Here is a 56,253-nt window from a genome sequence, read left to right as displayed (position 1 = left end):
CGTACTCGGCTATAGAAAAACTAACTTGCAAAAATCGCTCATTTTTCATTTATCAGGCGAAAGTGGTCTCTGTTCACTCAGAAACAATCACTCCCGCTAAGTCATACCTGTTTCATCGATACATTTAAGTGATTATTACTAATGAAACAATAACATAACGGGCTTACGGCCGGTGCTCATAAACGCAACAATCAATTAACTTTGATAAAAATATGTTATGTAAAATAGCAACAAATTGGCTAATCTAATCAATTGGTATTATAAAAAGTGGATAAGGCGGTTCTGTTAAATAAAACACTGGTTTTTTATCTATACCTTTTCATTGTAATAATTGTGTTGCATAAATATTTCACAATAAATTAACAATAAAATTACCAATGATCTATGGTTTATACATAATTAACATATTTGGTTGGTTTTGATATAAATCAATTTTTAATTCTTGAAAAAAATCTGCAAAACACGATAAATTGTCGTAGATCAAATTGGTGAGATCGTGACAATTTCGCTATAAATTGATCACTGTCGAAAAATGCAAATTTGCTCAATAAAAACCTGTTTATTGTAAGGATTTTGCGGCGTAATATAATTACGGGATCAATTTGGTTTATTCATTAACATATTTGTAACTTTTTTATCATTGTCTTTTCCTCTTTTGATGAAATGGCAACGATAGAGGCGAGCAAATAATTTTGTATTGGGGCATGCGTGTGACCCTTTCTAACGGGGTTCACTCTCGGAGTCTTCATGCGATGAGCAAGGAGTCATGATGTTAGATATAGTCGAACTGTCGCGCTTACAGTTTGCCTTGACCGCGATGTACCACTTCCTTTTTGTGCCACTGACGCTCGGTATGGCGTTCCTGCTGGCCATTATGGAAACGGTCTACGTCCTTTCCGGCAAACAGATTTATAAAGATATGACCAAGTTCTGGGGCAAGTTGTTTGGTATCAACTTCGCTCTGGGTGTGGCTACCGGTCTGACCATGGAGTTCCAGTTCGGGACTAACTGGTCTTACTATTCCCACTATGTAGGGGATATCTTCGGTGCGCCGCTGGCAATCGAAGGTCTAATGGCCTTCTTCCTCGAATCCACCTTTGTAGGTCTGTTCTTCTTCGGTTGGGATCGTCTGGGTAAAGTTCAGCATATGTGTGTCACCTGGCTGGTGGCGCTCGGTTCAAACCTGTCCGCACTGTGGATTCTGGTTGCGAACGGCTGGATGCAAAACCCAATCGCGTCCGATTTCAACTTTGAAACTATGCGTATGGAGATGGTGAGCTTCTCCGAGCTGGTGCTTAACCCGGTTGCTCAGGTGAAATTCGTTCACACTGTAGCGTCTGGTTATGTGACTGGCGCGATGTTCATCCTCGGTATCAGCGCATGGTATATGCTGAAAGGTCGTGACTTCGCCTTCGCTAAACGCTCCTTTGCTATCGCTGCCAGCTTCGGTATGGCTGCCGTTCTGTCTGTTATTGTTCTGGGTGATGAATCTGGTTACGAAATGGGCGACGTGCAGAAAACCAAACTGGCTGCTATTGAAGCCGAGTGGGAAACGCAACCTGCGCCTGCTGCCTTTACTCTGTTCGGCATTCCTGATCAGGAAGAGGAGACGAACAAATTTGCGATCCAGATCCCTTACGCGCTGGGCATCATTGCAACGCGTTCCGTGGATACTCCAGTTATCGGCCTGAAAGAACTGATGGTGCAGCATGAAGAACGCATTCGTAACGGGATGAAGGCGTACTCTCTGCTCGAGCAACTGCGTTCTGGTTCTACCGACCAGGCGGTTCGTGACCAGTTCAATAGCATGAAGAAAGACCTCGGTTACGGTCTGCTGCTGAAACGCTATACGCCAAACGTGGCTGATGCGACTGAAGAGCAGATTCAACAGGCAACCAAAGACTCCATTCCGCGTGTAGCGCCGCTGTACTTCGCGTTCCGTATCATGGTGGCGTGTGGCTTCCTGCTGCTGGCAATCATCGCGCTCTCTTTCTGGAGTGTCATCCGCAACCGCATTGGCGAGAAAAAATGGCTGCTGCGCGCCGCGCTGTACGGTATTCCGCTGCCGTGGATTGCTGTAGAAGCGGGCTGGTTTGTGGCTGAATATGGCCGCCAACCGTGGGCTATCGGTGAAGTGCTGCCGACAGCTGTGGCGAACTCGTCACTGACCGCAGGTGATCTCATCTTCTCAATGGTGCTGATTTGCGGCCTGTATACCCTGTTCCTGGTGGCAGAATTGTTCTTAATGTTTAAATTTGCACGCCTCGGCCCAAGCAGCCTGAAAACCGGTCGCTATCACTTTGAGCAGTCTTCCACGACTACTCAGCCGGCACGCTAAGACAGGAGTCGTCAAATGATCGATTATGAAGTATTGCGTTTTATCTGGTGGCTGCTGGTTGGCGTTCTGCTGATTGGTTTTGCAGTCACTGACGGTTTCGACATGGGGGTGGGCATGCTCACCCGTTTCCTCGGTCGTAACGACACCGAGCGTCGAATTATGATTAACTCCATTGCACCACACTGGGACGGTAACCAGGTTTGGCTGATCACCGCAGGCGGCGCACTCTTTGCTGCCTGGCCGATGGTCTATGCCGCTGCGTTCTCCGGCTTCTATGTGGCGATGATCCTCGTGCTGGCGTCTTTGTTCTTCCGTCCGGTCGGTTTTGACTACCGCTCCAAGATTGAAGAAACCCGCTGGCGTAACATGTGGGACTGGGGCATCTTCATTGGTAGCTTCGTTCCGCCGCTGGTGATTGGTGTAGCGTTCGGTAACCTGTTGCAGGGCGTACCGTTCAACGTTGATGAATATCTGCGTCTGTACTACACCGGTAACTTCTTCCAGCTGCTTAACCCGTTCGGCCTGCTGGCAGGCGTGGTGAGCGTAGGGATGATCATTACTCAGGGCGCAACCTATCTGCAAATGCGTACCGTGGGCGAACTGCACCTGCGTACCCGTGCAACGGCTCAGGTGGCGGCACTGGTGACACTGGTCTGTTTCGCACTGGCTGGCGTATGGGTGATGTACGGTATCGATGGTTATGTTGTGAAATCAACAATGGATCATTACGCGGCATCTAACCCACTGAATAAAGAAGTGGTTCGTGAAGCTGGCGCATGGCTGGTTAACTTCAACAACACGCCGATTCTGTGGGCTATTCCGGCACTGGGTGTGGTTCTGCCGCTGCTGACCATCCTGACTGCACGTATGGATAAAGCCGCGTGGGCGTTTGTGTTCTCCTCCCTGACGCTGGCCTGCATCATCCTGACAGCCGGTATCGCAATGTTCCCGTTTGTGATGCCGTCCAGCACCATGATGAACGCAAGTCTGACAATGTGGGATGCAACTTCCAGCCAGCTGACACTTAACGTCATGACCTGGGTTGCGGTGGTTCTGGTACCGATCATTCTGCTCTACACTGCCTGGTGTTACTGGAAAATGTTCGGTCGTATCACCAAAGAAGATATTGAACGTAACACCCACTCTCTGTACTAAGTAAGGAGCTAAAAATGTGGTATTTCGCATGGATTCTGGGAACGCTTCTTGCCTGTTCGTTTGGGGTAATCACTGCGCTGGCGCTTGAGCACGTCGAATCAGGCAAAGCCGGTCAAGAAGACATCTGATGAGTAAGATTATCGCAACCTTGTATGCGGTAATGGACAAGCGCCCCCTGCGGGCGCTTTCCTTCGTGATGGCGCTTCTGTTAGCAGGATGTATGTTTTGGGACCCATCTCGTTTTGCCGCGAAGACCAGTGAACTGGAAATCTGGCATGGTTTATTGCTGATGTGGGCCGTCTGTGCTGGTGTGATTCACGGCGTGGGCTTTCGTCCGCAGAAGGTTCTCTGGCAAGGGATTTTTTGCCCATTGCTTGCCGATATTGTTCTCATTGTCGGGCTGATTTTCTTCTTCTTTTAAATCAGAATTCTCTTTAAAAAATTATGGGCCGCTCCAGGCCCATAAATTTTTACGCTCCCTTAACTTGCCCTCATTCCCAAACCTCAATCGCGCGCGTATAGTAGCAGCGTTTAAAAGCTCTAACTTTTGTTGCATTACCGGGATGTAAAGTGAATACAACGCTGTTTCGATGGCCGGTTCGCGTCTACTATGAAGATACCGATGCCGGTGGTGTGGTGTACCACGCCAGTTACGTCGCTTTTTATGAAAGAGCACGCACAGAGATGCTGCGTCATCATCACTTCAGTCAACAGGCGCTGATGGCTGAACGCGTTGCCTTTGTGGTACGTAAAATGACGGTGGAATATTACGCACCTGCGCGGCTCGACGATATGCTCGAAATACAGACTGAAATAACATCAATGCGTGGCACCTTTTTGGTTTTCACGCAACGTATTGTCAACGCCGAGAATACTTTGCTGAATGAAGCAGAGGTTCTGGTTGTTTGCGTTGACCCACTCAAAATGAAGCCTCGTGCGCTTCCCAAGTCTATTGTCGCGGAGTTTAAGCAGTGACTGACATGAATATCCTTGATTTGTTCCTGAAGGCTAGCCTTCTGGTTAAACTTATCATGTTGATTTTGATTGGTTTTTCAATCGCATCCTGGGCCATTATTATCCAGCGGACCCGTATTCTTAACGCAGCGGCGCGCGAAGCCGAAGCGTTTGAAGATAAATTCTGGTCTGGAATCGAACTCTCTCGCCTCTATCAAGAGAGCCAGGGGAAACGGGATAATCTGACTGGTTCGGAACAAATCTTTTACAGCGGGTTCAAAGAGTTTGTGCGCCTGCATCGTGCCAATAGCCATGCGCCGGAAGCCGTAGTGGAAGGGGCGTCGCGTGCTATGCGTATCTCCATGAACCGTGAACTTGAAAATCTGGAAACGCACATTCCGTTCCTCGGTACGGTTGGCTCCATCAGCCCGTATATTGGTCTGTTTGGTACGGTCTGGGGGATCATGCACGCCTTTATCGCCCTCGGGGCGGTAAAACAAGCAACACTGCAAATGGTTGCGCCCGGTATCGCAGAAGCGTTGATTGCGACGGCAATTGGTCTGTTCGCCGCAATTCCGGCGGTAATGGCTTATAACCGTCTCAACCAGCGCGTAAACAAACTGGAACTGAATTACGACAACTTTATGGAAGAGTTTACCGCGATTCTGCACCGCCAGGCGTTTACCGTTAGCGAGAGCAACAAGGGGTAAGCCATGGCCAGAGCGCATGGACGAGGTCGTCGCGATCTCAAGTCCGAAATCAACATTGTACCGTTGCTGGACGTACTGCTGGTGCTGTTGCTGATCTTTATGGCGACAGCGCCCATCATCACCCAGAGCGTGGAGGTCGATCTGCCAGACGCTACTGAATCACAGGCGGTGAGCAGTAACGATAATCCGCCAGTGATTGTTGAAGTGTCTGGTATTGGTCAGTACACCGTGGTGGTTGAGAAAGATCGCCTGGAGCGTTTACCACCAGAGCAGGTGGTGGCGGAAGTGTCCAGCCGTTTCAAGGCCAACCCGAAAACGGTCTTTCTGATCGGTGGCGCAAAAGATGTGCCTTACGATGAAATAATTAAAGCACTGAACTTGTTACATAGTGCGGGTGTGAAATCGGTTGGTTTAATGACGCAGCCTATCTAAACATCTGCGTTTCCCTTGCTTGAAAGAGAGCGGGTAACAGGCGAACAGTTTTTGGAAACCGAGAGTGTCAAAGGCAACCGAACAAAACGACAAGCTCAAGCGGGCGATAATTATTTCAGCAGTGCTGCATGTCATCTTATTTGCGGCGCTGATCTGGAGTTCGTTCGATGAGAATATAGAAGCTTCAGCCGGAGGCGGCGGTGGTTCATCCATCGACGCTGTCATGGTTGATTCAGGTGCGGTAGTTGAGCAGTACAAACGCATGCAAAGCCAGGAATCAAGCGCGAAGCGTTCTGATGAGCAGCGCAAGATGAAGGAACAGCAGGCTGCTGAAGAACTGCGTGAGAAACAAGCGGCTGAACAGGAACGCCTGAAGCAACTTGAGAAAGAGCGGTTAGCTGCTCAGGAACAGAAAAAGCAGGCTGAAGAAGCCGCAAAACAGGCCGAGTTAAAGCAGAAGCAAGCGGAAGAAGCGGCAGCGAAAGCGGCGGCAGATGCTAAAGCGAAGGCCGAAGCGGATGCTAAAGCTGCGGAAGAAGCTGCGAAGAAAGCGGCTGCAGACGCGAAGAAAAAAGCAGAAGCAGAAGCCGCCAAAGCCGCAGCCGAAGCGCAGAAAAAAGCCGAGGCAGCCGCGGCGGCACTGAAGAAGAAAGCGGAAGCGGCAGAAGCAGCTGCAGCTGAAGCAAGAAAGAAAGCGGCAACTGAAGCTGCTGAAAAAGCCAAGGCAGAAGCTGAGAAGAAAGCGGCTGCTGAAAAGGCTGCAGCTGATAAGAAAGCGGCAGCAGAGAAAGCTGCAGCCGACAAAAAAGCAGCAAAAAAAGCGGCTGCTGAAAAGGCTGCAGCTGATAAGAAAGCGGCAGCAGAGAAAGCTGCAGCCGACAAAAAAGCAGCAGAAAAAGCGGCTGCTGAAAAGGCAGCTGCTGATAAGAAAGCAGCGGCAGAAAAAGCCGCCGCAGACAAAAAAGCGGCAGCGGCAAAAGCAGCAGCTGAAAAAGCCGCTGCAGCAAAAGCTGCCGCAGAGGCAGATGATATTTTCGGTGAGCTAAGCTCTGGTAAGAATGCACCGAAAACGGGGGGAGGGGCGAAAGGGAACAATGCTTCGCCAGCCGGGAGTGGTAATACTAAAAACAATGGCGCATCAGGGGCCGATATCAATAACTATGCCGGGCAGATTAAATCTGCTATCGAAAGTAAGTTCTATGACGCATCGTCCTATGCAGGCAAAACCTGTACGCTGCGCATAAAACTGGCACCCGATGGTATGTTACTGGATATCAAACCTGAAGGTGGCGATCCCGCACTTTGTCAGGCTGCGTTGGCAGCAGCTAAACTTGCGAAGATCCCGAAACCACCAAGCCAGGCAGTATATGAAGTGTTCAAAAACGCGCCATTGGACTTCAAACCGTAATCGCGATGTTGACTTTTCCGACGGTCAACATCAGGCACCGGTTGCCACGGGGTTCTGGTAGTTTTGTGTATTTTAGTTTGTTAACATTCTGCTAAATTATCGTGGGCCATCGGTCCAGATAAGGGAGATATGATGAAGCAGGCATTACGAGTAGCATTTGGTTTTCTCATACTGTGGGCATCAGTTCTGCATGCTGAAGTCCGCATTGTGATCGACAGCGGTGTAGATTCCGGTCGTCCTATTGGTGTTGTTCCTTTCCAGTGGGCGGGTCCTGGTGCGGCACCTGAAGATATTGGCGGCATCGTTGCTGCTGACTTGCGTAACAGCGGTAAATTTAATCCGTTAGATCGCGCTCGTCTGCCACAGCAGCCGGGTAGTGCGCAGGAAGTACAACCAGCTGCATGGTCCGCACTGGGCATTGACGCTGTAGTTGTCGGTCAGGTCACTCCGAATCCGGATGGTTCTTACAATGTTGCTTATCAACTTGTTGACACTGGCGGCGCACCGGGTACTGTACTTGCTCAGAACTCGTACAAAGTGAACAAGCAGTGGCTGCGTTATGCTGGTCATACCGCCAGTGATGAAGTGTTTGAAAAACTGACCGGCATTAAAGGTGCGTTCCGTACCCGTATTGCCTACGTTGTTCAGACCAACGGCGGTCAGTTCCCGTATGAACTGCGCGTATCTGACTATGACGGTTACAACCAGTTTGTCGTTCACCGTTCACCGCAGCCGCTGATGTCTCCGGCGTGGTCACCAGACGGTTCTAAACTGGCTTATGTGACCTTCGAAAGCGGTCGTTCCGCGCTGGTCATCCAAACGCTGGCAAATGGCGCTGTACGTCAGGTGGCTTCATTCCCGCGTCACAACGGTGCACCTGCATTCTCGCCAGACGGCAGCAAACTGGCATTCGCCTTGTCGAAAACCGGTAGTCTGAACCTGTACGTAATGGATTTGGCTTCTGGTCAGATCCGCCAGGTGACGGATGGTCGCAGTAACAATACCGAACCGACCTGGTTCCCGGACAGCCAGAACTTGGCATTTACTTCTGACCAGGCCGGTCGTCCACAGGTTTATAAAGTGAATATCAACGGCGGTGCGGCACAACGTATTACCTGGGAAGGTTCGCAGAACCAGGATGCGGATGTCAGCAGCGACGGTAAATTTATGGTAATGGTCAGCTCCAATGGTGGGCAGCAGCACATTGCCAAACAAGATCTGGCAACGGGAGGCGTACAAGTTCTGTCGTCCACGTTCCTGGATGAAACGCCAAGTCTGGCACCTAACGGCACTATGGTAATCTACAGCTCTTCTCAGGGGATGGGATCCGTGCTGAATTTGGTTTCTACAGATGGGCGTTTCAAAGCGCGTCTTCCGGCAACTGATGGACAGGTCAAATTCCCTGCCTGGTCGCCGTATCTGTGATAATAATTAATTGAATAGTAAAGGAATCATTGAAATGCAACTGAACAAAGTGCTGAAAGGGCTGATGATTGCTCTGCCTGTTATGGCAATTGCGGCATGTTCTTCCAACAAGAACGCCAGCAATGACGGCAGCGAAGGCATGCTGGGTGCCGGCACTGGTATGGATGCGAACGGCGGCAACGGCAACATGTCTTCCGAAGAGCAGGCTCGTCTGCAAATGCAACAGCTGCAGCAGAACAACATCGTTTACTTCGATCTGGACAAGTACGATATCCGTTCTGACTTCGCTCAAATGCTGGATGCACATGCAAACTTCCTGCGTAGCAACCCGTCTTACAAAGTCACCGTAGAAGGTCACGCGGACGAACGTGGTACTCCGGAATACAACATCTCCCTGGGTGAACGTCGTGCGAACGCCGTTAAGATGTACCTGCAGGGTAAAGGCGTTTCTGCAGACCAGATCTCCATCGTTTCTTACGGTAAAGAAAAACCTGCAGTACTGGGTCATGACGAAGCGGCATACTCCAAAAACCGTCGTGCGGTACTGGTTTACTAAGAGAATTGCATGAGCAGTAACTTCAGACATCAACTATTGAGTCTGTCGTTACTGGTTGGTATAGCGGCCCCCTGGGCCGCTTTTGCTCAGGCACCAATCAGTAGTGTCGGCTCAGGCTCGGTCGAAGACCGCGTCACTCAACTTGAGCGTATTTCAAATGCTCACAGCCAGCTTTTAACCCAACTCCAGCAACAACTCTCTGATAATCAATCCGATATTGATTCCCTGCGCGGTCAGATTCAGGAAAATCAGTATCAACTGAATCAGGTCGTGGAGCGGCAAAAGCAGATCCTGTTGCAGATCGACAGCCTCAGCAGCGGTGGTGCAGCGGCGCAATCAACCAGCGGTGATCAAAGCGGTGCGGCGACATCAACGACGCCGACAGCTGATGCTGGTACTGCGAATGCTGGCGCGCCGGTGAAAAGCGGCGATGCAAACACGGATTACAATGCAGCAATTGCGCTGGTGCAGGATAAATCCCGCCAGGATGACGCAATGGTGGCATTTCAGAATTTCATCAAAAATTACCCTGATTCAACTTACCTGCCAAACGCCAATTATTGGCTGGGTCAGTTAAACTACAACAAGGGTAAAAAAGATGATGCGGCGTATTATTTTGCTTCGGTAGTGAAAAACTATCCGAAGTCACCGAAGGCTGCAGATGCGATGTTTAAAGTCGGCGTCATCATGCAGGACAAAGGTGACACCGCAAAAGCGAAAGCCGTATACCAGCAGGTTATCAGTAAATACCCTGGTACTGATGGCGCTAAACAGGCGCAAAAACGTCTGAACGCGATGTAATGCATAACACACGACCAGAAGTCGCATTATTTCTGGTCGTGTCGTGCGAATCATAAGCAGTTGAGTGATCTACATCGAAATTTTTGTTGCGCTCAAGTCTGAAATCAGTAATATATGCCGCCGTTGCCACGGGATATCAAACAAACCGAAAGCAACGAAAAAGTGGGTCGTTAGCTCAGTTGGTAGAGCAGTTGACTTTTAATCAATTGGTCGCAGGTTCGAATCCTGCACGACCCACCAATCGCTAAGGTGGACGCGGTAGTAAAACGTGAAGGATAACGTTGCGTCAGCAACGGCCCGAAGGGCGAGACGAAGTCGAGTCATCCTGCACGACCCACCACTAACCTAGTTAGTTGTAGTATCCAGCGTAGTATCGGGTGATTAGCTCAGCTGGGAGAGCACCTCCCTTACAAGGAGGGGGTCGGCGGTTCGATCCCGTCATCACCCACCACCGGGTCGTTAGCTCAGTTGGTAGAGCAGTTGACTTTTAATCAATTGGTCGCAGGTTCGAATCCTGCACGACCCACCACTAATTACGGTGGGTTCGGTGGAAGTAGTTTGTAGTATCCAGCGCAGTATCGGGTGATTAGCTCAGTTGGGAGAGCACCTCCCTTACAAGGAGGGGGTCGGCGGTTCGATCCCGTCATCACCCACCACTCGGGTCGTTAGCTCAGTTGGTAGAGCAGTTGACTTTTAATCAATTGGTCGCAGGTTCGAATCCTGCACGACCCACCAATTTTAACATCAAACTCAGATGTTAAGCGTGAAGGATAACGTTGCGTCAGCAACGGCCCGTAGGGCGAGCGAAGCGAGTCATCCTGCACGACCCACCAATTTTAAAGATTGGTTCCGAGTAGAAATCTTTCAGGTAACACCCGTATGGGTCGTTAGCTCAGTTGGTAGAGCAGTTGACTTTTAATCAATTGGTCGCAGGTTCGAATCCTGCACGACCCACCATCCTGAATGATTAAAGCAGCATAATCCCGCAAGGGGTCGTTAGCTCAGTTGGTAGAGCAGTTGACTTTTAATCAATTGGTCGCAGGTTCGAATCCTGCACGACCCACCAATGTAAAAAAGCGCCCTAAAGGCGCTTTTTTGCTATTCAGGCATCTCTCAATTTCAATTCTTAACCCAGATGACATACTCCGCGTTTGCTGCGTAAACAACTTTACGTCGGAGAAATAAGACGCAAAGTGTGGCATTCGGCATCTCATACGTAATTCGAGTGACTTTTCCCCACCATTCGACTATCTTGTTTAGCATATAAAACAAATTACACCGATAACAGCGAATATTACGCTCATGTCGGTTTTAACGTTAAGCCTGTAAAACGAGATGGTAAGATGAGCGTGATGTTTGATCCAGACACGGCGATTTATCCTTTCCCCCCGAAGCCGACGCCGTTAAGCATTGATGAAAAAGCGTATTACCGCGAGAAGATAAAACGTCTGCTAAAAGAACGTAATGCGGTGATGGTTGCCCATTACTATACCGATCCCGAAATTCAACAACTGGCAGAAGAAACCGGTGGCTGTATTTCTGATTCTCTGGAAATGGCGCGCTTCGGTGCAAAGCATCCCGCTTCTACGTTGTTAGTCGCTGGGGTGAGATTTATGGGAGAAACCGCCAAAATTCTCAGTCCGGAAAAAACAATTCTGATGCCGACACTTCAGGCTGAATGTTCACTGGATCTCGGCTGCCCTGTTGAAGAATTTAACGCATTTTGCGATGCCCATCCCGATCGTACTGTCGTCGTCTACGCCAACACTTCTGCTGCGGTAAAAGCGCGCGCAGATTGGGTGGTAACTTCAAGCATTGCCGTCGAACTTATTGATCATCTGGATAGTTTGGGTGAAAAAATCATCTGGGCACCTGACAAACATCTGGGGCGTTACGTGCAAAAACAGACGGACGCAGACATTTTATGCTGGCAGGGTGCCTGCATTGTGCATGATGAGTTTAAGACTCAGGCGTTAACCCGCTTGCAAGAAGAATACCCGGATGCTGCCATACTGGTGCATCCAGAATCACCGCAAGCTATTGTAGAGATGGCGGATGCGGTCGGTTCCACCAGTCAACTGATCGCTGCTGCGAAAACATTGCCACATCAGCGACTTATCGTGGCAACCGATCGGGGTATTTTCTACAAAATGCAGCAGGCGGTGCCAGATAAAGAGTTACTGGAAGCACCAACCGCGGGTGAGGGCGCAACCTGCCGCAGCTGCGCGCATTGTCCGTGGATGGCCATGAATGGCCTTCAGGCCATCGCAGAGGCATTAGAACAGGAAGGAAGCAATCACGAGGTTCATGTTGAGGAAAGGCTGCGAGAGAGGGCGCTGGTGCCGCTCAATCGTATGCTGGATTTTGCGGCTACACTACGTGGATAACGAATAATAAGGCGTAACGTTACGCTTTGGGGGAAAGATGGATTTTTTTAGTGTGCAGAATATCCTGGTACATATACCAATAGGGGCAGGCGGTTATGATCTCTCATGGATCGAAGCGGTAGGCACGATCGCCGGGTTGCTGTGTATTGGCCTTGCCAGTCTGGAGAAGATCAGCAACTACTTCTTTGGCCTGATCAACGTCACCTTGTTTGGCATTATTTTCTTTCAGATTCAGCTGTATGCCAGCCTGCTATTACAGGTGTTTTTCTTTGCCGCGAATATTTACGGTTGGTATGCGTGGTCGCGACAAACCAGTCAGAACGAGGCGGAGTTGAAAATTCGCTGGTTGCCATTGCCGAAGGCGCTAAGCTGGTTGGCGGTTTGCGTTGTTTCGATTGGTCTGATGACGGTATTTATCAATCCGGTGTTTGCATTTTTGACCCGCGTGGCAGTCATGATCATGCAAGCATTAGGATTACAGGTTGTGATGCCTGAACTGCAACCGGACGCTTTCCCGTTCTGGGATTCATGCATGATGGTGTTATCTATCGTGGCAATGATTCTGATGACGCGTAAGTATGTGGAAAACTGGCTGTTGTGGGTGATTATTAACGTGATTAGCGTCGTTATTTTTGCACTTCAGGGCGTTTACGCCATGTCTCTGGAGTACATCATCCTGACCTTTATTGCCCTCAACGGCAGCCGGATGTGGATCAACAGCGCACGCGAAAGAGGTTCACGCGCGCTGTCCCATTAATGGTGATGATGTGAATGGCCAGACACCCCTTCATTCAGGTGGCAGTCTGGCCCATGACAAGGTTGATATTCCATCTGAATGGTGGCGTGCTCAATCTGATAGTGATCCATCAGGTAGTGTTGGATCTGATCTAACAAGGCATCGTGATCGTGTGGCGGGATCACCTGCACATGCAGCGTCATCACCGGCTTCTCGCCTACCATCCATACATGTACATGGTGCACATTGCGGACTTCCGGGATTTCCCGGCACATACGACGCTTCAGTTCGGCGATATCCAGCGATACCGGTGCACCTTCAAGTAATTCATTCACGCTATCTTTCAACAGTCGCCACGCGCTACGCAGAACCAGAAGCGACACCAGTATTGAGAGAATGGGGTCAGCAGGTGTCCAGCCGGTCCAGATAATAATCAACGCGGCAATAATAGCCCCAACCGAACCCAGCAGGTCCCCGAGCACATGCAGTGCCGCTGCTCGCACGTTGAGGTTTTTCTCTTCGCTGCCGTGATGAAGTAACCAGAAAGAAAGTATATTTGCCAGCAGCCCAGCCACGGCAATTGCCATCATCATGCCGCCCTCGACCGGACGCGGAGTGCGGAAGCGTTCTATCGCCTCCCAGACAATCAAAATAGTAATCACCACCAGGGCGATGGCATTCACAAACGCCGCGAGCGTGGTCAATCTTAGCCAACCGAAAGTGTGGCGAATGGTGGGAGGACGACGGGAAAATTGCACTGCGAGTAGGGCGAAAAGCAGGGCGGCAGTATCGGTCAACATATGACCCGCATCGGCCAGCAATGCCAGAGAACCGGAAAGAAAACCACCAATGACTTCTACGAGCATAAACCCGGCAGTCACGCCGAAAGCATACAACAAGCGACGAGCATTATTATCTTCTGGCAGGTGTGAGGAAGTGTGTGAGTGTGAGTGCGCCATGACGAGTCATCCCTTAATTATTCTCACTTAACTTTATGACATCATACTGCTTTTAGAAGGGAAAAATTAAAAGGGAGAGACTCCGCTCTCCCATTATTGGCTATTTCGCAGGGTTACTGCGTGGTACCGTCGGTTTTGGTATCGACATCATTGTTGATGCCATCACCGGTTTGGACTTTTTTATTGATATCCGGGCAGCGACCATCTTTGCACATGGTGTTCTTGTGCTCTTCATCTTTGGTCATGCCGTCGTTGTTCATTGAAGAACCATCCGGATGCAGCATTGTGCCTCCAGAACCGGTATTTACCCCGTTATTGTCGACGTTATTTGGCGCGACATTTTCACGGGCGTCAGGGGCTACCTGGCCCGCATCAGCTGCGGCGTTTGCCTGGCCGTTATTGCTTTGCGCTCCGCTATCGGCTGCCAGTGCGGCACCGCTGGCAAGGCTTAGAGTGGCAGTCAAAAATAGTGTGGCCAGTTTTGTCATTTTCATAGGATGCTCCTGTTATGGTCGTTATGTCGGATAACCTCTTCCAACAGTGCATTTGCAGGTGAATATAAGGCAATGGTTTAAGATTTCAGCCAGGCAAAGATACCCAGCAGAGAATCTTGAAATAATTAACAAACAAAGGAGTTACAGTTAGAAATTGTAGGAGAGATCTCGTTTTTCGCGACAATCTGGCGTTTTTCTTGCTAATTCCAGGATTAATCCGTTCATAGTGTAAAACCCCGTTTACACATTCTGACGGAAGATATAGATTGGAAGTATTGCATTCACTAAGATAAGTATGGCAACACTGGAACAGACATGAATTATCAGAACGACGATTTACGCATCAAAGAAATCAAAGAGTTACTTCCTCCTGTCGCATTGCTGGAAAAATTCCCCGCTACTGAAAATGCCGCGAATACGGTCGCCCATGCCCGAAAAGCGATCCATAAGATCCTGAAAGGTAATGATGATCGCCTGTTGGTTGTGATTGGTCCGTGCTCAATTCATGATCCTGTCGCGGCTAAAGAGTATGCCACTCGCTTGCTGACGCTGCGTGAAGAGCTGCAAGATGAGCTGGAAATCGTGATGCGCGTCTATTTTGAAAAGCCGCGTACTACGGTAGGCTGGAAAGGGCTGATTAACGATCCGCATATGGATAACAGCTTCCAGATCAACGACGGTCTGCGTATTGCCCGAAAATTGCTGCTCGATATTAACGACAGCGGTCTGCCAGCGGCGGGTGAATTCCTGGATATGATCACCCCACAATATCTCGCTGACCTGATGAGCTGGGGCGCAATTGGCGCACGTACTACGGAATCGCAGGTGCACCGCGAACTGGCGTCTGGTCTTTCTTGCCCGGTAGGCTTCAAAAATGGCACTGATGGTACGATTAAAGTGGCTATCGATGCCATTAATGCCGCCGGTGCGCCGCACTGCTTCCTGTCCGTAACGAAATGGGGGCATTCGGCGATTGTGAATACCAGCGGTAACGGCGATTGCCATATCATTCTGCGCGGCGGTAAAGAGCCTAACTACAGCGCGAAGCACGTTGCTGAAGTGAAAGAAGGGCTGAACAAAGCAGGCCTACCAGCACAGGTGATGATCGATTTCAGCCATGCTAATTCGTCCAAACAATTCAAAAAGCAGATGGATGTTTGTGCTGACGTTTGCCAGCAGATTGCCGGTGGCGAAAAGGCCATTATTGGCGTGATGGTGGAAAGCCATCTGGTGGAAGGCAATCAGAGCCTCGAGAGCGGGGAGCCGCTGGCCTACGGAAAGAGCATCACTGATGCCTGCATCGGCTGGGAAGATACCGATGCTCTATTACGTCAACTGGCGAATGCAGTAAAAGCGCGTCGCGGGTAAGGTTTAATTGTCGGATGCGCCGTCAGAGTGGCGTATCCGATGAATCACCGTAGCCCTGACAAGACGCGTAGCGTCGCATCAGGCAATGTGCTCCATTGTTAGCAACGACAAACAAAAAAGCCGGCTCACTTGCAGTCGGCTTTCTCATTTTTAAGCGAATGACGTTTACTTCGCTTTACCCTGGTTCGCAACGGCCGCTGCTTTCGCCGCGATCTCGTCAGCATTACCCAGATAATAGCGTTTCAACGGTTTGAAATTCTCGTCGAACTCATACACCAGTGGCACACCAGTCGGGATATTCAGCTCAAGAATCTCTTCTTCGCTCATGTTATCGAGATATTTCACCAGCGCACGTAACGAGTTACCGTGTGCGGCGATGATTACGCGCTCACCGCTCTTCATACGCGGCAGAATGGTTTCATTCCAGTAAGGGATCACGCGGTCAATGGTCAGCGCCAGGCTTTCCGTCAGTGGCAGTTCTTTCTCGCTCAGCTTCGCGTAACGTGGATCGTGACCCGGATAACGCTCATCATCTTTAGTCAGTTCCGGCGGAGTCACTGCAAAACCACGACGCCACTGTTTTACCTGCTCGTCGCCATACTTTTCAGCAGTTTCTGCTTTGTTCAGACCCTGCAACGCACCGTAGTGACGTTCGTTCAGTTTCCAGGATTTCTCAACGGGCAGCCATGCCTGATCCAGTTCGTCCAGCACATTCCACAGGGTATGAATAGCGCGTTTCAGCACAGAGGTGTAAGCAAAGTCAAAGCTGTAACCTTCCTCTTTCAGCAGCTTACCTGCTGCTTTTGCTTCGCTTACGCCTTTCTCAGACAGATCCACGTCGTACCAACCGGTGAAACGGTTTTCTTTGTTCCACTGACTTTCGCCATGACGAACCAGAACCAGCTTAGTTACAGCCATATACTTACTCCTCAAATCATCTTTTAATGATAATAATTCTCATTATATTGCCGTGACGAAGCAACAGCAATGCTTACGCATAACCATAGCGAAAATAGTGTCGCAGTGTAAGGTTGTTGTGAATATTGAGTTGCAAATATGTCGGTGTTTGCTGGTGATTTGAACAATATGAGGATAAAGCCCTCATGACGAGGGCTTAACATTACTGAGCAATAAACTGATATTCCGTCAGGCTGGAATACTCTTCGCCAGGACGCAGGAAGCAGTCTGGTTGCGGCCATTCAGGGTGGTTCGGGCTGTCCGGCAGAAATTCGCTTTCCAGAGCCAGCCCTTGCCAGTCGGCGTAAGGTTCGGTTCCCCGCGACGGTGTGCCGCCGAGGAAGTTGCCGGAGTAGAATTGCAGAGCCGGAGCGGTGGTGTAGACCTTCAGCTGCAATTTTTCATCTGCTGACCAGACATGCGCCGCCACTTTCTTGCCATCGCCTTTGGCCTGTAACAAGAACGCGTGATCGTAACCTTTCACTTTGCGCTGATCGTCGTCGGCAAGAAACTCACTGGCGATGATTTTGGCGCTGCGGAAATCAAAAGACGTTCCGGCGACAGATTTCAGGCCGTCGTGCGGAATGCCGCCTTCATCAACCGGCAGATATTCGTCCGCCAGAATCTGCAACTTGTGATTGCGCACGTCAGACTGCTCGCCGTCAAGATTGAAATAGACGTGATTAGTCATATTCACCGGGCAAGGTTTATCAACTGTGGCGCGATAAGTAATGGAGATACGGTTATCGTCGGTCAGACGATATTGCACCGTCGCACCGAGATTACCCGGGAAGCCCTGATCGCCATCATCTGAACTCAGGGCAAACAGTACCTGACGATCATTCTGGTTCACAATCTGCCAGCGACGTTTGTCGAACCCTTCCGGGCCGCCGTGCAGCTGGTTAACGCCCTGACTTGGCGAAAGCGTCACGGTTTCACCGTCAAAGGTATAACGGCTATTGGCGATGCGGTTGGCATAACGACCAATAGAGGCCCCCAGAAACGCGGCCTGATCCTGATAGCATTCCGGGCTGGCACAGCCGAGCAGCGCCTCGCGGACGCTGCCATCGGAAAGCGGAATACGGGCTGAAAGTAAAGTCGCACCCCAGTCCATCAGCGTGACTACCATCCCTGCGTTGTTACGCAAAGTTAACAGTCGGTACGGCTGACCATCGGGTGCCAGTGCGGGAGTTTCGTTCAGCACTGTCCTGCTCCTTGTGATGGTTTACAAACGTAAAAAGTCTCTTTAATACCTGTTTTTGCTTCATATTGTTCAGCGACAGCTTGCTGTACTGCAGGCACCAGCTCTTCCGGGATCAGCGCGACGATACAGCCGCCAAATCCGCCGCCGGTCATGCGTACGCCACCTTTGTCGCCAATCACAGCTTTGACGATTTCTACCAGAGTGTCAATTTGCGACACGGTGATTTCGAAATCATCGCGCATAGAGGCATGAGACTCCGCCATCAACTCGCCCATACGTTTCAGGTCGCCTTGCTCCAGCGCGTTGGCAGCTTCAACGGTGCGGGCGTTTTCAGTCAGGATATGACGCACGCGTTTCGCCACGATTGGGTCCAGTTCATGCGCAACAGCGTTGAACTCTTCAATGGTGACATCGCGCAGGGCTGGCTGCTGGAAGAAACGCGCACCGGTTTCGCACTGTTCACGACGGGTGTTGTATTCGCTGCCAACCAGGGTACGTTTGAAGTTACTGTTGATGATGACGACAGCCACACCTTTGGGCATGGAAACTGCTTTGGTCCCCAGTGAGCGGCAGTCAATCAGCAAGGCATGATCTTTCTTGCCGAGTGCGGAAATTAGCTGATCCATGATCCCGCAGTTACAGCCAACAAACTGGTTTTCTGCTTCCTGACCGTTAAGCGCGATTTGTGCGCCGTCCAGCGGCAGATGATAAAGCTGCTGCAATACGGTTCCGACCGCGACTTCCAGTGAAGCGGAAGAACTTAACCCAGCACCCTGCGGCACATTGCCGCTGATCACCATGTCCACACCGCCGAAGCTGTTGTTACGCAGTTGCAGATGTTTCACCACGCCACGAACGTAGTTCGCCCATTGATAGTTTTCATGCGCGACAATGGGCGCATCGAGGGAAAACTCGTCGAGCTGATTTTCATAATCGGCTGCCATTACGCGAACTTTACGGTCATCGCGTGGCGCACAGCTGATCACGGTTTGATAATCAATCGCGCAGGGCAGAACGAAACCGTCGTTGTAGTCGGTGTGTTCACCAATCAAATTCACGCGGCCAGGCGCCTGAATGGTGTGAGTGGCAGGGTAGCCAAATGCGTTGGCAAACAGAGATTGTGTTTTTTCTTTCAGACTCATTTCTTACACTCCGGATTCGCGAAAATGGATATCGCTGACTGCGCGCAAACGCTCTGCTGCCTGTTCTGCGGTCAGGTCTCGCTGGGTCTCTGCCAGCATTTCATAACCAACCATAAATTTACGTACGGTGGCGGAGCGCAACAGAGGCGGATAAAAGTGCGCGTGCAGCTGCCAGTGTTGATTCTCTTCGCCATTAAATGGCGCGCCGTGCCAGCCCATAGAGTAGGGGAAGGAGCACTGGAAGAGGTTGTCATAACGACTGGTCAGCTTTTTCAACGCCAGCGCCAAATCGCTGCGCTGGGCGTCGGTCAAATCGGTGATCCGCAAAACGTGGGCTTTGGGCAGCAGTAGCGTTTCGAACGGCCAGGCAGCCCAGTAAGGCACAACGGCTAACCAGTGTTCGGTTTCGACAACGGTACGGCTACCGTCTGCCAGCTCGCGCTGAACATAATCCACCAGCATTGGCGATTTCTGCTCGGCAAAATATTCTTTTTGCAGGCGGTCTTCGCGCTCAGCTTCGTTAGGCAGGAAGCTATTTGCCCAAATCTGTCCGTGCGGATGCGGGTTAGAGCAGCCCATCGCCGCACCTTTGTTTTCAAAGACCTGCACCCATGGGTATGTTTTCCCCAGTTCTGCGGTTTGCTCCTGCCAGGTTTTGACGATTTCCGTCAATGCCGCAACGCTGAGTTCTGGCAACGTTTTACTGTGATCCGGTGAAAAGCAGATCACCCGGCTGGTACCGCGCGCGCTCTGGCAACGCATCAGCGGATCGTTGCTTTCTGGCGCATCTGGCGTGTCAGACATCAAGGCCGCAAAGTCATTAGTGAAAACGTAAGTCCCGGTGTAATCGGGGTTTTTATCGCCTGTCACCCGCACATTACCTGCGCAGAGGAAGCAATCTGGATCGTGCGCAGGTAACACCTGTTTGGCTGGCGTTTCCTGCGCCCCCTGCCAGGGGCGCTTAGCGCGGTGCGGTGAAACCAGAATCCATTGCCCGGTGAGCGGGTTGTAGCGGCGATGTGGATGATCAACGGGATTAAATTGCGTCATGGTCGTTCCTTAATCGGGATATCCCTGTGGATGGCGTGACTGCCAGTGCCAGGTGTCCTGCGCCATTTCATCGAGTGTGCGCGTCACGCGCCAGTTCAGTTCACGGTCGGCTTTGCTGGCGTCCGCCCAGTAGGCCGGAAGGTCGCCCTCGCGACGCGGTGCAAAATGATAGTTAACTGGTTTGCCGCAGGCTTTGCTGAAGGCATTAACCACGTCCAGCACGCTGCTGCCTACGCCAGCGCCGAGGTTGTAGATGTGTACGCCTGGCTTGTTCGCCAGTTTCTCCATCGCCACGACGTGACCGTCCGCCAGATCCATTACGTGGATGTAATCGCGTACGCCAGTACCGTCTTCGGTCGGATAATCGTTACCAAAAATCGCCAGCGAGTCGCGACGGCCTACAGCAACCTGGGCGATGTATGGCATCAGGTTATTCGGAATGCCTTGCGGATCTTCGCCCATATCGCCCGACGGATGTGCGCCAACCGGGTTGAAGTAGCGCAGCAGGGCAATGCTCCAGTCCGGCTGGGCTTTTTGCAGATCGGTGAGGATCTGTTCAACCATCAGTTTGCTTTTGCCGTAAGGGCTTTGCGGTGTGCCGGTCGGGAAGCTTTCAACGTATGGAATTTTGGGCTGATCGCCATAGACGGTGGCGGAGGAGCTAAAAATAAAGTTTTTGACGTTCGCGGCGCGCATGGCGCTAATCAGGCGCAGGGTGCCGTTAACATTGTTGTCGTAATATTCCAGCGGTTTTTGTACCGATTCGCCAACGGCTTTCAGCCCGGCGAAGTGGATCACAGTGTCGATAGCGTGATCGTGCAGGATCTCGGTCATCAACGCTTCGTTACGGATATCGCCTTCAACAAACGTTGGATGTTTGCCGCCTAAACGCTCGATAACAGGCAGTACGCTGCGCTTACTGTTACAGAGGTTATCAAGAATGATGACATCATGACCGTTTTGCAGTAATTGCACACAGGTATGACTTCCAATGTAACCGCTACCACCGGTAACCAGAACTCTCATAATTCGCTCCATTAGGCTTATGGTATGAAATAACCATAGCATAACAAAGATGCGAAAAGTGTGACATGGAATAAATTAGTGGAATCGTTTACACAAGAATTTAGCCGTTTTTTATGCGCGATTAAGTGATTATAAAACAGAGGGTTTATGAATGATTGCGCTTTTTATCTGAAAAAAGTCGCGGTTTCATGCCTGCATGCGTCGAACCGTTGGCCGGAGAGGGCGTTTAGGCCGCCTCCGGTACAGTCAGCATTACCGACTCAGTTTATTTTTGTCAGCGCATAGCGATAAAAGTCACCGTCCGGCACGAACTCAAGACGATGGGTAATACAGGCAGGCGCATCTTCAGCGTGGTGCGAAACAAACAACAATTGCGTTTCACCTTCGCTAATCAGCACATCAACAAAACGGCGGATAAGCTGGCGATTGAGTGGATCAAGCCCCTGTAGTGGTTCATCGAGAATAAGCAACGTCGGATGTTTCACCAGTGCGCGGACAATCAGCGCCAGACGCTGCTGTCCCCAGGAAAGACTATGGAAAGGAGCGTCAGCCGTGCGTTTATCAATGCCGAGAATATCCAGCCACTGCTGCACCAGCTTTTGCTGGCGATCCGAAACGGCCTGATAAATGCCAATCGAATCAAAATAACCAGACAGGATCACATTACGCACGGTAGTGCTGACCCGGTAATCCAGATGCAAACTACTGCTGACGTAACCGATATGCTTTTTGATATCCCAGATGGTTTCGCCGCTGCCGCGACGTCGTCCGAAAAGCGTTAAATCGTTGCTGTAACCTTGCGGATGATCGCCAGTAATCAGGCTTAATAACGTCGATTTTCCCGCGCCATTTGGCCCGACAATTTGCCAGTGTTCGCCTGGATTCACCTGCCAGCTAAGGTTATTAAGAATGGGGCGATCGTTATAAGAAACCACGCCATTGTTCAGCACAATGCGCGGTTCGTTGGCGGGTAAGGCGTGACGTGCTGAAGGTTCATCCGGCTCCGGCAGTTGTACACCTTCAAGCTGTTCGCTATGCGCCAGTTGCGCAACGAGTGCTTGTTGGAGCAGTTCCTCTTTAGCGCCCGTTTCCGCTAACGTACAATCCGCCAGCACGCCAGCAAACTGGACAAATTCCGGGATCTCATCGAAGCGATTGAGCACCAGTACCAGAGTAATACCGGACTGATGTAACGAGGCGAGTAGCTCAGCCAGCTGCTGACGTGAGGCAACATCCAGGCCATCGAACGGCTCATCAAGAATCAACAAGTCAGGCTCCGACATCAGCGCCTGACACAGCAGGGTTTTTCGCGTCTCGCCAGTGGAAAGGTATTTAAAGCGTCGGTCGAGGAGGGCGGTAATACCGAACTGCTGCGCCAGTTGCATACAACGCGGTGCATCCTTTACTTCATCCTGAATGATTTCAGCCGTGGTACGCCCGGTGTCATCTTCGCCAGGGCCGAGCATATCGGTGTTATTCCGCTGCCATTCGTCGCTGACGAGCTTTTGCAATTGCTCGAAGGAGAGACGAGTGATGTGGGAAAACTGGCTTTGCCGCTCACCTTTCAAAAGCGGAAGTTCCCCCGCCAGCGCGCGGGCCAGGGCCGATTTCCCGCTTCCATTCGAACCGACAAACGCCCAACTATCACCCGCGTTTAACGTTAGCTGAGGCAATTGCAGCGTTTTTGTGTCGCTAAGACGAAACGTGCCTTGCAAAATTTGCAATGATGACATTTTATATCCCATTTTGTGCAGCGATTACTGACAGGGATACGTGTTTCATAACAAATTGTCAACACGCTTAGCACAGCGTGGCGATAATCACGCTGTCGGCATTAAAGTAGGCCGTGACATTCTGTCCTTGCTGAAGAGAAGTCGCTTCATTTACCGGCACTGTGGCGCACAGTGTTTGCCCGTCGGGTAGCGCCATTAATACTTCGCACTGCTCTGCGCCGCGCTCAATATGACTAATAATACCCGGTAATTGGTTGTCGGCGTTTTGTGCGACCGCTTCGTCCTGAGTAATGCCTACCCACGGCGCTTTTAGTAATATCAACACTTCTTTGCCTTCATCCAGCCCCAGACGCGCGCCGCTTTGTGCGGTAATTGCGACTTTCAGGCGTGTTTTTCCGTCAGCCAGTAAGACATCAACATGCTGTTGAACGTCATCATGATCGCGGGCGGTGATGGTGCCAAACCATTGGTTACGGGCGCTGGTTTGCAGTGAAAAACGTGAGATCGCGGCCAGCAGGCTGTTCAGCGGCAGGGCGTCATCGTCACTTAACACATCAAAGGCTTTTTGCTGGATTTGCGCCAGTAAGTCATAGAGCTGAATCAGTCGCTGACCATAGCGGGTCAGTACTGCGCCGCCGCCACCTTTACCGCCTGTTGCGCGCTCGACCAGAATATGCTCACTTAACTGATTCATTTCGTTAATGGCATCCCAGGCGCTTTTATAGCTGATACCGGCATCTTTCGCTCCCTGGCTAATGGAACCGGAAAGCGCAATGTGTTTTAGTAGCGAAATGCGGCGCGGGTCGGCGAATAATTTTTGTTGGAGCTTAAGGGTGAGAAGGATTTCGGCCTGCATAACAATATCCTGGCAAAAGTCTTATTGTGACGGAAAACGGACGCCACGCAAAGCTGACCGCACAAAAGGGGAGTGCTTTTCTGTGCTTAGCGGTTAGAATAGTCTCATGACTATATCTGGAGTTGACCATGTTAGAGTTATTAAAAAGTCTGGTATTCGCCGTAATCATGGTACCTGTCGTGATGGCCATCATCCTGGGTCTGATTTACGGTCTTGGTGAAGTATTCAACATCTTTTCTGGTGTTGGTAAAAAAGACCAGCCCGGACAAAATCATTGATTCCCTGAATGCCCGCTTAGTCGGGCATTTCTTTTTCTCAACTTCCTGCTTTTCCTGCCGATATTTTTTCTCATCTACCTCACAAAGGTTAGCAATAACTGCTGGGAAAATTCTGAGTTAGCCGTTATATTGTCGCCTACATAACGTTACATTAAGGGGTTACCAATGGCTCGTAAATGGTTGAACTTGTTTGCCGGGGCGGCACTCTCTTTCGCTGTTGCTGGCAATGCACTGGCAGATGAAGGGAAAATCACGGTGTTCGCCGCCGCATCACTGACTAACGCAATGCAGGACATTGCTACGCAGTATAAAAAAGAGAAAGGCGTGGATGTGGTTTCTTCTTTCGCTTCGTCATCTACTCTCGCCCGTCAGATTGAAGCGGGTGCGCCTGCGGATCTGTTTATTTCTGCCGATCAGAAATGGATGGATTATGCGGTTGATAAAAAAGCGATCGATACAGCTACGCGTCAGACACTGCTCGGCAATAGCCTGGTCGTTGTAGCACCGAAAGCCAGCGAGCAGAAAGATTTCACCATCGACAGCAAAACCAACTGGACTTCGCTGCTGAATGGCGGTCGTCTGGCGGTTGGCGATCCGGAACATGTTCCCGCTGGCATTTATGCAAAAGAAGCACTGCAAAAACTGGGCGCATGGGATACGCTCTCCCCGAAACTGGCTCCGGCGGAAGATGTTCGTGGCGCGCTGGCGTTGGTCGAACGCAATGAAGCGCCGCTGGGCATAGTTTACGGTTCTGACGCAGTTGCCAGCAAAGGGGTAAAAGTGGTCGCCACCTTCCCGGAAGATTCGCATAAAAAAGTGGAATACCCGGTTGCTGTTGTGGAAGGGCATAACAATGCGACAGTGAAAGCATTTTATGATTATTTGAAAGGGCCGCAGGCTGCGGAAATCTTTAAACGTTACGGATTTACAACCAAGTAATGATACTGACCGATCCAGAATGGCAGGCGGTTTTACTAAGCCTGAAAGTTTCTTCCCTGGCTGTGCTGTTTAGCCTGCCGTTTGGGATCTTTTTTGCCTGGTTACTGGTGCGTTGCACGTTTCCGGGCAAAGCTCTGCTCGACAGCGTACTGCATCTACCGCTGGTGTTACCGCCCGTGGTCGTCGGTTACTTATTATTAGTTTCGATGGGACGGCGCGGATTTATCGGTGAACGTCTGTATGACTGGTTTGGCATTACCTTCGCCTTTAGCTGGCGCGGCGCGGTTCTCGCTGCCGCCGTCATGTCGTTTCCGCTGATGGTGCGGGCAATTCGTCTGGCGCTGGAAGGTGTTGATATCAAACTGGAACAGGCCGCAAGAACACTGGGTGCCGGGCGCTGGCGCGTTTTCTTTACTATCACGTTACCGCTGACCTTACCGGGCATTATTGTTGGTACGGTACTGGCTTTTGCTCGTTCTCTCGGTGAGTTTGGTGCAACCATCACCTTTGTGTCGAACATTCCTGGTGAAACGCGAACCATTCCTTCTGCCATGTATACCCTGATCCAGACCCCCGGCGGGGAAAGTGGCGCGGCGAGACTGTGCATTATTTCTATTGCACTGGCGATGATCTCCCTGTTGATTTCAGAATGGCTGGCCAGAATCAGCCGTGAACGGGCGGGGCGCTAATCATGCTGGAACTGAATTTTTCCCAGACGTTGGGCAACCATTGCCTGACCATTAATGAAACGCTGCCCGCCAATGGCATCACTGCTATCTTTGGCGTCTCCGGTGCCGGAAAAACTTCGCTGATTAACGCCATCAGTGGACTGACGCGCCCGCAAAAAGGGCGGATTGTCCTCAATGGGCGGGTACTAAATGATGCCGAAAAAGGTATCTGCCTGACGCCAGAAAAGCGTCGCGTTGGCTATGTTTTTCAGGATGCGCGGCTGTTCCCGCATTACAAAGTGCGTGGCAATCTGCGCTACGGCATGTCGAAAAGTATGGTCGATCAGTTCGATAAGCTGGTGGCGCTTTTAGGCATTGAACCGTTGCTTGACCGTTTACCAGGCAGCCTGTCCGGAGGCGAAAAACAGCGCGTGGCGATTGGTCGGGCTTTGCTGACAGCACCGGAATTGCTGTTGCTGGATGAACCGCTGGCGTCACTGGATATTCCGCGTAAATGCGAACTGTTGCCTTATCTGCAACGGCTGACACGGGAAATCAACATTCCGATGTTGTATGTCAGCCATTCGCTGGATGAGATCCTCCATCTGGCAGACAGAGTGATGGTACTGGAAAACGGTCAGGTGAAAGCCTTTGGCGTGCTGGAGGAAGTGTGGGGCAGTAGCGTGATGAATCCGTGGCTGCCGAAAGAGCAACAAAGTAGCATTCTGAAAGTGACGGTGCTTGAGCATCATCCGCATTACGCGATGACCGCGCTGGCGCTGGGCGATCAGCATTTGTGGGTCAATAAGCTGGACGAACCGCTGCAAGCTGCGCTACGCATCCGCATTCAGGCTACCGATGTCTCGCTGGTTTTACAACCGCCGCAGCAAACCAGCATTCGTAACGTATTGCGGGCAAAAGTTGTTAATAGTTATGACGACAACGGCCAGGTGGAAGTGGAGCTGGAAGTCGGCGGTAAAACGCTGTGGGCGCGTATCAGCCCGTGGGCCAGGGATGAACTGGCGATCAAACCAGGCTTGTGGCTGTACGCGCAAATTAAAAGTGTGTCGATAACCGCCTGATTAAATCAGGTGGCTATAAATGAACTGGGCAATGCTGTCGGTGGTGTTATCACCAATCACAATGTTGGCGCGCGCTTTTACCGCGTCATCGGCGTTGCCCATCGCCACGCCTGTACCAGCGGCTTCCAGCATACTGATATCATTAAAGTTATCGCCGAATGCCACGACGTTTTCCATCGACCAACCTTGTGCCTCAACCCATTTCGTCAAACGTTTACCTTTGCTGTTGCCGCCGCGTGCAATATCAACCTGATCGTGCCAGGACCATTCACACTCCAGTCCCAGTTCATGTTCGACATGCTTACCAAAATGCTGCAATTGCGGCAGGTCATCGTGCGTCAGGGCGAACTTCCATACGGCGTTAACTTGTTGCGCCGTTTCAGCCAGAGAAGCGACTTGTGTGAAAGTCGGACGCTGTTCCGGCGGCAGGGTTTGCGCCCAGTTAGACGTGCGAATGACATGCCCGGTCGGGTGCTCATAGACCATTGCATCATCGACATACATCAGACCGTGAATGTGGTGTTCATTCAGCATCTCAATGAGTTGCAGGGCTTTATTAACGGGCATTGGGTCCGCTTCCAGCACTGTTTTTGCATGATAATCATACAAATAGGTGCCATTACAGCAAATAGCAGGTGTATCCAGCGCCAGCGCCTGATAAAAAGGATGAATAGCGACGTGATGGCGACCTGTGACGATGATTAATTGATAGCCTGCTTCGCGAGCGCGGGCCAGGGCTTCTATCGATGATGGAAGCAAGGTCTTTTTCGGGGTCAATAAGGTGCCGTCTAAGTCGAGAGCAATCACGCGTGTGGTCATGGCGTATTCCAGATTAAGGTTAAGAATTTTCTTCTGCGCGAATGGTACACCGATACCACTATCGGACAAAATTCTGCGTTTTAATTCAGCATTCACCGCCAAAAGCGACTAATTTTAGCTGTTACAGTCAGTTGCTAAATGCAAAGGAGCATTCATGAAGCAAACAGTTTATATCGCCAGCCCTGAGAGCCAGCAAATTCACGTCTGGAACCTGAATCATGAAGGCGCACTGACGCTGACACAGGTTGTCGATGTGCCGGGGCAGGTGCAGCCGATGGTGGTCAGCCCGGACAAACGTTATCTCTATGTTGGTGTGCGCCCTGAGTTTCGCGTCCTGGCGTATCGTATCGCCCCGGACGATGGCGCACTGACCTTTGCCGCAGAGTCTGCGCTGCCGGGTAGTCCGACGCATATTTCCACCGATCACCAGGGGCAGTTTGTCTTTGTTGGTTCTTACAATGCGGGTAACGTGAGCGTAACGCGTCTGGAAGATGGCCTGCCAGTGGGCGTCGTCGATGTGGTCGAGGGGCTGGACGGTTGCCATTCCGCCAATATCTCACCGGACAACCGTACGCTGTGGGTTCCGGCATTAAAGCAGGATCGCATTTGTCTGTTTACGGTCAGCGATGATGGTCATCTGGTGGCACAGGACCCTGCGGAAGTGACTACCGTTGAAGGGGCCGGCCCGCGTCATATGGTATTCCATCCAAACGAACAATATGCGTATTGCGTCAATGAGTTAAACAGCTCAGTGGATGTCTGGGAACTGAAAGATCCGCATGGCAATATCGAATGTGTCCAGACGCTGGATATGATGCCGGAAAACTTCTCCGACACCCGTTGGGCGGCTGATATTCATATCACCCCGGATGGTCGTCATTTATACGCCTGCGACCGTACCGCCAATCTGATAACTGTTTTCAGCGTTTCGGAAGATGGCAGCGTGTTGAGTAAAGAAGGCTTCCAGCCAACGGAAACCCAGCCGCGCGGCTTCAATGTTGATCACAGCGGCAAGTATCTGATTGCCGCCGGGCAAAAATCTCACCACATCTCGGTATACGAAATTGTTGGCGAGCAGGGGCTACTGCATGAAAAAGGCCGCTATGCGGTCGGGCAGGGACCAATGTGGGTGGTGGTTAACGCACACTAACCGCTGATTTACCCGGCGCAGTCTCTTCTGCGCCGGTGTATTAACCTATCTCCTGTAACGCATGTCTCTGGCGTTCGACGATATTGGTCCACAAATTGTCTTTATCGTCAGTCCACAAATTAATCAGCAAGGCAAAAAAGCGTTCAGCTGCCGGAGAAAGCACGGCATCTTTGCGGCGAATAATCCCCAATGTCCGACGTATAACCGGTTCCACCAGCGGGATACCAATAATCGAAGAATAGGGTGCATGGGGCATTGCCAGACCAGGAAGCGCCGAAATCCCCAGTCCCGCCTCCACCAGTCCTAATGACGTCGAAAGATGACGCACTTCGTAAAACCAGTCCAGCTTCCAGGGCTTGTCGGCCAGCTGTTGTTCTATCAACAGTCGGTTGCCGCTGGAGGAGCGTACGCCAATCATTTTGTAACCCACTAACTCCTGCCATTCTACAAGCTGCTTTTTGGCCAATGGATGGTCACGCCGACAGGCCAGCACGAACGGCTCGTTGACCAGTGGGGTAAAATCAATGGATGAATTTGTGACGTTGTTCATGTTTATGCCAAAGTCTGATTCGTTACACAGCACCGATTCCATGCAATTATTCGTGCCTTGTTCCAGAATCCGCACTTTAATATTGGGATACAGCTCATTAAATTTACCGATTGCCAGCGGTAAAAAATAAAATACCGCGGTCGGAATACACGCTAACGTCACCATACCACGATGATCAGCATTCATATCACGAATATTAAAAAGCGTTTCATCGAATTTCTTTATTAATTCCCGCGCCTCCGGGAGCAACCTTTTTCCTGCTTTTGTTAACGTAACCTTGCGAGTTGTACGCTCAAATAGTTGAATATGTAAATCTTCCTCCATCTTTTTTATTCTTCGCGTTAATGCAGGTTGCGTAATATTGAGTAATTTAGCGGCATTGTTAAATGAACTGGACTCTGCCAGTATGACAAATGCCTTCATACTTGATAATTCATGCTTCATTATTACTCCGAAAAATGGAAGCGTCGATTTTGGGTGGCTGGCCGTTAAAAATTTTAACTGCATTTAGCCAACTTAAATTAATGAAAAAATGTTATTAATCGTTGAGCTAAAGTCATTAGAGATGCTTTGCCCTTAATGTAACCATATCGCAATAAGTTATGTTTTTAAATTGAGGGCATTATTATGAAAAAAATACCCTGCGTGATGATGCGAGGTGGAACCTCGAGGGGCGCGTTCCTGTTAGCGGAACATCTACCCGAAGATCAAACGCAGCGCGATAAAATATTGATGGCAATTATGGGTTCCGGTAACGATCTGGAAATTGACGGTATTGGCGGCGGTAATCCGCTGACCAGTAAAGTCGCCATTATTAGCCGTTCCAGCGATCCGCGTGCAGATGTCGATTATCTGTTTGCTCAAGTTATCGTCCATGAGCAACGTGTCGATACCACGCCTAACTGCGGCAATATGCTGTCTGGGGTTGGGGCATTCGCCATTGAAAATGGTTTGATTGCAGCGACTTCGCCAGTTACCCGCGTACGTATCCGCAACGTCAATACTGGTACGTTCATCGAGGCTGATGTGCAAACGCCAAATGGTGTTGTCGAGTACGAGGGTGGCGCCAGAATTGACGGCGTACCGGGTACTGCCGCACCGGTTGCGCTCACTTTCCTGAATGCCGCCGGAACCAAAACCGGAAAAGTCTTCCCGACTGATAATCAGATTGATTATTTTGACGATGTCCCGGTGACCTGTATCGATATGGCGATGCCAGTTGTCATTATTCCTGCTGAATATCTGGGAAAAACAGGCTATGAATCACCGGCGGAGCTGGATGCCGACAAAGCATTATTAGCCCGCATTGAATCTATCCGTCTACAAGCGGGTAAAGCAATGGGCTTAGGCGATGTCAGTAATATGGTTATCCCTAAACCTGTGCTTATTTCTCCAGCGCAGAAAGGCGGAGCAATTAATGTGCGTTATTTTATGCCGCATTCTTGCCATCGCGCGCTGGCGATAACCGGAGCTATTGCCATTTCCAGTAGTTGTGCATTGGAAGGCACCGTCACCCGACAAATCGTCCCTTCTGTAGGATACGGCAATATCACCTAGATTCTACGTCAGTACTTCAAAAAGCATAATCAAAGCCTTGATAAATATGCATTCCTTCGAAATTCAGCTTTCACCCATTGGGTGAAAGAAAAGTGCTCAAAAATATGTTAAATTATCAGCTTTTATGACTCGATATATGGTAAAATAATAGTAAGAAAAGTAGTAAAAAGGGGTTCTAATTATGATTAATAAAATTGATTTCAAAGCTAAGAATCTAACATCAAATGCAGGTCTTTTTCTGCTCCTTGAGAATGCAAAAAGCAATGGGATTTTTGATTTTATTGAAAATGACCTCGTATTTGATAATGACTCAACAAATAAAATCAAGATGAATCATATAAAGACCATGCTCTGCGGTCACTTCATTGGCATTGATAAGTTAGAACGTCTAAAGCTACTTCAAAATGATCCCCTCGTCAACGAGTTTGATATTTCCGTAAAAGAACCTGAAACAGTGTCACGGTTTCTAGGAAACTTCAACTTCAAGACAACCCAAATGTTTAGAGACATTAATTTTAAAGTCTTTAAAAAACTGCTCACTAAAAGTAAATTGACATCCATTACGATTGATATTGATAGTAGTGTAATTAACGTAGAAGGTCATCAAGAAGGTGCGTCAAAAGGATATAATCCTAAGAAACTGGGAAACCGATGCTACAATATCCAATTTGCATTTTGCGACGAATTAAAAGCATATGTTACCGGATTTGTAAGAAGTGGCAATACTTACACTGCAAACGGTGCTGCGGAAATGATCAAAGAAATTGTTGCTAACATCAAATCAGACGATTTAGAAATTTTATTTCGAATGGATAGTGGCTACTTTGATGAAAAAATTATCGAAACGATAGAATCTCTTGGATGCAAATATTTAATTAAAGCCAAAAGTTATTCTACACTCACCTCACAAGCAACGAATTCATCAATTGTATTCGTTAAAGGAGAAGAAGGTAGAGAAACTACAGAACTGTATACAAAATTAGTTAAATGGGAAAAAGACAGAAGATTTGTCGTATCTCGCGTACTGAAACCAGAAAAAGAAAGAGCACAATTATCACTTTTAGAAGGTTCCGAATACGACTACTTTTTCTTTGTAACAAATACTACCTTGCTTTCTGAAAAAGTAGTTATATACTATGAAAAGCGTGGTAATGCTGAAAACTATATCAAAGAAGCCAAATACGACATGGCGGTGGGTCATCTCTTGCTAAAGTCATTTTGGGCGAATGAAGCCGTGTTTCAAATGATGATGCTTTCATATAACCTATTTTTGTTGTTCAAGTTTGATTCCTTGGACTCTTCAGAATACAGACAGCAAATAAAGACCTTTCGTTTGAAGTATGTATTTCTTGCAGCAAAAATAATCAAAACCGCAAGATATGTAATCATGAAGTTGTCGGAAAACTATCCGTACAAGGGAGTGTATGAAAAATGTCTGGTATAATAAGAATATCATCAATAAAATTGAGTGTTGCTCTGTGGATAACTTGCAGAGTTTATTAAGTATCATTGCAGCAAAGATGAAATCAATGATTTATCAAAAATGATTGAAAGGTGGTTGTAAATAATGTTACAATGTGTGAGAAGCAGTCTAAATTCTTCGTGAAATAGTGATTTTTGAAGCTAATAAAAAACACACGTGGAATTTAGGGACTATTCATGTTGTTGTTATTTCGTATCTTCCAGAATAAGGAATCCCATGGTTAAAAAATCACTGCGCCAGTTCACGCTGATGGCGACGGCAACCGTCACGCTGTTGTTAGGAAGTGTGCCGCTGTATGCGCAAACGGCGGACGTACAGCAAAAACTTGCCGAATTAGAGCGGCAGTCGGGAGGCAGACTGGGTGTGGCATTGATTAACACAGCAGATAATTCGCAAATACTTTATCGTGCTGATGAGCGCTTTGCGATGTGCAGCACCAGTAAAGTGATGGCCGCGGCCGCGGTGCTGAAGAAAAGTGAAAGCGAACCGAATCTGTTAAATCAGCGAGTTGAGATCAAAAAATCTGACCTTGTTAACTATAATCCGATTGCGGAAAAGCACGTCAATGGGACGATGTCACTGGCTGAGCTTAGCGCGGCCGCGCTACAGTACAGCGATAACGTGGCGATGAATAAGCTGATTGCTCACGTTGGCGGCCCGGCTAGCGTCACCGCGTTCGCCCGACAGCTGGGAGACGAAACGTTCCGTCTCGACCGTACCGAGCCGACGTTAAACACCGCCATTCCGGGCGATCCGCGTGATACCACTTCACCTCGGGCAATGGCGCAAACTCTGCGGAATCTGACGCTGGGTAAAGCATTGGGCGACAGCCAACGGGCGCAGCTGGTGACATGGATGAAAGGCAATACCACCGGTGCAGCGAGCATTCAGGCTGGACTGCCTGCTTCCTGGGTTGTGGGGGATAAAACCGGCAGCGGTGGCTATGGCACCACCAACGATATCGCGGTGATCTGGCCAAAAGATCGTGCGCCGCTGATTCTGGTCACTTACTTCACCCAGCCTCAACCTAAGGCAGAAAGCCGTCGCGATGTATTAGCGTCGGCGGCTAAAATCGTCACCGACGGTTTGTAATAGCGGAAACGGAATGGGGAAACTCATTCCGTTTTTGTTTATCGCCTTAGACGGCAAAAGTGCTGTCGCCCACCTGCGCTTGCGCATACCAGGCCATAAGCTCCGTGGTTCCTGGTTCTCCTTCCGCTGGAGCCCAGTGCGCATAGTCATCGGCAGCCACGGGTTGATAGCCACCGTGTTTTACTTCAAAAATTATGCCACCGGTATCCAGCGACAGCACGGCATGCCAGGTTCCTGCGGCCATCTCCAGCACCGTACAGGTTTCCCCCAATATCGCCCGATGGGTGACGGTACCCCGATCGTCAAAATTCAGCACCACGAAACGACCCCTTAATGGCAACAGTAGCTCGAAGGTGTGAGGGTGTCGGTGCGGGCGCACGTAGGTCCCAGGTCATATTCCTTCCGGCGTCCGGCATTTTACCGCCAGACAGCTCGGGATTCGTGATATCACCGTTCTTGCAGAATACGGTCAGAGGGAAAATACCCGCCGTGAGCATGCAGCGCTGATACGTCAGCACTATCAGTATCGTGAATTTGCCTGGCCCTGGACATTTCGCCTTACCCGTCTTTTATATACCCGGAGCTGGATAAGCAACGAACGTCCTGGCCTGCTTTTCGATCTGGCGACAGGGTGGCTTATGCAACATCGTATTATTCTCCCCGGAGCCACTACGCTGACCCGGTTGATTTCAGAGGTAAGGGAAAAGGCGACGTTGCGCCTGTGGAACAAACTGGCACTGATACCGTCAGCCGAACAGCGTTCACAGCTGGAGATGCTGCTGGGGCCAACTGATTGCAGCCGCCTGTCTTTACTGGAATCACTGAAAAAGGGCCCTGTGACCATCAGTGGTCCGGCGTTTAATGAAGCAATTGAACGCTGGAAAACTCTGAACGATTTTGGCCTGCATGCTGAAAACCTGAGTACACTCCCGGCTGTGCGCCTGAAAAATCTCGCACGTTATGCTGGTATGACTTCGGTGTTCAATATTGCCAGGATGTCACCGCAGAAAAGGATGGCGGTTCTGGTTGCCTTTGTCCTTGCATGGGAAACGCTGGCGCTGGATGATGCATTGGACGTTCTGGACGCCATGCTGGCCGTTATCATCCGTGACGCCAGAAAGATTGGGCAGAAAAAACGGCTCCGCTCGCTGAAGGATCTGGATAAATCTGCATTGGCGCTCGCCAGCGCATGTTCGTACCTGCTGAAAGAAGAAACACCGGACGAATCGATTCGTGCTGAGGTGTTCAGCTACATCCCAAGGCAAAAGCTGGCTGAAATCATCACGCTTGTCCGTGAAATTGCCCGGCCCTCAGACGATAATTTTCATGAAGAAATGGTGGAGCAGTACGGGCGCGTTCGTCGTTTCCTGCCCCATCTGCTGAATACCGTTAAATTTTCATCCGCACCTGCCGGGGTTACCACTCTGAATGCCTGTGACTACCTCAGCCGGGAGTTCAGCTCACGGCGGCAGTTTTTTGACGACGCACCAACGGAAATTATCAGTCGGTCATGGAAACGGCTGGTGATTAACAAGGAAAAACATATCACCCGCAGGGGATACACGCTCTGCTTTCTCAGTAAACTGCAGGATAGTCTGAGGCGGAGGGATGTCTACGTTACCGGCAGTAACCGGTGGGGAGATCCTCGTGCAAGATTACTACAGGGTGCTGACTGGCAGGCAAACCGGATTAAGGTTTATCGTTCTTTGGGGCACCCGACAGACCCGCAGGAAGCAATAAAATCTCTGGGTCATCAGCTTGATAGTCGTTACAGACAGGTTGCTGCACGTCTTTGCGAAAATGAGGCTGTCGAACTCGATGTTTCTGGCCCGAAGCCCCGGTTGACAATTTCTCCCCTCGCCAGTCTTGATGAGCCGGACAGTCTGAAACGACTGAGCAAAATGATCAGTGATCTACTCCCTCCGGTGGATTTAACGGAGTTGCTGCTCGAAATTAACGCCCATACCGGATTTGCTGATGAGTTTTTCCATGCTAGTGAAGCCAGTGCCAGAGTTGATGATCTGCCCGTCAGCATCAGCGCCGTGCTGATGGCTGAAGCCTGCAATATCGGTCTGGAACCACTGATCAGATCAAATGTTCCTGCACTGACCCGACACCGGCTGAACTGGACAAAAGCGAACTATCTGCGGGCTGAAACTATCACCAGCGCTAATGCCAGACTGGTTGATTTTCAGGCAACGCTGCCACTGGCACAGATATGGGGTGGAGGAGAAGTGGCATCTGCAGATGGAATGCGCTTTGTTACGCCAGTCAGAACAATCAATGCCGGACCGAACCGCAAATACTTTGGTAATAACAGAGGGATCACCTGGTACAACTTTGTGTCCGATCAGTATTCCGGCTTTCATGGCATCGTTATACCGGGGACGCTGAGGGACTCTATCTTTGTGCTGGAAGGTCTTCTGGAACAGGAGACCGGGCTGAATCCAACCGAAATTATGACCGATACAGCAGGTGCCAGCGAACTTGTCTTTGGCCTTTTCTGGCTGCTGGGATACCAGTTTTCTCCACGCCTGGCTGATGCCGGTGCTTCGGTTTTCTGGCGAATGGACCATGATGCCGACTATGGCGTGCTGAATGATATTGCCAGAGGGCAATCAGATCCCCGAAAAATAGTCCTTCAGTGGGACGAAATGATCCGGACCGCTGGCTCCCTGAAGCTGGGCAAAGTACAGGTTTCAGTGCTGGTCCGTTCATTGCTGAAAAGTGAACGTCCTTCCGGACTGACTCAGGCAATCATTGAAGTGGGGCGCATCAACAAAACGCTGTATCTGCTTAATTATATTGATGATGAAGATTACCGCCGGCGCATTCTGACCCAGCTTAATCGGGGAGAAAGTCGCCATGCCGTTGCCAGAGCCATCTGTCACGGTCAAAAAGGTGAGATAAGAAAACGATATACCGACGGTCAGGAAGATCAACTGGGCACACTGGGGCTGGTCACTAACGCCGTCGTGTTATGGAACACTATTTATATGCAGGCAGCCCTGGATCATCTCCGGGCGCAGGGTGAAACACTGAATGATGAAGATATCGCACGCCTCTCCCCGCTTTGCCACGGACATATCAATATGCTCGGCCATTATTCCTTCACGCTGGCAGAACTGGTGACCAAAGGACATCTGAGACCATTAAAAGAGGCGTCAGAGGCAGAAAACGTTGCTTAACGTGAGTTTTCGTTCCACTGAGCGTCAGACCCCTAAAATCCTGATGCTGATGTAGTCCCGTTTTATCGTCATCACGAAGCTTTCTGCTATGCCATTGCTTTCCGGGCTTCGCACTGCTGTCGTACAAGGCTCCAGTCCCAGCAACCGGGCGAACGCCGGCACTGTTGGCAACTGCCTTCCGAAGCGTTTTTCCACCGCACCCAGCATGACATCCTGCACCGTTTCTTTGTCATAGCCTCCGGTGCTCGCTGCCCAGTCAATGATCTCCCTGTCGCAGCAGTCCTGCGCGAAGGTCACCCGCAGCTTTTCGCCATTATCACAGCGGAACTCAAAGCCATCTGAGCACCAGCGCCGGTTACTTTCCGCTACTGCTACGCGCCCCTTATGGGCCCGCTTACGGCAAGGATCAGCGGGTTTACGTTCAAGAAGCAGATTATGCGTTCTCATAATGCGATACACCCGCTTTGCATTAACCACAGGCAGGCCGTCCCGCTCCGACTCCCGTCGCAGCAGCGCCCACACACGGCGATAACCATACGTCGGCAGGTCAGCCACCGCCATGTTTATCCGGGACAATACGGTGGTATCGTCAGAACGGGGCTGCCGTCTGCGATCCTGTCAGTCAGATGGCCGGTGAACCCGAATGCTCAACTGCGCACGCGACACGCCAAGACTTCTGCAAACGTCGCTTATTCGTCGTTCCCAGGCAACGAGGGCGCATGCGCAATCCATTTTTTTGCCCGGCCGAACTCCACGGCCTCTTTGAGTATCTCGGCTTCCATCGTCTTTTTGCCCAGAAGGCGCTGGAGTTCGCGAATTTGCTTATTGGCGGCAGCGAGTTCGGAGGCCGGCACCACTTCCTCGCCCGATGCAACAGCCGTCAGTGAACCGTCTTAATATTGCTTGCGCCATTTGAATATCTGGTTTGCATTGATGCCATGCAGGCGCGCGACATGAGACACGGTCATACCGGGCTCCATAGTCTGCTGAATAATGGCAATTTTTTCCTGCGGTGTACGACGCCGACGCCGCTCAGGTCCTGATAACACTTCAACCATCTTATCGTTCTGACTGGTATTAAACATAGTTCCAAGACTACCTCTTATTTTAAGAGAGTCGAAGTGTCTGGTGATCTATGGGGCCAGTCTAGCCCTCTTCCAAGTGTAGGGAGATATAGTCAAAGTTTGCTTCTCCGCCGATGAGTCCGCCCTGCGTCGGATAGTCCGATTTTTTACCGGCGAAGCACGGCTCTCCTAACCCTATCTAAAGCGAATAACTTTTTTCAACAGGGCCGCGTGCCAATGCAAGAGCGATAGGCGCTCTACGCGCCAATTTGACCACTTAAAACAGGTAAATTGAGGGGTTGTAATGTGTTGATGTAACAGGCTTTTATTTTAATGTCTTGGCATATGTATAATGGTAGTCTAGCCCTCCTTTCAACAAGGAGTACTCATGGAAACCTACAATCATACATATCGGCACCACAACTTTTCACATAAAGACTTAAGTGATCTCACCTTCACCGCTTGCACATTCATTCGCAGCGACTTTCGACGTGCTAACTTGCGTGATACGACATTCGTCAACTGCAAGTTCATTGAACAGGGTGATATCGAAGGCTGCCACTTTGATGTCGCAGATCTTCGTGATGCAAGTTTCCAACAATGCCAACTTGCGATGGCAAACTTCAGTAATGCCAATTGCTACGGTATAGAGTTCCGTGCGTGTGATTTAAAAGGTGCCAACTTTTCCCGAACAAACTTTGCCCATCAAGTGAGTAATCGTATGTACTTTTGCTCAGCATTTATTTCTGGATGTAATCTTTCCTATGCCAATATGGAGAGGGTTTGTTTAGAAAAATGTGAGTTGTTTGAAAATCGCTGGATAGGAACGAACCTAGCGGGTGCATCACTGAAAGAGTCAGACTTAAGTCGAGGTGTTTTTTCCGAAGATGTCTGGGGGCAATTTAGCCTACAGGGTGCCAATTTATGCCACGCCGAACTCGACGGTTTAGATCCCCGCAAAGTCGATACATCAGGTATCAAAATTGCAGCCTGGCAGCAAGAACTGATTCTCGAAGCACTGGGTATTGTTGTTTATCCTGACTAATTGCTTTGATGTGTGATTTTAAACGCTCAAATTTATAAAACGAATAATATTGTCAACCTTGCAATAATAGACATAGGGACAACCATGTATAAATTTTTACCCTCAGGCGTCTTCACAATAGAGCCATATAGCAGTGGGTCACTTAGTGGGCTTAATTTTTCCATTAAAGATAATATTAATATTGCTCAGTATAAAACATCATATGGTAGCCCATCTTGGCAAGTAAACATAAGGCTGCCATTTATAAGGCACTGTTGCAAAAATGTGGAGGTGATAGGGGTACTACGCCGGAACCCCAGATTTTTCCGTCCGTTCAAATTATCCACGGTTGAGCAGCTTGATCCCGTCCGCCCGCAGTTGACCAACAGGGGAAATATGCCTGTACAAAGTTTGCCGGGTTATCCCAAGTTCCTGGCATAGCGTACTGACCTTTGTTTCTGATTGTCCCATTGATGCCATTGCCAGTCGCAGTTTGACTGGCGTCATTTTATAAGGTCGGCCGCCGTTCCGCCCACGGGCTCTTGCTGATGCCAGACCTGCAGTCGTTCTTTCAGCAATCAGTTCGCGCTCAAACTCCGCCAGTGCGGCAAAGATACCGAAGACAAGCTTGCCAGCGGCCGTTGTTGTGTCGATAGTCGCCCCGTGACCGGTCAGCACTTTCAGACCGGTCCCCCTCGCGGTCAGGTCGTGCACTGTATTAATGAGATGACGAAGATCACGACCGAGGCGGTCCAGCTTCCATACGACCGAGAGCATAAAAAATATTGGGGCAGCGTGAGCTATGCTGCCATCGCTGGTCCCTTCCCGTCACTTTGAAAACCCGGATACCAGCAGACAAATTTATCCTGCAGTTCGTTATTCAAAACGGCGGTCCGGGTCTGTAACAAATAATGAGCCCCTTTTCTGCTCCACTGCATCTGCTGCTTTTTGGCCATTCGTCTGGCGATCACTTCATTGATCGTGGATTCCACAAACGCGGTTGATACCGGCTCTCCGTACCGACGCATTTCGCCGTAGTTTGGGATCATCATCTTATTATTCCGGATGTAGGTATACATTTCATCCAGATGTTTTTGCAGGGATTTCAGGCTAGGATAGCTGAGTTCAGGGTCATCGCAATACATAACGCAATTATCAATATGTTCCAGCGCAGCGACAACATTGCCATGCCAGAGATATCGTTTAATGCTTTCCAGCAGTGCCAGAACTTTACTCCCCGCCTCTGGATCTGATACCAGCAGTCCCCGGGCATATTGCATGAGCACCTTCAGCCTCATGGTGATATGAAACCAGTCCAGCACATGCGTTGACTCAGGGTACATACCGAACTGGAGGTCCCTGAGATTATCCGCGCCGTCGGACAGAAAAAATATCTGCTGGTTGGCCTGCATTCCCTGCGCTGAAAGGTGGGTCATGAGCCTGCGTTCCGGATGACAGTCATCCTTCTGAACAAAACCGAAGCGGCGGGTGTCAGCAGGCGCACCAACGGAAAAAGACTTCCCGGCAATAATTTCAAAATTACGCTTTTTGTCATCCCGATCGCGAACATAACCACCATCTATACCCACCACAAGCGGTTTTCCTGGCCTGGGCAGGTTCCCCCAGTCGCGGGGGCAGCCGGAAAGAAAACCTGAATGAGCTTCAGCCTCAGCGTCAAGACGCTGCGCCACCTGGCATAAATGATTCCTCACCGTTGAGGCATTCAGGCTGTGGCCCACCGGCAGAATATCTTTCAGCAGACGAGTCGTCATTTCATAGGAGATCATCGAGGCCCAGCGGGTTTCAATATATTTCAGTGCCGGGTGAGAATAATCGCCGGCCCAGTCGCTGAGCAAACTGACTGTCTTTGTATCACTCTCTTCACAACGGCACCGGTACACCCGAAGCCCGGATACCGGAATAACGCCAAACAGCGTCCGGTACCGTATTTTCTGTTTGCCTTTGATTCTGCGCGCAGCAAGGCAGTGAGGGCACCGGATATGGTGTTGAGTATATTCGTCTGCCTGCAGCTGGACCACCGACTGCTGGACCGTATTCAGCAACAGCTTGGATTCTGACACCGATAATCCGATGTCGTTCCGGGTCTCCCCTGATTTCTGGATTGTCATCAGTTCCTCCGTTCGACTGGAGCCTGATTCATCGGTGATGACTATCTGGAGCGTCAGTTGCATCATTGCCTCCTGCTGTGGTGGATGACTATCTCCCGGCTACTGGTTGTTCATCTGGTGACGAAGCTTATAATATGTGGAAACGCCAAGGCCCGCATGGTCGCAGGCGATCCTGAGCCTGACCCCTCTGCTTCTGAGTGCGTCAATTTCCTGGATCTTTTTGATATCGGCGCCGGGGCGCCCTGTTTTTTCACCCCGTGCTTTTTTCGCGGCGATGCCGTCGGCCTGCCTTTCCTTCAGTAAGGCTCGTTCAAACTGGCTGAATGCCGACATCATGTGCAGCTGCAGTTCCTGCATCGGATTGTTTGTGCCGGCGCTGAACGTCAGCTGCTCTTTCAGAAAAATAAGGGTAACGCCCTGGTCACGAAGCCGGGTGGTGACAGCGCACATATCCGACATATTCCGGCAAAGGCGATCGATGGAATGAACCAGAAGCGTATCACCAGGGCGTAATTGCCCCAGGAGTTCCTGTAACCCCGGGCGGTTTGTGTCCTTCGCGCTGGCATGCTCAACACAAATTTTATCAGGCTGAAAACCCGCCTTTGACAATGCCTCTTCCTGACGGGCCGTATTCTGATCGGCCGAGCTTACCCTGATGTAGGCATATTGCACGCAAAACCTCCGGAAGGTCTTTAAACATCATAGAGATTTAAAGAATAATCCATAAACACTGATTTAGGGAGGTTTATAGACATTTTTTCGGGGATCTGAGAGGCATGCTGAAAACGTATACCTTTATAGACATCAGTCAGCGACGACGGCCCAGCCAGATAACTTCAGGCTCCAGTACCGGAGATGCAAGGTCGAGCCTGCTCAGTTGCCGGTTGATTTTGTGGCGGTTGAACCTGACAGCATCCAGGTCGTCAGCAAAAGGGCGGATCTCGCCGACCGTTGTTTCATCATCCGCATTAACGATAGCTTCAAGAAACGCCAGGGTTTTATCGAACTCATCCGCAGCTGTGGCTCCGGGCATACCATGGCCGCTTATACAAAACGGCGCTTTCAGCGTAGAGTTTTCATAAATGGCCTCAACACGAATGTCATGAAGCCAGTGCTCAAAGAAATTGTATTCATAGGTAAAGCGATCGCCAGCATCAAAAGCAAAATCATCAATCACGACCCGGAACGGATTATCGACAAAACCGATGCCTCCTTCGTAGGAGATACCGTAATCTTTGCCATAAATGTGAAATTGATGGAGATGGTCGTCCCCCCAGCCCTGCACTATCTGGAAAATGAAGTGAAGCGCGGCCAGTGACGTGTCGGCAGCAATTCTCAGCCGACGCCAGACCATCGGACTGACTCCATGAACTGCTATTTTGATGACGTAGATCTTCATTATCAATATTGAACACCCCAGTGGTGCGCTCGACGTTCATTTAAGTAATGAAGGTCAGGATGCCACGACGTTACGCGCATCTGTTATTCGGACAACCAGAAAAATATTTTCCGGTGAAGTTTATCTTCCCTGAAAAAATTCGTTGTCAGGATAAGGACAATCAATAAAGGACTTCTGTATGAGTCATACAGAAAGAACAGGATTTTAAATGAATAAGAAATCGTTATGGAAGCTAATTCTGATATTAGCGATCCCATGTATTATTGGCTTTATGCCAGCTCCGGCAGGATTAAGCGAACTGGCGTGGGTGCTTTTTGGTATTTACCTGGCGGCCATTGTGGGGCTGGTTATCAAGCCTTTCCCGGAACCTGTCGTACTGTTAATTGCCGTTGCTGCCTCAATGGTGGTGGTCGGTAACTTATCCGACGGTGCGTTTAAGACCACCGCCGTATTAAGCGGTTACTCTTCAGGTACCACCTGGCTGGTGTTCTCGGCGTTTACCTTAAGCGCCGCATTTGTGACCACCGGCTTAGGTAAACGTATAGCCTATCTGCTGATTGGTAAAATTGGTAGCACTACCCTGGGTCTGGGTTACGTTACGGTATTTCTCGATCTGGTACTGGCTCCGGCAACACCGTCTAACACCGCGCGTGCGGGCGGTATTGTGTTACCGATCATCAACAGCGTGGCGGTGGCTTTGGGGTCCGAACCGGAAAAAAGTCCGCGTCGTGTCGGACATTACCTGATGATGTCCATTTACATGGTCACCGAAACCACCAGCTATATGTTCTTTACCGCAATGGCGGGGAATATTCTGGCGCTGAAAATGATCAACGACATTCTGCACCTGCAAATTAGCTGGGGTGGATGGGCGCTGGCCGCTGGATTGCCGGGTATCATTATGCTGCTGGTCACCCCGCTGGTGATTTACACCATGTATCCGCCAGAAATTAAGAAGGTGGATAACAAAACCATCGCCAAAGCGGGCCTTGCCGAACTGGGACCGATGAAAATCCGCGAAAAAATGCTGCTCGGTGTCTTCGTGCTGGCGCTGCTGGGCTGGATTTTCAGTAAGTCACTGGGGGTTGATGAATCCACCGTGGCAATCGTTGTTATGGCGACTATGCTGCTGCTGGGTATCGTTACCTGGGAAGACGTGGTTAAAAATAAAGGCGGCTGGAATACCTTAATCTGGTACGGCGGTATTATCGGCTTAAGCTCCTTATTATCGAAAGTTAAATTCTTCGAATGGTTAGCTGAAGTCTTTAAAAATAACCTGGCATTTGATGGTCACGGTAACGTTGCTTTCTTCGTTATTATTTTCCTCAGCATTATCGTGCGTTATTTCTTCGCTTCCGGTAGTGCCTATATCGTTGCCATGTTACCAGTATTTGCCATGCTGGCGAACGTCTCCGGCGCGCCGTTAATGTTAACCGCGCTGGCACTGTTGTTCTCTAACTCCTATGGCGGCATGGTTACTCACTATGGCGGCGCGGCAGGTCCGGTCATCTTTGGCGTGGGTTACAACGATATTAAATCCTGGTGGTTGGTCGGTGCGGTACTGACGATATTAACCTTCCTGGTGCATATCACCCTCGGCGTGTGGTGGTGGAATATGCTGATCGGCTGGAACATGCTGTAAATATACTCGTCATACTTCAAGTTGCATGTGCTGCGTCTGCGTTCGCTCACCCCAGTCACTTACTTATGTAAGCTCCTGGGGATTCACTCGCTTGTCGCCTTCCTGCAACTCGAATTATTTAGAGTATATCCATTTATTATCTTTCTGCGCACTTTCCGGTGCGCAGATATCTGGAGCATTTGATGATCAAGTTATCTGAAAAAGGCGTGTTTCTCGCCAGTAATAACGAAATAATTGCCGAAGAACATTTCACCGGCGAAATTAAAAAAGAAGAAGCAAAAAAAGGCACTATTGCCTGGTCTATTCTCTCTTCTCATAATACGTCCGGAAATATGGATAAACTTAAAATTAAGTTTGATTCATTAGCCTCTCACGATATTACCTTTGTTGGTATTGTACAGACCGCTAAAGCGTCCGGTATGGAACGTTTCCCGCTGCCGTATGTGCTGACCAACTGCCATAACTCACTCTGCGCCGTCGGCGGCACCATTAACGGTGATGACCATGTTTTTGGTTTATCGGCAGCGCAGCGTTATGGCGGTATTTTTGTGCCTCCGCATATTGCGGTCATCCATCAATATATGCGTGAGATGATGGCAGGCGGCGGCAAAATGATCCTCGGGTCAGACAGCCACACCCGTTACGGTGCATTAGGGACAATGGCAGTCGGTGAGGGTGGCGGTGAGTTGGTAAAACAGCTGCTTAATGACACCTGGGATATCGACTATCCGGGCGTGGTTGCGGTGCATTTGACCGGAAAACCTGCGCCGCATGTGGGGCCACAGGATGTGGCGCTGGCTATCATCGGTGCCGTGTTCAAAAACGGCTACGTCAAAAACAAAGTGATGGAATTCGTAGGTCCCGGTGTTGCTGCGCTCTCTACCGATTTCCGTAACAGCGTTGACGTTATGACCACTGAAACGACCTGTTTAAGTTCTGTCTGGCAAACCGATGAAGAAGTCCATAACTGGCTGGCGCTGCACGGTCGCGGCCAGGATTACTGCCAGCTTAACCCTCAACCGATGGCGTACTACGATGGCTGCATCAGCGTTGATTTAAGCGCCATCAAACCAATGATTGCGCTGCCGTTCCACCCGAGCAACGTATATGAAATCGACACACTGAACCAGAACCTGACCGACATTCTGCGTGAGATTGAAATTGAGTCCGAGCGCGTGGCGCACGGTAAAGCCAAACTCTCGCTGCTGGATAAAGTCGAAAACGGTCGCCTGAAAGTGCAGCAGGGGATTATCGCGGGCTGTTCTGGCGGTAACTACGAAAACGTCATCGCGGCGGCGAATGCACTGCGCGGTCAATCCTGTGGCAATGACACCTTCTCGCTGGCGGTTTATCCGTCATCACAGCCGGTGTTTATGGATCTCGCCAAAAAAGGTGTGGTAGCAGATTTGATTGGCGCAGGCGCAATCATCAGAACCGCGTTCTGCGGCCCATGCTTTGGCGCGGGCGATACGCCAATCAACAACGGTTTGAGCATTCGCCACACCACGCGTAACTTCCCGAACCGCGAAGGCTCTAAGCCAGCCAATGGGCAGATGTCAGCGGTGGCGTTGATGGACGCTCGTTCTATCGCTGCGACTGCGGCAAACGGTGGCTATTTAACTTCTGCCAGCGAACTCGATTGCTGGGACAACGTGCCGGAGTACGCCTTCGATGTAACGCCGTATAAAAACCGTGTTTATCAGGGCTTTGTGAAAGGGGCAACTCAGCAACCGCTGATTTACGGACCGAACATTAAAGACTGGCCGGAATTAGGTGCGCTGACTGACAATATCGTCCTCAAAGTGTGCTCGAAGATCCTCGACGAAGTGACCACCACCGACGAACTGATCCCTTCCGGTGAAACCTCTTCTTATCGTTCAAATCCGATTGGTCTGGCGGAGTTTACCCTGTCACGCCGCGATCCAGGTTATGTTGGCAGAAGTAAAGCGACTGCTGAGCTGGAAAATCAGCGTCTGGCGGGGAATGTCAGCGAGCTGACAGAGGTGTTTGCGCGCATTAAGCAGATTGCTGGTCAGGAGCATATTGATCCGCTGCAAACTGAAATTGGCAGCATGGTCTATGCGGTGAAACCAGGCGATGGTTCTGCGCGTGAGCAGGCGGCGAGCTGCCAGCGTGTGATTGGCGGTCTGGCGAATATTGCCGAGGAGTACGCGACTAAACGCTACCGTTCTAACGTCATCAACTGGGGGATGTTACCGCTGCAAATGGCGGAAGCACCGAACTTTGACGTAGGTGATTACATTTACATCCCAGGCATTAAAGCGGCGCTGGATAATCCGGGTACGACGTTTAAAGGTTATGTGATCCATGAAGATGCGCCAGTAACAGAGATTACGCTCTATATGGAAAGTCTGACTGCTGAAGAGCGCGAGATTATCAAGGCGGGTAGTTTGATTAACTTCAATAAAAACCGTCAGATGTAAAAAAAGGCGCTATGAAATATAGCGCCCAGTTTCATTAACCCGATGGTTCAGACTATCGGGTTTTCTTTTTTACTTCTTCGCCTCTGCAACCACTTTGCTACCCACGCCGCGGTTATTGTATTCCCACATGCGGTTGTAGTTAGTGTCATTCAGATTGCGTTGTATTTCGTCGCTATCGTCAACGCTGCCGGTGTTACCTGCGAATGGACGATTGGAAATCACCGCATCGGCCCACGGTTTCGCCGTGTTAAAACCTTCGTTGATGGCGCTATCACGGATCACCACCTGACCGTTGGTATTGGCATCAACATCCAGCGAGCGGCCCAGTTGCGCCACGCCATCACCGGAAGCATTGAAACGGCTGTTTACGGCGAGGAAACCGTAATAGATGTTAGACAGCGTAGCCGGTGCAAACACATACGCTTCTTGCTGAGTACGTGAGTTCACCACGCGGAATTCGGTATTATCGAACACCACTGCGCCGCGACCAGAAACGATATCCACATCCCCTTCAATATAGCTGTTGGTCACCAGAGTACGCGGCTGACGGTTGGTTTCCAGACGGTTTTGCACACCACTGTTGGTGACAAAGAAGGTATTCTGACGACCGAGAATGTTGACGTTATTGATCTGCACTTTGTCGCCATCAGTACGCAGTGCCACCGCCGGATGGTTACCCGCATCTACGCTATCGCCCAGCGTGTTTTCGATGGTCAGGTTTTGCAGTTGCAGGCCATTGTTTTGTGACCAGAAGACCGCAGAGCAGAGAACGCCGATACTGTCGCTGCGTTTGCTCTGGCAGCTATCGTACATATACCACGCTGGTTTACCTGGCATATATTTGCCGCGCGGGTTGACGTCATGACGCCAGTCGGCAGGGCTCATGCCCCCATCAAGGGAAAGCCCAATCTTCACATCAATCGGTTTTTCACCTGTACCGTACAGAGTAATTCCACCCGGAGCGGCAGGGACATATACCGTTCCCTGATACTCACCAGGCATCACGGCAATATACTGGCGCTTGTTGGTGCGCTTGATAATTGCCGCATCTACCGCCGCCTGAATCGTGGTATGCGTTACACCTTGAGTACCCGCCGGGCCGACAACAAAGTCAGGTTGCGCAGGCAGGGTAATCGGGGAAGGATTCCACGCTGCCGCACCTGGTGTCAGGGATGCAAAATAGTGTTGAGCATCGAAATTCTGCGCTTCTTTTGCCGACAGAATCGGGCGAGAAGAGGTACCAGGCGCGGTTTGATCAGAAGGACGTTGATCGGGCGGTGTTGAGCTACAGGCGGTCAGCGTCACGCCAAAAGCCAATGCCAGCGCCAGACGGGAAACTGAAAATGTGTTCACAGGTTGCTCCGGGCTATGAAATAGAAAAATGAATCCGTTGAAGCCTGCTTTTTTATACTAAGTTGGCATTATAAAAAAGCATTGCTTATCAATTTGTTGCAACGAACAGGTCACTATCAGTCAAAATAAAATCATTATTTGATTTCAATTTTGTCCCACTCCCTGCCTCTGTCATCACGATACTGTGATGCCATGGTGTCCGACTTATGCCCGAGAAGATGTTGAGCAAACTTATCGCTTATCTGCTTCTCATAGAGTCTTGCAGACAAACTGCGCAACTCGTGAAAGGTAGGCGGATCCCCTTCGAAGGAAAGACCTGATGCTTTTCGTGCGCGCATAAAATACCTTGATACTGTGCCGGATGAAAGCGGTTCACGACGAGTAGATGCAATTATGGTTTCTCCGCCAAGAATCTCTTTGCATTTATCAAGTGTTTCCTTCATTGATATCCCGAGAGCATCAACATGCAATGTTGTTGGGATGGCAATTTTTACGCCTGTTTTGCTTTGCTCGACATAAAGATATCCATCTACGATATCAGACCACTTCATTTCGCATAAATCACCAACTCGTTGCCCGGTAACAACAGCCAGTTCCATTGCAAGTCTGAGCCAACATGGTGATGATTCTGCTGCTTGATAAATTTTCAGGTATTCGTCAGCCGTAAGTCTTGATCTCCTTACCGCTGATTTTGCTGCGCGAGTGGCAGCGACAGGGTTTGTTGTTATATGGCCTTCAGCTATTGCCTCTCGGAATGCATCGCTCAGTGTTGATCTGATTAACTTGGCTGACGCCGCCTTGCCCTCGTCTATGTATCCATTGAGCATTGCCGCAATTTCTTTTGTGGTGATGTCTTCAAGTGGAGCATCAGGCAGCCCCCTCCTTATTGCTTTAATTTTGCTCATGTAATTTATGAGTGTCTTCTGCTTGATTCCTCTGCTGGCCAGGATTTTTTCGTAGCGATCAAGCCATGAATGTAACGTAACGGAATTATCACTGTTGATTCTCGCTGTCAGAGGCTTGTGTTTGTGTCCTGAAAATAACTCAATGTTGGCCTGTATGGCTTCAGTGATTGCGATTCGCCTGTCTCTGCCTAATCCAAACTCTTTACCCGTCCTTGGGTCCCTGTAGCAGTAATATCCATTGTTTCTTATATAAAGGTTAGGGGGTAAATCCCGGCGCTCATGACTTCGCCTTCTTCCCATTTCTGATCCTCTTCAAAAGGCTACCTGTTACTGGTCGATTTAAGTCAACCTTTACCGCTGATTCGTGGAACAGATATTCTCTTCCATCCTTAACCGGAGGAGGGAATATCCTGCATTCGCGCACCCATCGACGAACTGTTTCAAGGCTTCTTGGGCGTCGCTGGCGAGCGTTCCACTCCTGAAGTGTCAAGTACATCGCAAAGTCTCCGCAATTACACGCAAGAAAAAACCGCCATCAGGCGGCTTGGTGTTCTTTCAGTTCTTCAATTTGAATATTGGTTATGTCTGCATGTGCTATCTGCGCCCATATCATCCAGTGGTCATAGCAGTCGCTGATGTTCTCGGCTTCGATAACTCTGTTGAATGGCTCTCCATTCCATTCACCTGTTACTTTGAATTTCATTAAGTTTCACCTGTAAAAAAAGGAGCCGAAGCTCCTTTGATATTAAAATTCGAATTGTCTCGCCCGAAGGCTTTTTAACATTGGTCTTGCCCGTTCGAAAATGGCGCTTGTCTGGTCAATTCGTGTTGCCTCCCTGAGCAGTACATCTCTGTTTTTCGTCACCGCATAGAAGGTTTCAAACGCAATGTCATACAGCTTGCTCGCGTATGATGAGTTAAGTTCCTTCATTATCGGGTACAGGCGTTTGCAGGTGTCCTGTGCATTCTCCATCTGTACCTGCATGTAGCACAGGAGGATGATTTCCTCATCTGTGAATTGCTGCGCTGGTTGCATGCTGTGAAGCTTCTTTTCGCACTCGATGAAGTATCGGCGTATCTGGCGGCCTTTCTCGTTACGCTCAACCATCGCCAGTTCCTTGGCAGTGTCGAGGGTGAGGTGGTAGTCCTTGCGGTTGTGACCGCCTCTACCTTTTGCTTGCCAATTTTGGCAAGCAATCACAAAATCTTGATTTTCAACGAATCCATATTCACCCAGCCAGTCCTTGATCCAGTGAGCAAACATTTTACCAATACCAAGAAAAGCGTGCAGATTGCGAGCATTGCAAAGTAAAACTGGTTCGTTGTTGATGGTTCCATCGAAAACGGGAATGAGTTGATTAGTCATAATTATGACTCCTGACGTTTTAGTATTGACTGCCACCTTAGTGGGGGGGCGGGCTTCAACTACCGCGTCAGACGGCGGAGCGTATTTCCCGAAAGGGTATTGTATTAGGCTCTCTCGACCCGCCATTGATATGGCGATACCTGTAAACAGGCATAAAAAAGCCGCAAAGCTATCGGGTGCGGTTGACCGCTGACGTTGTAGTGCGGTCAGTATGCGATAGCTCTGGCGGATTTGTCAAATCATGTAGGCCTTATCTTGCTGTAAGCCGCGCCATTCGGGCTTTTCCCCACATTTGGGGAAAACTATCTTGTCAAAATCATGCAGCCTTTCGCTCTCCTTCGATGAGTTCCTCTATTTTGTGCACTCCAGCCTCGTTGTACCGAAATGTTTCAACCTGCTTGCTGGAATGCGCAGATTTATCCAGGAAGAACTTCCCGTACTGCTCAGTTTTGAGGTTGTTTGCGTTAGCAATGCGACCAATCTTGTTTGCCGTTACTCCGAGCTGCTCTGCGACCTCCCCTGCTGAGTAGTAATGCTCTTCTATTGCCGGAAGAGGTATTGCATTAAAACCAACGAGCGGGTTGATTATGCTTGCCGCAGCAGTCTGCTTTGCTTCCGGCGCAAGATTTGGCATCAAATCGAACAGATTGGTAACAGCTTCAACCGTCATTTTCAGTGTTCGCGCTTGACGATACTCAACAAGTCCACTCGCTGATTTACCGCTTTTAATGTGCGCTTCCTGCATACTTTCAAGTTTGTCTACAAGTGTTCGGCGAACTGCTTTAGATTCGCGAGCAGCAACACGAAGCGCCTGCTTGATAGTCATGGAGATAACATCAATGTCAGCCCCGTTTTTCCGACCTACACTTTTTGTGTAGGTCTCGCCTTCCAATTCATCCTCAATTTTCTCGATGAATTTGTTGTTACGTACTGATGGCTCTCCACATAACTTGCGAGCTTCATTGACCATTTTCAACAGCATCTGGCTGTCGATTGTTACAGCCGGAAACGAAGAGTGATTTGCAATATTGTTAACCACACCTTTTCCCCTATATCGTATAAAAGAAATCCCCGCGAGTGCGAGGATTGTTATTCAGTGCTGATATTCACCTTTATCGCGTACACCTTTACCGGTTTATCTCCTTTGCATGGCACGTAATTTTTTCAGATGGTTCTCCTGCTCTGTTTCAGCCAGGATCTGGTGATATTCTCTGTGATCAATGTGTTCGAATAAATTATTGAATTTTCTGATGCACACCCTTCCAGGATAGCCATCCATCCTCTTGAAGAATACTGAGTGATCAGTACTACGAATGATTTTTACTGGATAGCCAGCGCTATCGGTGTATATCTGACCACGTTGAATCAGAGAGAACATTCGTTTATCCCCAGATAAAAATATAGCAATACCAATTACATAAAATACTTCAGGCCAAGCATCATTTCACCTCCTGCGGCGGTTCCGGTAGCGGCATCCAGAACAAGGCGTTCCCTAACCACGATAAAGTGCCGTCGCTCAACTCCACGTATTCCCCTTGTACCTGTCCTGCCATATACTCGCCGTGCTTTGAATAAATTAAAATCCAATCATCTTGAGGGGGTATTCGCTCACTACAGCTTATCCAACCACCCGGAGTTACCGGAGAGTTGCCGCGTTCTTTAATGTGCAAGCGAGGCTCACCATCTTTTGGTTCAGGCCACTGGCGTTCCATGTTGATCTTCAATTTATTTTCCATAGCAGCGGTAATTTCAGCATCACTGATACCAGCACGGCGCTGTGCATCCCACAACAGGAACTGCATATCAGCCCACTCGCTGAGATCGTCAGGTTCGGCTGCGGCTTCCAGTGCCTCTTTTGAGAGGTGTTTCAGTGGACCAATGGGGCCAACGCAGCCAAATGTGGAGTCAGACCATTTGGCATGCTCGTGGCGAATCTGTTCGCGTTCCAGTGAGGCGAGAGCGATTTTAAATGCTGTAAGCATGTGTGCTTGATCGTTGTCGAGTTCGAATGGCATTTCATCTCGTGCTGACTCAATACTGGTAATCGTATTTTGTAGCCATTCTTTGGTAAAAGTGCTCATCGTAAAATATCCTCTATACTGGTAAGTCCTTCATTATTTAGCCAGATCATGGCGTCATCCGGCAACTTGCTGTCTGGTTTGGCGTTTTTGAGAGAGGAACTCAGTCGCTTAATCCACATTGTCACCTCAGTAATGCGCCTGTCTTTGCCTTCCAGCTCAACACGCAGCTTCCCTACCGTTAGCGCAATATCCTCGTTCTCCTGGTCGCGGCGTTTGATGTATTGCTGGTTTCTTTCCCGTTCATCCAGCAGTTCCAGCACAATCGATGGTGTTACCAATTCATGGAAAAGGTCTGCGTCAAATCCCCAGTCGTCATGCATTGCCTGCTCTGCCGCTTCACGCAGTGCCTGAGAGTTAATTTCGCTCACTTCGAACCTCTCTGTTTACTGATAAGTTCCAGATCCTCCTGGCAACTTGCACAAGTCCGACAACCCTGAACGGCCAGGCGTCTTCATTCATCTATCGGATCGCCACACTCACAACAATGAGTGGCAGATATAGCCTGGTGGTTCAGGCGGCGCATTTTTATTGCTGTGTTGCGCTGTAATTCTTCAATTTCTGATGCTGAATCAATGATGTCTGCCATCTTTCATTAATCCCTGAATTGTTGGTTAATACGCTTGAGGGTGAATGCGAATAATAAAAAAGGAGCCTGTATCTCCATGATGATTTTGTTTTTCATGCTCACCGTTCCTTAAAGACGCCGTTTAACATGCCGATCGCCAGGCTTAAATGAGTCGGTGTGAATCCCATCAGCGTTACCGTTTCGCGGTGCTTCTTCAGTACGCTACGGCAAATGTCATCGACGTTTTTATCCGGAAACTGCTGTCTGGCTTTTTTGATTTCAGAATTAGCCTGACGGGCAATACTGCGAAGGGCGTTTTCTTGCTGATGTGTCATTGAACAAGTCCCATGTCGGCAAGCATAAGCACACAGAATATGAAGCCCGCTGCCAGAAAAATGCATTCAGTGGTTGTCATACCTGGTCTCTCTCATCTGCTTCTGCTTTCGCCACCATCATTTCCAGCTTTTGTGAAAGGGATGCGGCTAACGTATGAAATTCTTCGTCTGTTTCTACTGGTATTGGCACAAACCTGACTCCAATTTGAGCGAGGCTATGTGCCATCTCAATGCTCGTTCTTAACTCAACAGGAGATGCTTTGTGCATACAGCTCCCCGTTTATTATTTATCTCCTCAGCCAGCCGCTGTGCTTTCAGGGGATTTCGGGTAACAGAAAGGCCGGGAAATACCCAGCCTCGCTTTGTAACGGAGTAGACGAAAGTGATCGCGCCTACCCGGATATTATCGTGAGGATGCTTCATCGCCATTGCTCCCCAAATACAAAACCAATTTCAGCCAGTGCCTCGTCCATTTTTTCGATGAACTCCGGCACCATCTCGTCAAAACTCGCTATATACTTTTCATTCCGCTCAATCACGACATAATGCAGGCCTTCACGCTTCATACGCGGGTCATAGTTGGCAAAGTACCAGGCATCTTTTCGCGTCACCCACATGCTGTACTGCACCTGGGCCATGTAAGCCGACTTTATGGCCTCGAAACCACCGAGCCGGAATTTCATGAAATCCCGGGAGGTAAACGGGCATTTCAGCTCAAGGCCATTGCCGTCACTGCATAAACCATCGGGAGAGCAGGCGGTGCGCATACTTTCGTCGCGATAGATGATCGGGGATTCAATAACATTTACGCCGGAAGTGAACTCAAACAGGGTTCTGGCGTCGTTCTCGTACTGTTTTCCCCAGGCCAGCGCTTTAGCGTTAACTTCCGGAGCCACACCGGTGCAAACCTCAGCTAGCAGGGTGTGGAAGTAGGACATTTTCATGTCAGGCCACTTCTTTCCTGAGCGGGGCTTTGCTATCACGTTGTGAACTTCTGAAGCGGTGATGACGCCGAGCCGTAATTTGTGCCATGCATCATCCCCCTGTTCGACAGCTCTCACGTCGATCCCGGTACGCTGCAGGATAATGTCCGGTGTCATGCTGCCACCTTCTGCTCAGTGGCTTTCTGTTTCAGGAATCCAAGAGCTTTCACTGCTTCGGCCTGTGTCAGTTCTGACGATGCGCGAATGTCGCGGCGAAATATCTGGGAACAGAGCGGCAATAAGTCGTCATCCCATGTTTTATCCAGGGCGATCAGCAGAGTGTTAATCTCCTGCATGGTTTCATCGTTAACCGGAGTGATGTCGCGTTCTGGCTGACGTTCTGCAGTGTATGCAGTATTTTCGACAATGCGCTCGGCTTCATCCTTGTCATAGATACCAGCAAATCCGAAGGCCAGACGGGCACACTGAATCATGGCTTTATGCCGTAACATCCGTTTGGGATGCGACTGCCACGGCCCCGTGATTTCTCTGCCTTCGCGAGTTTTGAATGGTTCGCGGCGGCATTCATCCATCCATTCGGTAACGCAGATCGGATGATTACGGTCTTTGCGGTAAATCCGGCATGTACAGGATTCATTGTCCTGCTCAAAGTCCATGCCATCAAACTGCTGGTTTTCATTGATGATGCGGGACCAGCCATCAACGCCCACCACCGGAACAATGCCGTTCTGCTTATCAGGGAAGGCGTAAATTTCTTTCGTCCACGGATTAAGGCCGTACTGGTTGGCGACGATCAGCAATGCGATGAACTGCGCATCGCTGGCATCACCTTTAAATGCCGTCTGGCGAAGAGTGGTGATCAGTTCCTGTGGGTCGACAGAATCCATGCCGACACGTTCAGCCAGCTTCCCTGCCAGCGTTGCGAGTGCTGTACTCATCCGTTTTATACCTCTGAATCAATATCAACCTGGTGGTGAGCAATGGTTTCAACCATGTACCGGATGTGTTCTGCCATGCGCTCCTGAAACCCAACATCGTCATCAAACGCACGGGTAATGGCTTTTTTGCTGGCCCCGTGGCGTTGCAAATGATCGATGCATAGCGATTCAAACAGGTGCTGGGGCAGGCCTTTTTCCATGTCGTCTGCCAGTTCTGCCTCTTTCTCTTCACGGGCGATCTGCTGGTAGTGACGCGCCCAGCTCTGAGCCTCAAGACGATCCTGAATGTAATAAGCGTTCATGGCTGAACTCCTGAAAATGGCTGTGAAAATATCGCCCGCGAAATGCCAGGCTGATTAGGAAAACAGGAAAGGGGATTAGCGATTCAGGCCGTTACCGCGTCCGTCGAGAAAAACTTCCACGAGCAAATCACGGGTATAAGTGCGCTCGATGCCGCGATGCAGATAAAGCCGTCCGCGTAAATTAGCTGATGCAGTCCAGGTACCATCTTTGTGTTTGACCAGCATTCCTGGCATGACCGCACCTCGATTAACGGTCTGCGTTCCGTAATGTTGATGAACCATAAAAACTCCTGCCCGTAAGCTGGGCTGCTGAACATATAGAGACTTCTGCGCGTATTCAGGCGGTGGATGGCCGCCGGTTGTCATAACTAAGTCGCCTCGTTGAAGCGACTAAGGTATGAAATGTTGAGTTGATTTCAGCTGGTCACACCGACGTTCACGCGTCCGTTTCACCCCTCGCACTCCCCGAAGCCTGCTGAAATTCAAACTGCGGATCTAAGCGGTCATCGCAACGGTGAATCAGGTGGTTGCCGTATCGTTGTGTTGTTGCGACATGGTAATAATAGCTATTGCTATTGGTGGTATCAATACTTATAGCTATTGATTGATGTGTTTTGATATTAACTGTTTGATAGCAAAAAGAATTAATTTTGTGACTTGCATCGCATAGCGATAACTGAAGGGAGGTTGTGGTGGTTTTCTGAACGGTGTGTGATGAGGGGAGGCAAAAGAAAACCCGGCACGACGGCCGGGGAAATCATTTCGCATCTACAATAAATAACCTGTTTATCTGGCCTTTTTTAACAGTAGCCTTTGCGGTTATAGTGAATACTGCAGATGGATCACCTTTGGTTGATATATATGCACTAAGAGCTCTAATATACGGGTTATTCTTCTTTCCTGCAGCTGGATCGCTAATTTCAGCAGTGATTCTCTTTTTTGAGTCATCACCATCTAAAATTATTTTAGCTGTCATATTTTGTGCATCAAATTCTGTAAGAAAAGCACGATACTCACGAAGACCGAGAACTTCATCATCATCAAGCCTATCAATTTCAGCTTTATCTCTCTCGTTAACTTTTAGAAGGCAGCCGTCAACATTTGTTGCAACACTTATCTGATCGCAAGTATTACCAATAGGTGATACTGCCTGCCGGTAATGACTCCAACTTACTGATAGTGTTTTATGTTCAGATAATGCCCGATGACCTTGTCATGCAGCTCCACCGATTTTGAGAACGACAGTGACTTCCGTCCCAGCCTTG

General features: G+C 49.8%; 55 protein-coding genes, 7 tRNA genes and 8 pseudogenes. 34 read left to right on the top strand and 36 right to left on the bottom strand.

Translation table 11 applies throughout. The features are described 5' to 3' along the window. Positions 1 to 769 precede the first annotated feature (769 nt). The 20 genes from cydA (at position 770) to pnuC (ending at position 12,923) form a co-directional block, all read left to right on the top strand. Positions 770 to 2,338 carry a cytochrome ubiquinol oxidase subunit I gene (gene cydA, locus ACJHX3_RS19315; RefSeq protein WP_053889962.1) on the top strand — a complete coding sequence of 523 codons (1,569 nt, stop codon included), beginning with the start codon at positions 770 to 772 and terminating at the stop codon, positions 2,336 to 2,338. A 15-nt stretch (positions 2,339 to 2,353) separates the two neighbouring features. After that, positions 2,354 to 3,493 (top strand): cytochrome d ubiquinol oxidase subunit II, encoded by a 1,140-nt coding sequence (cydB, locus tag ACJHX3_RS19310; protein WP_000568275.1) that lies wholly within the window; start codon positions 2,354 to 2,356, stop codon positions 3,491 to 3,493. Between the two features lie 14 nt (positions 3,494 to 3,507). Beyond that, positions 3,508 to 3,621, top strand: coding sequence for a cytochrome bd-I oxidase subunit CydX (cydX, locus tag ACJHX3_RS19305; protein WP_000270282.1), 114 nt, complete (start codon positions 3,508 to 3,510; stop codon positions 3,619 to 3,621). Further along, positions 3,621 to 3,914 carry a cyd operon protein YbgE gene (gene ybgE, locus ACJHX3_RS19300; protein ID WP_000034602.1) on the top strand — a complete coding sequence of 98 codons (294 nt, stop codon included), beginning with the start codon at positions 3,621 to 3,623 and terminating at the stop codon, positions 3,912 to 3,914. Before cydX ends, ybgE begins: the two co-directional genes overlap by 1 nt. Before the next feature lie 149 nt (positions 3,915 to 4,063). Beyond that, positions 4,064 to 4,468: a tol-pal system-associated acyl-CoA thioesterase gene (gene ybgC / locus ACJHX3_RS19295; protein ID WP_001098379.1), complete on the top strand. Its 405-nt coding sequence runs from the start codon at positions 4,064 to 4,066 to the stop codon at positions 4,466 to 4,468. Continuing rightward, complete coding sequence (gene tolQ, locus ACJHX3_RS19290) at positions 4,465 to 5,157, top strand: Tol-Pal system protein TolQ (RefSeq protein WP_000131314.1); 693 nt, start codon at positions 4,465 to 4,467, stop codon at positions 5,155 to 5,157. Before ybgC ends, tolQ begins: the two co-directional genes overlap by 4 nt. Positions 5,158 to 5,160: 3 nt before the next feature. Beyond that, a complete protein-coding gene (gene tolR / locus ACJHX3_RS19285) occupies positions 5,161 to 5,589 on the top strand; it encodes a colicin uptake protein TolR (protein WP_338383321.1) in 429 nt (142 codons plus the stop codon). 64 nt (positions 5,590 to 5,653) lie between these two features. Beyond that, positions 5,654 to 6,997: a cell envelope integrity protein TolA gene (gene tolA, locus ACJHX3_RS19280; protein ID WP_410236199.1), complete on the top strand. Its 1,344-nt coding sequence runs from the start codon at positions 5,654 to 5,656 to the stop codon at positions 6,995 to 6,997. A gap of 132 nt (positions 6,998 to 7,129) precedes the next feature. Further along, positions 7,130 to 8,422, top strand: a complete 1,293-nt coding sequence (tolB, locus tag ACJHX3_RS19275; RefSeq protein ID WP_001469076.1) for a Tol-Pal system beta propeller repeat protein TolB — start codon at positions 7,130 to 7,132, stop codon at positions 8,420 to 8,422. Positions 8,423 to 8,456: 34 nt separating this feature from the next. Next, the gene (gene pal, locus ACJHX3_RS19270) at positions 8,457 to 8,978 is read left to right on the top strand and encodes a peptidoglycan-associated lipoprotein Pal (protein WP_001295306.1); all 522 of its coding nucleotides are present in this window, start codon (positions 8,457 to 8,459) and stop codon (positions 8,976 to 8,978) included. Positions 8,979 to 8,987: 9 nt separating this feature from the next. Then, positions 8,988 to 9,779: a cell division protein CpoB gene (gene cpoB / locus ACJHX3_RS19265; RefSeq protein WP_000097573.1), complete on the top strand. Its 792-nt coding sequence runs from the start codon at positions 8,988 to 8,990 to the stop codon at positions 9,777 to 9,779. A 164-nt stretch (positions 9,780 to 9,943) separates the two neighbouring features. Continuing rightward, positions 9,944 to 10,019, top strand: a tRNA-Lys gene (locus ACJHX3_RS19260). 135 nt (positions 10,020 to 10,154) lie between these two features. Then, positions 10,155 to 10,230 (top strand) — tRNA-Val (locus ACJHX3_RS19255). Positions 10,231 to 10,232: 2 nt separating this feature from the next. Beyond that, positions 10,233 to 10,308, top strand: a tRNA-Lys gene (locus tag ACJHX3_RS19250). Positions 10,309 to 10,359: 51 nt separating this feature from the next. Then, a tRNA-Val gene (locus ACJHX3_RS19245) sits at positions 10,360 to 10,435 on the top strand. A gap of 3 nt (positions 10,436 to 10,438) precedes the next feature. Beyond that, a tRNA-Lys gene (locus ACJHX3_RS19240) sits at positions 10,439 to 10,514 on the top strand. Positions 10,515 to 10,660: 146 nt separating this feature from the next. Continuing rightward, a tRNA-Lys gene (locus ACJHX3_RS19235) sits at positions 10,661 to 10,736 on the top strand. Between the two features lie 33 nt (positions 10,737 to 10,769). Beyond that, a tRNA-Lys gene (locus ACJHX3_RS19230) sits at positions 10,770 to 10,845 on the top strand. Positions 10,846 to 11,122: 277 nt separating this feature from the next. Continuing rightward, positions 11,123 to 12,166: a quinolinate synthase NadA gene (nadA, locus tag ACJHX3_RS19225; RefSeq protein ID WP_000115279.1), complete on the top strand. Its 1,044-nt coding sequence runs from the start codon at positions 11,123 to 11,125 to the stop codon at positions 12,164 to 12,166. 37 nt (positions 12,167 to 12,203) lie between these two features. Next, a complete protein-coding gene (gene pnuC, locus ACJHX3_RS19220) occupies positions 12,204 to 12,923 on the top strand; it encodes a nicotinamide riboside transporter PnuC (RefSeq protein WP_000345410.1) in 720 nt (239 codons plus the stop codon). Here pnuC and zitB read toward each other — a convergent pair. Continuing rightward, positions 12,920 to 13,861 (bottom strand): CDF family zinc transporter ZitB, encoded by a 942-nt coding sequence (zitB, locus tag ACJHX3_RS19215; RefSeq protein ID WP_000951276.1) that lies wholly within the window; start codon positions 13,859 to 13,861, stop codon positions 12,920 to 12,922. The two genes, pnuC and zitB, sit on opposite strands and share 4 nt — an antisense overlap. Before the next feature lie 113 nt (positions 13,862 to 13,974). Further along, on the bottom strand, positions 13,975 to 14,355 hold the full coding sequence (locus tag ACJHX3_RS19210) for a YbgS-like family protein (protein WP_000784342.1): 381 nt from the start codon (positions 14,353 to 14,355) through the stop codon (positions 13,975 to 13,977). 315 nt (positions 14,356 to 14,670) lie between these two features. Between ACJHX3_RS19210 and aroG the strand changes: the two genes are divergently transcribed. Next, positions 14,671 to 15,723: a 3-deoxy-7-phosphoheptulonate synthase AroG gene (gene aroG, locus ACJHX3_RS19205; protein ID WP_001109212.1), complete on the top strand. Its 1,053-nt coding sequence runs from the start codon at positions 14,671 to 14,673 to the stop codon at positions 15,721 to 15,723. A 165-nt stretch (positions 15,724 to 15,888) separates the two neighbouring features. On the opposite strand, the gene gpmA is transcribed toward aroG, so the two are convergent. The 7 genes from gpmA to modE all read right to left on the bottom strand — a co-directional run bounded on the left by gpmA (position 15,889) and on the right by modE (position 23,691). Beyond that, complete coding sequence (gene gpmA / locus ACJHX3_RS19200; protein WP_001295305.1) at positions 15,889 to 16,641, bottom strand: 2,3-diphosphoglycerate-dependent phosphoglycerate mutase; 753 nt, start codon at positions 16,639 to 16,641, stop codon at positions 15,889 to 15,891. A gap of 202 nt (positions 16,642 to 16,843) precedes the next feature. Beyond that, positions 16,844 to 17,884 carry a galactose-1-epimerase gene (gene galM, locus ACJHX3_RS19195; protein WP_000931390.1) on the bottom strand — a complete coding sequence of 347 codons (1,041 nt, stop codon included), beginning with the start codon at positions 17,882 to 17,884 and terminating at the stop codon, positions 16,844 to 16,846. Continuing rightward, entirely contained in the window at positions 17,878 to 19,026 is a 1,149-nt protein-coding gene (galK, locus tag ACJHX3_RS19190; RefSeq protein WP_000053413.1) for a galactokinase, read from the bottom strand. Before galK ends, galM begins: the two co-directional genes overlap by 7 nt. A gap of 3 nt (positions 19,027 to 19,029) precedes the next feature. Continuing rightward, the gene (gene galT / locus ACJHX3_RS19185) at positions 19,030 to 20,076 is read right to left on the bottom strand and encodes a galactose-1-phosphate uridylyltransferase (protein WP_000191508.1); all 1,047 of its coding nucleotides are present in this window, start codon (positions 20,074 to 20,076) and stop codon (positions 19,030 to 19,032) included. A 9-nt stretch (positions 20,077 to 20,085) separates the two neighbouring features. Next, positions 20,086 to 21,102: a UDP-glucose 4-epimerase GalE gene (gene galE, locus ACJHX3_RS19180; protein ID WP_001265443.1), complete on the bottom strand. Its 1,017-nt coding sequence runs from the start codon at positions 21,100 to 21,102 to the stop codon at positions 20,086 to 20,088. Between the two features lie 260 nt (positions 21,103 to 21,362). Next, the gene (modF, locus tag ACJHX3_RS19175) at positions 21,363 to 22,835 is read right to left on the bottom strand and encodes a molybdate ABC transporter ATP-binding protein ModF (RefSeq protein WP_000096860.1); all 1,473 of its coding nucleotides are present in this window, start codon (positions 22,833 to 22,835) and stop codon (positions 21,363 to 21,365) included. Between the two features lie 67 nt (positions 22,836 to 22,902). Further along, positions 22,903 to 23,691: a molybdenum-dependent transcriptional regulator gene (modE, locus tag ACJHX3_RS19170; RefSeq protein ID WP_001147439.1), complete on the bottom strand. Its 789-nt coding sequence runs from the start codon at positions 23,689 to 23,691 to the stop codon at positions 22,903 to 22,905. Between the two features lie 128 nt (positions 23,692 to 23,819). Between modE and acrZ the strand changes: the two genes are divergently transcribed. The 4 genes from acrZ (at position 23,820) to modC (ending at position 26,658) form a co-directional block, all read left to right on the top strand. Further along, complete coding sequence (gene acrZ / locus ACJHX3_RS19165; RefSeq protein WP_000891515.1) at positions 23,820 to 23,969, top strand: multidrug efflux pump accessory protein AcrZ; 150 nt, start codon at positions 23,820 to 23,822, stop codon at positions 23,967 to 23,969. Positions 23,970 to 24,134: 165 nt separating this feature from the next. Further along, a complete protein-coding gene (modA, locus tag ACJHX3_RS19160; RefSeq protein ID WP_000101994.1) occupies positions 24,135 to 24,908 on the top strand; it encodes a molybdate ABC transporter substrate-binding protein in 774 nt (257 codons plus the stop codon). Next, entirely contained in the window at positions 24,908 to 25,597 is a 690-nt protein-coding gene (modB, locus tag ACJHX3_RS19155; RefSeq protein ID WP_000604031.1) for a molybdate ABC transporter permease subunit, read from the top strand. Before modA ends, modB begins: the two co-directional genes overlap by 1 nt. A 2-nt stretch (positions 25,598 to 25,599) precedes the next feature. Next, on the top strand, positions 25,600 to 26,658 hold the full coding sequence (gene modC, locus ACJHX3_RS19150; protein WP_094308407.1) for a molybdenum ABC transporter ATP-binding protein ModC: 1,059 nt from the start codon (positions 25,600 to 25,602) through the stop codon (positions 26,656 to 26,658). Here modC and ybhA read toward each other — a convergent pair whose 3' ends face one another. After that, a complete protein-coding gene (gene ybhA, locus ACJHX3_RS19145; RefSeq protein WP_000213425.1) occupies positions 26,659 to 27,477 on the bottom strand; it encodes a bifunctional pyridoxal phosphate/fructose-1,6-bisphosphate phosphatase in 819 nt (272 codons plus the stop codon). Between the two features lie 154 nt (positions 27,478 to 27,631). On the opposite strand from ybhA, the gene pgl reads away from it, so the two are divergent. Continuing rightward, a complete protein-coding gene (pgl, locus tag ACJHX3_RS19140; RefSeq protein ID WP_000815432.1) occupies positions 27,632 to 28,627 on the top strand; it encodes a 6-phosphogluconolactonase in 996 nt (331 codons plus the stop codon). A 40-nt stretch (positions 28,628 to 28,667) separates the two neighbouring features. Here pgl and ACJHX3_RS19135 read toward each other — a convergent pair whose 3' ends face one another. Next, on the bottom strand, positions 28,668 to 29,621 hold the full coding sequence (locus tag ACJHX3_RS19135) for a LysR family transcriptional regulator (RefSeq protein WP_094321881.1): 954 nt from the start codon (positions 29,619 to 29,621) through the stop codon (positions 28,668 to 28,670). A 183-nt stretch (positions 29,622 to 29,804) separates the two neighbouring features. On the opposite strand from ACJHX3_RS19135, the pseudogene ACJHX3_RS19130 reads away from it, so the two are divergent. The 3 genes and pseudogenes from ACJHX3_RS19130 to ACJHX3_RS19120 form a co-directional block, all read left to right on the top strand. Further along, positions 29,805 to 30,728: pseudogene (locus ACJHX3_RS19130) on the top strand (4-oxalomesaconate tautomerase); the annotation flags it as partial. A gap of 187 nt (positions 30,729 to 30,915) precedes the next feature. Beyond that, entirely contained in the window at positions 30,916 to 32,178 is a 1,263-nt protein-coding gene (locus tag ACJHX3_RS19125) for an IS1380-like element ISEcp1 family transposase (protein ID WP_000608644.1), read from the top strand. Positions 32,179 to 32,433: 255 nt separating this feature from the next. After that, positions 32,434 to 33,309: an extended-spectrum class A beta-lactamase CTX-M-15 gene (locus ACJHX3_RS19120; RefSeq protein WP_000239590.1), complete on the top strand. Its 876-nt coding sequence runs from the start codon at positions 32,434 to 32,436 to the stop codon at positions 33,307 to 33,309. A 46-nt stretch (positions 33,310 to 33,355) separates the two neighbouring features. Here ACJHX3_RS19120 and ACJHX3_RS19115 read toward each other — a convergent pair. Continuing rightward, positions 33,356 to 33,700, bottom strand: a pseudogene (locus ACJHX3_RS19115) (WbuC family cupin fold metalloprotein); the annotation flags it as partial. Positions 33,701 to 33,713: 13 nt separating this feature from the next. On the opposite strand from ACJHX3_RS19115, the pseudogene ACJHX3_RS19110 reads away from it, so the two are divergent. Then, positions 33,714 to 36,464: pseudogene (locus ACJHX3_RS19110) on the top strand (Tn3-like element Tn3 family transposase); the annotation flags it as partial. Positions 36,465 to 36,539: 75 nt separating this feature from the next. On the opposite strand, the pseudogene ACJHX3_RS19105 reads toward ACJHX3_RS19110, so the two are convergent. Continuing rightward, positions 36,540 to 37,555: pseudogene (locus ACJHX3_RS19105) on the bottom strand (IS3 family transposase); the annotation flags it as partial. Between the two features lie 394 nt (positions 37,556 to 37,949). Here ACJHX3_RS19105 and ACJHX3_RS19100 point away from each other — a divergent pair. Beyond that, positions 37,950 to 38,606, top strand: coding sequence for a quinolone resistance pentapeptide repeat protein QnrS1 (locus ACJHX3_RS19100; protein WP_001516695.1), 657 nt, complete (start codon positions 37,950 to 37,952; stop codon positions 38,604 to 38,606). A 318-nt stretch (positions 38,607 to 38,924) separates the two neighbouring features. On the opposite strand, the pseudogene ACJHX3_RS19095 reads toward ACJHX3_RS19100, so the two are convergent. From ACJHX3_RS19095 to ACJHX3_RS19080, 4 genes and pseudogenes are all read right to left on the bottom strand, one after another. Beyond that, positions 38,925 to 39,353 (bottom strand): annotated as a pseudogene (locus ACJHX3_RS19095) (recombinase family protein); the annotation flags it as partial. A gap of 32 nt (positions 39,354 to 39,385) precedes the next feature. After that, the gene (locus ACJHX3_RS19090; protein WP_001493761.1) at positions 39,386 to 40,777 is read right to left on the bottom strand and encodes an ISKra4-like element ISKpn19 family transposase; all 1,392 of its coding nucleotides are present in this window, start codon (positions 40,775 to 40,777) and stop codon (positions 39,386 to 39,388) included. A gap of 36 nt (positions 40,778 to 40,813) precedes the next feature. Continuing rightward, positions 40,814 to 41,386 (bottom strand): recombinase family protein, encoded by a 573-nt coding sequence (locus ACJHX3_RS19085; protein ID WP_001493762.1) that lies wholly within the window; start codon positions 41,384 to 41,386, stop codon positions 40,814 to 40,816. Between the two features lie 136 nt (positions 41,387 to 41,522). Then, on the bottom strand, positions 41,523 to 42,113 hold the full coding sequence (locus tag ACJHX3_RS19080; protein ID WP_012477564.1) for a plasmid pRiA4b ORF-3 family protein: 591 nt from the start codon (positions 42,111 to 42,113) through the stop codon (positions 41,523 to 41,525). A 1-nt stretch (position 42,114) separates the two neighbouring features. Between ACJHX3_RS19080 and ACJHX3_RS19075 the strand changes: the two are divergent. The 3 genes and pseudogenes from ACJHX3_RS19075 to ACJHX3_RS19065 form a co-directional block, all read left to right on the top strand. Then, a pseudogene (locus ACJHX3_RS19075) lies at positions 42,115 to 42,246 on the top strand (PrpF domain-containing protein); the annotation flags it as partial. A 75-nt stretch (positions 42,247 to 42,321) separates the two neighbouring features. Then, positions 42,322 to 43,755, top strand: coding sequence for an anion permease (locus ACJHX3_RS19070; protein ID WP_094308409.1), 1,434 nt, complete (start codon positions 42,322 to 42,324; stop codon positions 43,753 to 43,755). A gap of 182 nt (positions 43,756 to 43,937) precedes the next feature. After that, positions 43,938 to 46,199: a hydratase gene (locus ACJHX3_RS19065; protein ID WP_000593892.1), complete on the top strand. Its 2,262-nt coding sequence runs from the start codon at positions 43,938 to 43,940 to the stop codon at positions 46,197 to 46,199. A gap of 69 nt (positions 46,200 to 46,268) precedes the next feature. On the opposite strand, the gene ACJHX3_RS19060 is transcribed toward ACJHX3_RS19065, so the two are convergent. The 19 genes and pseudogenes from ACJHX3_RS19060 to ACJHX3_RS18970 all read right to left on the bottom strand — a co-directional run. After that, positions 46,269 to 47,552 (bottom strand): putative acyl-CoA thioester hydrolase, encoded by a 1,284-nt coding sequence (locus ACJHX3_RS19060; RefSeq protein WP_001091563.1) that lies wholly within the window; start codon positions 47,550 to 47,552, stop codon positions 46,269 to 46,271. A 134-nt stretch (positions 47,553 to 47,686) separates the two neighbouring features. Continuing rightward, positions 47,687 to 48,757, bottom strand: a complete 1,071-nt coding sequence (locus ACJHX3_RS19055) for a tyrosine-type recombinase/integrase (protein ID WP_094321882.1) — start codon at positions 48,755 to 48,757, stop codon at positions 47,687 to 47,689. Continuing rightward, the gene (locus ACJHX3_RS19050) at positions 48,735 to 48,953 is read right to left on the bottom strand and encodes an excisionase (protein ID WP_001303849.1); all 219 of its coding nucleotides are present in this window, start codon (positions 48,951 to 48,953) and stop codon (positions 48,735 to 48,737) included. Before ACJHX3_RS19050 ends, ACJHX3_RS19055 begins: the two co-directional genes overlap by 23 nt. Before the next feature lie 39 nt (positions 48,954 to 48,992). Beyond that, the gene (locus ACJHX3_RS19045; RefSeq protein WP_094321883.1) at positions 48,993 to 49,160 is read right to left on the bottom strand and encodes a hypothetical protein; all 168 of its coding nucleotides are present in this window, start codon (positions 49,158 to 49,160) and stop codon (positions 48,993 to 48,995) included. Between the two features lie 42 nt (positions 49,161 to 49,202). Next, positions 49,203 to 49,823: an antA/AntB antirepressor family protein gene (locus ACJHX3_RS19040; RefSeq protein WP_094321884.1), complete on the bottom strand. Its 621-nt coding sequence runs from the start codon at positions 49,821 to 49,823 to the stop codon at positions 49,203 to 49,205. Positions 49,824 to 50,139: 316 nt separating this feature from the next. After that, positions 50,140 to 50,862 carry a hypothetical protein gene (locus tag ACJHX3_RS19035; protein ID WP_000247838.1) on the bottom strand — a complete coding sequence of 241 codons (723 nt, stop codon included), beginning with the start codon at positions 50,860 to 50,862 and terminating at the stop codon, positions 50,140 to 50,142. Between the two features lie 96 nt (positions 50,863 to 50,958). Next, complete coding sequence (locus ACJHX3_RS19030; RefSeq protein WP_000492058.1) at positions 50,959 to 51,201, bottom strand: DUF4222 domain-containing protein; 243 nt, start codon at positions 51,199 to 51,201, stop codon at positions 50,959 to 50,961. 61 nt (positions 51,202 to 51,262) lie between these two features. Further along, entirely contained in the window at positions 51,263 to 51,904 is a 642-nt protein-coding gene (locus ACJHX3_RS19025) for a dATP/dGTP pyrophosphohydrolase domain-containing protein (RefSeq protein ID WP_094321885.1), read from the bottom strand. A gap of 125 nt (positions 51,905 to 52,029) precedes the next feature. Continuing rightward, positions 52,030 to 52,224 (bottom strand): annotated as a pseudogene (locus ACJHX3_RS19020) (ead/Ea22-like family protein); the annotation flags it as partial. Positions 52,225 to 52,268: 44 nt separating this feature from the next. Next, positions 52,269 to 52,490 (bottom strand): annotated as a pseudogene (locus tag ACJHX3_RS19015) (TraR/DksA family transcriptional regulator). Between the two features lie 98 nt (positions 52,491 to 52,588). Then, complete coding sequence (locus ACJHX3_RS19010; protein WP_000149655.1) at positions 52,589 to 52,804, bottom strand: hypothetical protein; 216 nt, start codon at positions 52,802 to 52,804, stop codon at positions 52,589 to 52,591. A gap of 76 nt (positions 52,805 to 52,880) precedes the next feature. Then, the gene (locus tag ACJHX3_RS19005) at positions 52,881 to 53,072 is read right to left on the bottom strand and encodes a DUF1382 family protein (protein ID WP_000548531.1); all 192 of its coding nucleotides are present in this window, start codon (positions 53,070 to 53,072) and stop codon (positions 52,881 to 52,883) included. After that, entirely contained in the window at positions 53,045 to 53,227 is a 183-nt protein-coding gene (locus ACJHX3_RS19000) for a DUF1317 domain-containing protein (protein ID WP_000682311.1), read from the bottom strand. The genes ACJHX3_RS19005 and ACJHX3_RS19000 overlap by 28 nt, the downstream gene beginning before the upstream one ends. Continuing rightward, positions 53,224 to 53,904, bottom strand: a complete 681-nt coding sequence (locus ACJHX3_RS18995) for a lambda exonuclease family protein (RefSeq protein ID WP_000186804.1) — start codon at positions 53,902 to 53,904, stop codon at positions 53,224 to 53,226. Before ACJHX3_RS18995 ends, ACJHX3_RS19000 begins: the two co-directional genes overlap by 4 nt. Then, positions 53,901 to 54,686: a phage recombination protein Bet gene (bet, locus tag ACJHX3_RS18990; protein ID WP_000100847.1), complete on the bottom strand. Its 786-nt coding sequence runs from the start codon at positions 54,684 to 54,686 to the stop codon at positions 53,901 to 53,903. Before bet ends, ACJHX3_RS18995 begins: the two co-directional genes overlap by 4 nt. Before the next feature lie 5 nt (positions 54,687 to 54,691). Next, a complete protein-coding gene (locus ACJHX3_RS18985) occupies positions 54,692 to 54,988 on the bottom strand; it encodes a host-nuclease inhibitor Gam family protein (protein WP_000995443.1) in 297 nt (98 codons plus the stop codon). Positions 54,989 to 55,063: 75 nt separating this feature from the next. Further along, positions 55,064 to 55,270 (bottom strand): phage encoded cell division inhibitor protein, encoded by a 207-nt coding sequence (locus ACJHX3_RS18980; RefSeq protein WP_000233577.1) that lies wholly within the window; start codon positions 55,268 to 55,270, stop codon positions 55,064 to 55,066. Between the two features lie 475 nt (positions 55,271 to 55,745). Continuing rightward, a complete protein-coding gene (locus ACJHX3_RS18975) occupies positions 55,746 to 55,964 on the bottom strand; it encodes a hypothetical protein (protein WP_244583008.1) in 219 nt (72 codons plus the stop codon). A 194-nt stretch (positions 55,965 to 56,158) separates the two neighbouring features. Then, positions 56,159 to 56,253: IS1 family transposase (locus ACJHX3_RS18970; RefSeq protein ID WP_000306640.1), on the bottom strand; the 95-nt coding region annotated here is incomplete at its 5' end.

The sequence above is a fragment of the Escherichia sp. WS1265 genome, from assembly GCF_046487585.1.
Classification (GTDB): domain Bacteria; phylum Pseudomonadota; class Gammaproteobacteria; order Enterobacterales; family Enterobacteriaceae; genus Escherichia; species Escherichia coli.
This window is presented reverse-complemented; position numbering and strand designations above follow the sequence as displayed.

Excerpts from the sequence above, each read along its gene's own strand:
- cydA (WP_053889962.1), top strand. The coding sequence starts at position 770 with ATGTTAGATATAGTCGAACTGTCGCGCTTACAGTTTGCCTTGACCGCG.
- cydB (WP_000568275.1), top strand. The coding sequence starts at position 2,354 with ATGATCGATTATGAAGTATTGCGTTTTATCTGGTGGCTGCTGGTTGGC.
- cydX (WP_000270282.1), top strand. The coding sequence starts at position 3,508 with ATGTGGTATTTCGCATGGATTCTGGGAACGCTTCTTGCCTGTTCGTTT.
- ybgE (WP_000034602.1), top strand. The coding sequence starts at position 3,621 with ATGAGTAAGATTATCGCAACCTTGTATGCGGTAATGGACAAGCGCCCC.
- tolR (WP_338383321.1), top strand. The coding sequence starts at position 5,161 with ATGGCCAGAGCGCATGGACGAGGTCGTCGCGATCTCAAGTCCGAAATC.
- tolB (WP_001469076.1), top strand. The coding sequence starts at position 7,130 with ATGAAGCAGGCATTACGAGTAGCATTTGGTTTTCTCATACTGTGGGCA.
- pal (WP_001295306.1), top strand. The coding sequence starts at position 8,457 with ATGCAACTGAACAAAGTGCTGAAAGGGCTGATGATTGCTCTGCCTGTT.
- cpoB (WP_000097573.1), top strand. The coding sequence starts at position 8,988 with ATGAGCAGTAACTTCAGACATCAACTATTGAGTCTGTCGTTACTGGTT.
- nadA (WP_000115279.1), top strand. The coding sequence starts at position 11,123 with ATGAGCGTGATGTTTGATCCAGACACGGCGATTTATCCTTTCCCCCCG.
- pnuC (WP_000345410.1), top strand. The coding sequence starts at position 12,204 with ATGGATTTTTTTAGTGTGCAGAATATCCTGGTACATATACCAATAGGG.
- zitB (WP_000951276.1), bottom strand. The coding sequence starts at position 13,861 with ATGGCGCACTCACACTCACACACTTCCTCACACCTGCCAGAAGATAAT.
- ACJHX3_RS19210 (WP_000784342.1), bottom strand. The coding sequence starts at position 14,355 with ATGAAAATGACAAAACTGGCCACACTATTTTTGACTGCCACTCTAAGC.
- aroG (WP_001109212.1), top strand. The coding sequence starts at position 14,671 with ATGAATTATCAGAACGACGATTTACGCATCAAAGAAATCAAAGAGTTA.
- gpmA (WP_001295305.1), bottom strand. The coding sequence starts at position 16,641 with ATGGCTGTAACTAAGCTGGTTCTGGTTCGTCATGGCGAAAGTCAGTGG.
- galK (WP_000053413.1), bottom strand. The coding sequence starts at position 19,026 with ATGAGTCTGAAAGAAAAAACACAATCTCTGTTTGCCAACGCATTTGGC.
- galT (WP_000191508.1), bottom strand. The coding sequence starts at position 20,076 with ATGACGCAATTTAATCCCGTTGATCATCCACATCGCCGCTACAACCCG.
- galE (WP_001265443.1), bottom strand. The coding sequence starts at position 21,102 with ATGAGAGTTCTGGTTACCGGTGGTAGCGGTTACATTGGAAGTCATACC.
- modF (WP_000096860.1), bottom strand. The coding sequence starts at position 22,835 with ATGTCATCATTGCAAATTTTGCAAGGCACGTTTCGTCTTAGCGACACA.
- modE (WP_001147439.1), bottom strand. The coding sequence starts at position 23,691 with ATGCAGGCCGAAATCCTTCTCACCCTTAAGCTCCAACAAAAATTATTC.
- acrZ (WP_000891515.1), top strand. The coding sequence starts at position 23,820 with ATGTTAGAGTTATTAAAAAGTCTGGTATTCGCCGTAATCATGGTACCT.
- modA (WP_000101994.1), top strand. The coding sequence starts at position 24,135 with ATGGCTCGTAAATGGTTGAACTTGTTTGCCGGGGCGGCACTCTCTTTC.
- modB (WP_000604031.1), top strand. The coding sequence starts at position 24,908 with ATGATACTGACCGATCCAGAATGGCAGGCGGTTTTACTAAGCCTGAAA.
- modC (WP_094308407.1), top strand. The coding sequence starts at position 25,600 with ATGCTGGAACTGAATTTTTCCCAGACGTTGGGCAACCATTGCCTGACC.
- ybhA (WP_000213425.1), bottom strand. The coding sequence starts at position 27,477 with ATGACCACACGCGTGATTGCTCTCGACTTAGACGGCACCTTATTGACC.
- pgl (WP_000815432.1), top strand. The coding sequence starts at position 27,632 with ATGAAGCAAACAGTTTATATCGCCAGCCCTGAGAGCCAGCAAATTCAC.
- ACJHX3_RS19135 (WP_094321881.1), bottom strand. The coding sequence starts at position 29,621 with ATGAAGCATGAATTATCAAGTATGAAGGCATTTGTCATACTGGCAGAG.
- ACJHX3_RS19125 (WP_000608644.1), top strand. The coding sequence starts at position 30,916 with ATGATTAATAAAATTGATTTCAAAGCTAAGAATCTAACATCAAATGCA.
- ACJHX3_RS19120 (WP_000239590.1), top strand. The coding sequence starts at position 32,434 with ATGGTTAAAAAATCACTGCGCCAGTTCACGCTGATGGCGACGGCAACC.
- ACJHX3_RS19100 (WP_001516695.1), top strand. The coding sequence starts at position 37,950 with ATGGAAACCTACAATCATACATATCGGCACCACAACTTTTCACATAAA.
- ACJHX3_RS19090 (WP_001493761.1), bottom strand. The coding sequence starts at position 40,777 with ATGCAACTGACGCTCCAGATAGTCATCACCGATGAATCAGGCTCCAGT.
- ACJHX3_RS19080 (WP_012477564.1), bottom strand. The coding sequence starts at position 42,113 with ATGAAGATCTACGTCATCAAAATAGCAGTTCATGGAGTCAGTCCGATG.
- ACJHX3_RS19070 (WP_094308409.1), top strand. The coding sequence starts at position 42,322 with ATGAATAAGAAATCGTTATGGAAGCTAATTCTGATATTAGCGATCCCA.
- ACJHX3_RS19065 (WP_000593892.1), top strand. The coding sequence starts at position 43,938 with ATGATCAAGTTATCTGAAAAAGGCGTGTTTCTCGCCAGTAATAACGAA.
- ACJHX3_RS19055 (WP_094321882.1), bottom strand. The coding sequence starts at position 48,757 with ATGGGAAGAAGGCGAAGTCATGAGCGCCGGGATTTACCCCCTAACCTT.
- ACJHX3_RS19050 (WP_001303849.1), bottom strand. The coding sequence starts at position 48,953 with ATGTACTTGACACTTCAGGAGTGGAACGCTCGCCAGCGACGCCCAAGA.
- ACJHX3_RS19045 (WP_094321883.1), bottom strand. The coding sequence starts at position 49,160 with ATGAAATTCAAAGTAACAGGTGAATGGAATGGAGAGCCATTCAACAGA.
- ACJHX3_RS19040 (WP_094321884.1), bottom strand. The coding sequence starts at position 49,823 with ATGACTAATCAACTCATTCCCGTTTTCGATGGAACCATCAACAACGAA.
- ACJHX3_RS19030 (WP_000492058.1), bottom strand. The coding sequence starts at position 51,201 with ATGTTCTCTCTGATTCAACGTGGTCAGATATACACCGATAGCGCTGGC.
- ACJHX3_RS19025 (WP_094321885.1), bottom strand. The coding sequence starts at position 51,904 with ATGAGCACTTTTACCAAAGAATGGCTACAAAATACGATTACCAGTATT.
- ACJHX3_RS19010 (WP_000149655.1), bottom strand. The coding sequence starts at position 52,804 with ATGACACATCAGCAAGAAAACGCCCTTCGCAGTATTGCCCGTCAGGCT.
- ACJHX3_RS19005 (WP_000548531.1), bottom strand. The coding sequence starts at position 53,072 with ATGCACAAAGCATCTCCTGTTGAGTTAAGAACGAGCATTGAGATGGCA.
- ACJHX3_RS19000 (WP_000682311.1), bottom strand. The coding sequence starts at position 53,227 with ATGAAGCATCCTCACGATAATATCCGGGTAGGCGCGATCACTTTCGTC.
- ACJHX3_RS18995 (WP_000186804.1), bottom strand. The coding sequence starts at position 53,904 with ATGACACCGGACATTATCCTGCAGCGTACCGGGATCGACGTGAGAGCT.
- bet (WP_000100847.1), bottom strand. The coding sequence starts at position 54,686 with ATGAGTACAGCACTCGCAACGCTGGCAGGGAAGCTGGCTGAACGTGTC.
- ACJHX3_RS18985 (WP_000995443.1), bottom strand. The coding sequence starts at position 54,988 with ATGAACGCTTATTACATTCAGGATCGTCTTGAGGCTCAGAGCTGGGCG.
- ACJHX3_RS18980 (WP_000233577.1), bottom strand. The coding sequence starts at position 55,270 with ATGGTTCATCAACATTACGGAACGCAGACCGTTAATCGAGGTGCGGTC.
- ACJHX3_RS18975 (WP_244583008.1), bottom strand. The coding sequence starts at position 55,964 with ATGACAGCTAAAATAATTTTAGATGGTGATGACTCAAAAAAGAGAATC.